The organism is Streptosporangium sp. NPDC000239 (assembly GCF_040300765.1).
Lineage (GTDB): Bacteria > Actinomycetota > Actinomycetes > Streptosporangiales > Streptosporangiaceae > Streptosporangium.
Window position 1 is genome coordinate 114427 of record NZ_JBEPEI010000013.1, and the last position, 54835, is coordinate 169261.

At 70.5% G+C, this 54835-nt stretch carries 56 protein-coding genes (1 of these 56 cut by a window edge); 25 read left to right on the plus strand and 31 right to left on the minus strand.

The window, feature by feature from the left end; all coding sequences use genetic code 11:
- Together ABT340_RS28070 and ABT340_RS28075 are read right to left on the minus strand one after the other, a co-directional pair.
- On the minus strand, window positions 1–48 hold the beginning of the coding sequence (locus tag ABT340_RS28070) for a transglycosylase domain-containing protein (RefSeq protein WP_352013833.1). It extends 2184 nt beyond the left edge of the window; the window shows 48 of its 2232 coding nt (coding positions 1–48); the start codon lies at window positions 46–48; the stop codon falls past the left edge of the window.
- A gap of 102 nt (window positions 49–150) precedes the next feature.
- On the minus strand, window positions 151–630 hold the full coding sequence (locus ABT340_RS28075; RefSeq protein WP_352013834.1) for an Lrp/AsnC family transcriptional regulator: 480 nt from the start codon (window positions 628–630) through the stop codon (window positions 151–153).
- A gap of 102 nt (window positions 631–732) precedes the next feature.
- Here ABT340_RS28075 and hppD point away from each other — a divergent pair, with 102 nt between their 5' ends.
- The 3 genes from hppD to ABT340_RS28090 all read left to right on the plus strand — a co-directional run bounded on the left by hppD (window position 733) and on the right by ABT340_RS28090 (window position 4095).
- Entirely contained in the window at window positions 733–1842 is a 1110-nt protein-coding gene (gene hppD / locus ABT340_RS28080; protein WP_352013835.1) for a 4-hydroxyphenylpyruvate dioxygenase, read from the plus strand.
- A 143-nt stretch (window positions 1843–1985) separates the two neighbouring features.
- Entirely contained in the window at window positions 1986–2555 is a 570-nt protein-coding gene (locus ABT340_RS28085; protein ID WP_352013836.1) for an RDD family protein, read from the plus strand.
- 82 nt (window positions 2556–2637) lie between these two features.
- On the plus strand, window positions 2638–4095 hold the full coding sequence (locus ABT340_RS28090; RefSeq protein ID WP_352013937.1) for a M1 family metallopeptidase: 1458 nt from the start codon (window positions 2638–2640) through the stop codon (window positions 4093–4095).
- 11 nt (window positions 4096–4106) lie between these two features.
- Here the strand turns inward: ABT340_RS28090 and ilvA are convergent, their stop codons facing one another.
- The gene (gene ilvA, locus ABT340_RS28095) at window positions 4107–5315 is read right to left on the minus strand and encodes a threonine ammonia-lyase (RefSeq protein ID WP_352013837.1); all 1209 of its coding nucleotides are present in this window, start codon (window positions 5313–5315) and stop codon (window positions 4107–4109) included.
- A 250-nt stretch (window positions 5316–5565) separates the two neighbouring features.
- Here ilvA and ABT340_RS28100 point away from each other — a divergent pair, with 250 nt between their 5' ends.
- The 10 genes from ABT340_RS28100 (at window position 5566) to ABT340_RS28145 (ending at window position 13454) form a co-directional block, all read left to right on the plus strand.
- Window positions 5566–6012, plus strand: a complete 447-nt coding sequence (locus tag ABT340_RS28100) for a MarR family winged helix-turn-helix transcriptional regulator (protein ID WP_352013838.1) — start codon at window positions 5566–5568, stop codon at window positions 6010–6012.
- A gap of 47 nt (window positions 6013–6059) precedes the next feature.
- Window positions 6060–6239, plus strand: a complete 180-nt coding sequence (locus tag ABT340_RS28105) for a PadR family transcriptional regulator (RefSeq protein ID WP_352013839.1) — start codon at window positions 6060–6062, stop codon at window positions 6237–6239.
- A gap of 154 nt (window positions 6240–6393) precedes the next feature.
- A complete protein-coding gene (locus ABT340_RS28110; protein ID WP_352013840.1) occupies window positions 6394–6876 on the plus strand; it encodes a hypothetical protein in 483 nt (160 codons plus the stop codon).
- 14 nt (window positions 6877–6890) lie between these two features.
- Window positions 6891–7511, plus strand: a complete 621-nt coding sequence (locus tag ABT340_RS28115; protein WP_352013841.1) for a hypothetical protein — start codon at window positions 6891–6893, stop codon at window positions 7509–7511.
- A 154-nt stretch (window positions 7512–7665) separates the two neighbouring features.
- Entirely contained in the window at window positions 7666–8121 is a 456-nt protein-coding gene (locus tag ABT340_RS28120; protein WP_352013842.1) for a GNAT family N-acetyltransferase, read from the plus strand.
- Window positions 8122–8866: 745 nt separating this feature from the next.
- Window positions 8867–9694, plus strand: a complete 828-nt coding sequence (locus ABT340_RS28125) for a helix-turn-helix domain-containing protein (RefSeq protein ID WP_352013843.1) — start codon at window positions 8867–8869, stop codon at window positions 9692–9694.
- Window positions 9685–9888 carry a DUF397 domain-containing protein gene (locus ABT340_RS28130; protein ID WP_352013845.1) on the plus strand — a complete coding sequence of 68 codons (204 nt, stop codon included), beginning with the start codon at window positions 9685–9687 and terminating at the stop codon, window positions 9886–9888. Before ABT340_RS28125 ends, ABT340_RS28130 begins: the two co-directional genes overlap by 10 nt.
- 187 nt (window positions 9889–10075) lie before the next feature.
- The gene (locus ABT340_RS28135) at window positions 10076–10681 is read left to right on the plus strand and encodes a hypothetical protein (protein WP_352013846.1); all 606 of its coding nucleotides are present in this window, start codon (window positions 10076–10078) and stop codon (window positions 10679–10681) included.
- A gap of 902 nt (window positions 10682–11583) precedes the next feature.
- The gene (locus ABT340_RS28140; protein WP_352013847.1) at window positions 11584–12780 is read left to right on the plus strand and encodes a cytochrome P450; all 1197 of its coding nucleotides are present in this window, start codon (window positions 11584–11586) and stop codon (window positions 12778–12780) included.
- A gap of 32 nt (window positions 12781–12812) precedes the next feature.
- Window positions 12813–13454, plus strand: a complete 642-nt coding sequence (locus tag ABT340_RS28145) for a TetR/AcrR family transcriptional regulator (protein ID WP_352013848.1) — start codon at window positions 12813–12815, stop codon at window positions 13452–13454.
- Here ABT340_RS28145 and ABT340_RS28150 read toward each other — a convergent pair.
- The gene (locus ABT340_RS28150; protein WP_352013849.1) at window positions 13399–13818 is read right to left on the minus strand and encodes a DUF7144 family membrane protein; all 420 of its coding nucleotides are present in this window, start codon (window positions 13816–13818) and stop codon (window positions 13399–13401) included. The genes ABT340_RS28145 and ABT340_RS28150 overlap by 56 nt on opposite strands.
- Before the next feature lie 266 nt (window positions 13819–14084).
- On the opposite strand from ABT340_RS28150, the gene ABT340_RS28155 reads away from it, so the two are divergent.
- Together ABT340_RS28155 and ABT340_RS28160 are read left to right on the plus strand one after the other, a co-directional pair.
- Window positions 14085–14705 (plus strand): TetR/AcrR family transcriptional regulator, encoded by a 621-nt coding sequence (locus ABT340_RS28155; protein ID WP_352013850.1) that lies wholly within the window; start codon window positions 14085–14087, stop codon window positions 14703–14705.
- Window positions 14705–15019 (plus strand): DUF6204 family protein, encoded by a 315-nt coding sequence (locus tag ABT340_RS28160; protein ID WP_352013851.1) that lies wholly within the window; start codon window positions 14705–14707, stop codon window positions 15017–15019. Before ABT340_RS28155 ends, ABT340_RS28160 begins: the two co-directional genes overlap by 1 nt.
- 93 nt (window positions 15020–15112) lie before the next feature.
- Here ABT340_RS28160 and ABT340_RS28165 read toward each other — a convergent pair whose 3' ends face one another.
- From ABT340_RS28165 to ABT340_RS28190, 6 genes are all read right to left on the minus strand, one after another.
- Complete coding sequence (locus ABT340_RS28165; protein ID WP_352013852.1) at window positions 15113–15949, minus strand: hypothetical protein; 837 nt, start codon at window positions 15947–15949, stop codon at window positions 15113–15115.
- A gap of 115 nt (window positions 15950–16064) precedes the next feature.
- Window positions 16065–17120 carry a hypothetical protein gene (locus ABT340_RS28170; protein WP_352013853.1) on the minus strand — a complete coding sequence of 352 codons (1056 nt, stop codon included), beginning with the start codon at window positions 17118–17120 and terminating at the stop codon, window positions 16065–16067.
- Window positions 17121–17206: 86 nt separating this feature from the next.
- A complete protein-coding gene (locus ABT340_RS28175; RefSeq protein ID WP_352013854.1) occupies window positions 17207–17743 on the minus strand; it encodes a hypothetical protein in 537 nt (178 codons plus the stop codon).
- A gap of 14 nt (window positions 17744–17757) precedes the next feature.
- Window positions 17758–17997 carry a helix-turn-helix transcriptional regulator gene (locus ABT340_RS28180; protein WP_352013855.1) on the minus strand — a complete coding sequence of 80 codons (240 nt, stop codon included), beginning with the start codon at window positions 17995–17997 and terminating at the stop codon, window positions 17758–17760.
- Window positions 17998–18006: 9 nt separating this feature from the next.
- Entirely contained in the window at window positions 18007–18831 is an 825-nt protein-coding gene (locus tag ABT340_RS28185) for an ABC transporter permease (RefSeq protein WP_352013856.1), read from the minus strand.
- Complete coding sequence (locus tag ABT340_RS28190) at window positions 18828–19652, minus strand: ABC transporter ATP-binding protein (protein ID WP_352013857.1); 825 nt, start codon at window positions 19650–19652, stop codon at window positions 18828–18830. Before ABT340_RS28190 ends, ABT340_RS28185 begins: the two co-directional genes overlap by 4 nt.
- 76 nt (window positions 19653–19728) lie before the next feature.
- On the opposite strand from ABT340_RS28190, the gene ABT340_RS28195 reads away from it, so the two are divergent.
- Complete coding sequence (locus ABT340_RS28195; protein WP_352013858.1) at window positions 19729–20262, plus strand: GNAT family N-acetyltransferase; 534 nt, start codon at window positions 19729–19731, stop codon at window positions 20260–20262.
- A gap of 18 nt (window positions 20263–20280) precedes the next feature.
- Here ABT340_RS28195 and menC read toward each other — a convergent pair whose 3' ends face one another.
- The 9 genes from menC to ABT340_RS28240 all read right to left on the minus strand — a co-directional run bounded on the left by menC (window position 20281) and on the right by ABT340_RS28240 (window position 32677).
- Entirely contained in the window at window positions 20281–21387 is a 1107-nt protein-coding gene (gene menC / locus ABT340_RS28200; RefSeq protein WP_352013859.1) for an o-succinylbenzoate synthase, read from the minus strand.
- On the minus strand, window positions 21384–22184 hold the full coding sequence (locus tag ABT340_RS28205) for a GNAT family N-acetyltransferase (RefSeq protein ID WP_352013860.1): 801 nt from the start codon (window positions 22182–22184) through the stop codon (window positions 21384–21386). The genes menC and ABT340_RS28205 overlap by 4 nt, the downstream gene beginning before the upstream one ends.
- A 180-nt stretch (window positions 22185–22364) precedes the next feature.
- Window positions 22365–23936: a PucR family transcriptional regulator gene (locus tag ABT340_RS28210; protein WP_352013861.1), complete on the minus strand. Its 1572-nt coding sequence runs from the start codon at window positions 23934–23936 to the stop codon at window positions 22365–22367.
- On the minus strand, window positions 23933–25477 hold the full coding sequence (locus ABT340_RS28215; RefSeq protein ID WP_352013862.1) for an N-acyl-D-amino-acid deacylase family protein: 1545 nt from the start codon (window positions 25475–25477) through the stop codon (window positions 23933–23935). The genes ABT340_RS28210 and ABT340_RS28215 overlap by 4 nt, the downstream gene beginning before the upstream one ends.
- 373 nt (window positions 25478–25850) lie before the next feature.
- Window positions 25851–27599 carry a dipeptide ABC transporter ATP-binding protein gene (locus ABT340_RS28220; protein WP_352013863.1) on the minus strand — a complete coding sequence of 583 codons (1749 nt, stop codon included), beginning with the start codon at window positions 27597–27599 and terminating at the stop codon, window positions 25851–25853.
- Window positions 27596–28390 (minus strand): ABC transporter permease, encoded by a 795-nt coding sequence (locus ABT340_RS28225; protein ID WP_352013864.1) that lies wholly within the window; start codon window positions 28388–28390, stop codon window positions 27596–27598. Before ABT340_RS28225 ends, ABT340_RS28220 begins: the two co-directional genes overlap by 4 nt.
- Window positions 28387–29343: an ABC transporter permease gene (locus ABT340_RS28230; protein ID WP_352013865.1), complete on the minus strand. Its 957-nt coding sequence runs from the start codon at window positions 29341–29343 to the stop codon at window positions 28387–28389. The genes ABT340_RS28225 and ABT340_RS28230 overlap by 4 nt, the downstream gene beginning before the upstream one ends.
- 1 nt (window position 29344) lies before the next feature.
- Window positions 29345–30910: an ABC transporter substrate-binding protein gene (locus ABT340_RS28235; protein WP_352013866.1), complete on the minus strand. Its 1566-nt coding sequence runs from the start codon at window positions 30908–30910 to the stop codon at window positions 29345–29347.
- A gap of 234 nt (window positions 30911–31144) precedes the next feature.
- Window positions 31145–32677: a serine hydrolase domain-containing protein gene (locus ABT340_RS28240; RefSeq protein ID WP_352013867.1), complete on the minus strand. Its 1533-nt coding sequence runs from the start codon at window positions 32675–32677 to the stop codon at window positions 31145–31147.
- Window positions 32678–32827: 150 nt separating this feature from the next.
- Here ABT340_RS28240 and ABT340_RS28245 point away from each other — a divergent pair, with 150 nt between their 5' ends.
- Window positions 32828–33991, plus strand: a complete 1164-nt coding sequence (locus tag ABT340_RS28245) for an alpha/beta hydrolase family protein (RefSeq protein WP_352013868.1) — start codon at window positions 32828–32830, stop codon at window positions 33989–33991.
- Window positions 33992–34085: 94 nt separating this feature from the next.
- Here the strand turns inward: ABT340_RS28245 and ABT340_RS28250 are convergent, their stop codons facing one another.
- Complete coding sequence (locus ABT340_RS28250; protein ID WP_352013869.1) at window positions 34086–35081, minus strand: ROK family protein; 996 nt, start codon at window positions 35079–35081, stop codon at window positions 34086–34088.
- The gene (locus ABT340_RS28255; RefSeq protein WP_352013938.1) at window positions 35082–36224 is read right to left on the minus strand and encodes an FIST signal transduction protein; all 1143 of its coding nucleotides are present in this window, start codon (window positions 36222–36224) and stop codon (window positions 35082–35084) included. It lies immediately after the preceding gene.
- Between the two features lie 210 nt (window positions 36225–36434).
- On the opposite strand from ABT340_RS28255, the gene ABT340_RS28260 reads away from it, so the two are divergent.
- Window positions 36435–37832: a sigma 54-interacting transcriptional regulator gene (locus tag ABT340_RS28260; RefSeq protein WP_352013870.1), complete on the plus strand. Its 1398-nt coding sequence runs from the start codon at window positions 36435–36437 to the stop codon at window positions 37830–37832.
- A 30-nt stretch (window positions 37833–37862) separates the two neighbouring features.
- Entirely contained in the window at window positions 37863–39809 is a 1947-nt protein-coding gene (locus tag ABT340_RS28265; RefSeq protein WP_352013871.1) for a vWA domain-containing protein, read from the plus strand.
- Window positions 39810–39829: 20 nt separating this feature from the next.
- Here the strand turns inward: ABT340_RS28265 and ABT340_RS28270 are convergent, their stop codons facing one another.
- The gene (locus ABT340_RS28270; RefSeq protein ID WP_352013872.1) at window positions 39830–40252 is read right to left on the minus strand and encodes a DUF6292 family protein; all 423 of its coding nucleotides are present in this window, start codon (window positions 40250–40252) and stop codon (window positions 39830–39832) included.
- A gap of 365 nt (window positions 40253–40617) precedes the next feature.
- Here ABT340_RS28270 and ABT340_RS28275 point away from each other — a divergent pair, with 365 nt between their 5' ends.
- Complete coding sequence (locus ABT340_RS28275) at window positions 40618–41043, plus strand: hypothetical protein (RefSeq protein ID WP_352013873.1); 426 nt, start codon at window positions 40618–40620, stop codon at window positions 41041–41043.
- A gap of 288 nt (window positions 41044–41331) precedes the next feature.
- Here the strand turns inward: ABT340_RS28275 and ABT340_RS28280 are convergent, their stop codons facing one another.
- Both ABT340_RS28280 and ABT340_RS28285 read right to left on the minus strand, forming a co-directional pair.
- Window positions 41332–42471, minus strand: a complete 1140-nt coding sequence (locus tag ABT340_RS28280) for a cystathionine gamma-synthase (protein ID WP_352013874.1) — start codon at window positions 42469–42471, stop codon at window positions 41332–41334.
- A gap of 150 nt (window positions 42472–42621) precedes the next feature.
- Entirely contained in the window at window positions 42622–42834 is a 213-nt protein-coding gene (locus tag ABT340_RS28285) for a hypothetical protein (protein ID WP_352013875.1), read from the minus strand.
- A 137-nt stretch (window positions 42835–42971) separates the two neighbouring features.
- On the opposite strand from ABT340_RS28285, the gene ABT340_RS28290 reads away from it, so the two are divergent.
- A complete protein-coding gene (locus ABT340_RS28290) occupies window positions 42972–44198 on the plus strand; it encodes a sensor histidine kinase (RefSeq protein WP_352013876.1) in 1227 nt (408 codons plus the stop codon).
- 144 nt (window positions 44199–44342) lie between these two features.
- On the opposite strand, the gene ABT340_RS28295 is transcribed toward ABT340_RS28290, so the two are convergent.
- On the minus strand, window positions 44343–44822 hold the full coding sequence (locus tag ABT340_RS28295; protein WP_352013877.1) for a hypothetical protein: 480 nt from the start codon (window positions 44820–44822) through the stop codon (window positions 44343–44345).
- A gap of 89 nt (window positions 44823–44911) precedes the next feature.
- Here ABT340_RS28295 and ABT340_RS28300 point away from each other — a divergent pair, with 89 nt between their 5' ends.
- Window positions 44912–45277, plus strand: a complete 366-nt coding sequence (locus tag ABT340_RS28300) for a winged helix-turn-helix transcriptional regulator (protein ID WP_352013878.1) — start codon at window positions 44912–44914, stop codon at window positions 45275–45277.
- A 144-nt stretch (window positions 45278–45421) separates the two neighbouring features.
- Here the strand turns inward: ABT340_RS28300 and ABT340_RS28305 are convergent, their stop codons facing one another.
- Entirely contained in the window at window positions 45422–46792 is a 1371-nt protein-coding gene (locus tag ABT340_RS28305; RefSeq protein WP_352013879.1) for a cystathionine beta-synthase, read from the minus strand.
- 136 nt (window positions 46793–46928) lie between these two features.
- Between ABT340_RS28305 and ABT340_RS28310 the strand changes: the two genes are divergently transcribed.
- From ABT340_RS28310 to ABT340_RS28320, 3 genes are all read left to right on the plus strand, one after another.
- Window positions 46929–47903, plus strand: coding sequence for an SGNH/GDSL hydrolase family protein (locus ABT340_RS28310; protein ID WP_352013880.1), 975 nt, complete (start codon window positions 46929–46931; stop codon window positions 47901–47903).
- Between the two features lie 52 nt (window positions 47904–47955).
- The gene (locus ABT340_RS28315) at window positions 47956–49305 is read left to right on the plus strand and encodes an outer membrane protein assembly factor BamB family protein (protein WP_352013881.1); all 1350 of its coding nucleotides are present in this window, start codon (window positions 47956–47958) and stop codon (window positions 49303–49305) included.
- 102 nt (window positions 49306–49407) lie between these two features.
- Window positions 49408–50628: an acetyl-CoA C-acetyltransferase gene (locus ABT340_RS28320; protein WP_352013882.1), complete on the plus strand. Its 1221-nt coding sequence runs from the start codon at window positions 49408–49410 to the stop codon at window positions 50626–50628.
- A 57-nt stretch (window positions 50629–50685) separates the two neighbouring features.
- On the opposite strand, the gene ABT340_RS28325 is transcribed toward ABT340_RS28320, so the two are convergent.
- From ABT340_RS28325 to ABT340_RS28345, 5 genes are all read right to left on the minus strand, one after another.
- The gene (locus ABT340_RS28325; protein ID WP_352013883.1) at window positions 50686–51096 is read right to left on the minus strand and encodes a PPOX class F420-dependent oxidoreductase; all 411 of its coding nucleotides are present in this window, start codon (window positions 51094–51096) and stop codon (window positions 50686–50688) included.
- 76 nt (window positions 51097–51172) lie between these two features.
- Window positions 51173–51412: a DUF4287 domain-containing protein gene (locus ABT340_RS28330; protein WP_390038493.1), complete on the minus strand. Its 240-nt coding sequence runs from the start codon at window positions 51410–51412 to the stop codon at window positions 51173–51175.
- Between the two features lie 470 nt (window positions 51413–51882).
- A complete protein-coding gene (locus ABT340_RS28335; protein WP_352013884.1) occupies window positions 51883–52662 on the minus strand; it encodes a Bax inhibitor-1/YccA family protein in 780 nt (259 codons plus the stop codon).
- 411 nt (window positions 52663–53073) lie between these two features.
- Window positions 53074–54030: a hypothetical protein gene (locus ABT340_RS28340; protein ID WP_352013885.1), complete on the minus strand. Its 957-nt coding sequence runs from the start codon at window positions 54028–54030 to the stop codon at window positions 53074–53076.
- The gene (locus ABT340_RS28345) at window positions 54027–54614 is read right to left on the minus strand and encodes a PadR family transcriptional regulator (protein ID WP_352013886.1); all 588 of its coding nucleotides are present in this window, start codon (window positions 54612–54614) and stop codon (window positions 54027–54029) included. Before ABT340_RS28345 ends, ABT340_RS28340 begins: the two co-directional genes overlap by 4 nt.
- Window positions 54615–54835: the final 221 nt, after the last annotated feature.

The following is a 54835-nucleotide window of genomic DNA, read 5'->3' on the forward strand; positions in this document are numbered from 1 at the left end:
CCTTCTCCTGGGTCCGGCCTTGCCCGCCCTCTTCCGGTACTTGAGCACTCGTCCCCCTGTTCCGTCCGCGGCCGACCCCCCGCCGGCCGCACGGAACCGTAAGGGTAAACGATGCATAACGGTGTCTGAGCCTTGCTTGGGATAGTACGGCTAGGTCCTCCCCTGACGCGGCGCGTCGGCCACCAAGGGAAGGACCCGGTATGGCACGGGTGTGTCCAAGGCGATGACCGAGGAGGTCCTGACCACCCCGTGGACCTCCACGATCAGGTCGATCACCCGTTGCAGGTCGGCGTTGCTGCGCGCCACGACCCGGCAGTGCATGTCGTCACCGCCGGTGATCGTGTGGACCTCCAGCACCTCGGGGATGGCGGCGAGCTGGTCGGCGACGGGGACGTGGCCGCTGATCTGCCGGATCTGCAGGGTGACGAACGCCGTCACCACGTAGCCGAGGGCGGCCGGGGCGACGTCGGGGCCGTATCCGGTGATCACGCCCCTGGCGGCCATCCGGTCGAGGCGGGCCTGGACCGTCCCCCTGGCCACCCCGAGCCGCCGGGAGCACTCCAGCACGCCCAGCCGCGGTTCCGCGGCGAGCAGCGCGATGAGCCGCGCGTCAAGGTGATCAATCGTCATTGTGTACAGGTACTCCGGTGGGAGTGGCAGTCGATTGCACACATTGTCCACTAAATAAGCTAACTCTTGCACAACCAGCTCATCGAAACGGACAGTATTCGTATGAGCGACATCTTTCCCGTGAACGGCATGGACGCCGTGGTCTTCGCCGTCGGCAACGCCAAGCAGGCCGCCCACTACTACTCAAGCGCCTTCGGCATGCGGCTGGTGGCCTATCGCGGGCCGGAGAACGGCAGCCGTGAAGAGGTGGCCTACGTCCTCACCTCAGGAAGCGCCCGCTTCGAGTTCCGCGGCGCCGTACGGCCGGGCACCGGGGTCTCCCGGCACGTCGCCGAGCACGGGGACGGCGTGATCGACCTGGCCATCGAGGTCCCGGACGTCGAGGCGGCCTACCGCGGCGCGGTCGCCAGGGGCGCCACGGGCCTCGTCGAGCCGTACACGGTCGAGGACGACCACGGCAAGGTCGTGCTCGCGGCGATCGCCACCTACGGCGAGACCCGGCACACCCTGGTCGACCGCTCCAACTACAGCGGCCCCTACCTTCCCGGGTACGTCGCCGCCCAGCCGATCGTCCCGGGTCCCGACGTGAAGAACGGCCGGGTGTTCCAGGCCGTCGACCACTGCGTGGGCAACGTCGAACTCGGCAAGATGGACGAGTGGGTCGACTTCTACGGCCGGATCATGGGCTTCACCAACATGGCGGAGTTCATCGGTGACGACATCGCGACCGAGTACTCCGCGCTGATGTCGAAGGTGGTCGCCGACGGCAGCCGCAAGGTGAAGTTCCCGCTCAACGAGCCCGCGATCTCCAAGAAGAAGTCGCAGATCGACGAGTACCTGGAGTTCTACGGCGGCCCCGGTGTGCAGCACATCGCGCTGGCCACCAACGACATCCTGACGGCCGTCGACCACATGCGCGCGGCCGGGGTGCAGTTCCTCGACACTCCCGACTCCTACTACGACGACCCCGAGCTGCGGGCCCGCATCGGCCAGGTCAGGGCGCCGATCGAGGAGCTGAAGCAGCGCAAGATCCTCGTGGACCGCGACGAGGACGGCTACCTCCTGCAGATCTTCACCAAGCCGGTGCAGGACCGCCCGACGGTGTTCTTCGAGCTGATCGAGCGGCACGGGTCGCTCGGCTTCGGCAAGGGCAACTTCAAGGCGCTGTTCGAGGCGATCGAGCGCGAGCAGGACCTTCGCGGCAACCTGTAGTCCCTCTCCGGGCGCCCGCGTGTCCCGCGGGCGCCCGGTTTCCCTGTCAACGCCTGTGCGCCTGTGTGGTCTCGCGGGGCGTGAGGGACAACTTGTAACTCCCCTTGGCTTTGGAATAGCCGTTATGCGGTGATTCACGACTTATGGGATCACCGCCATCGGACAGTTCAGGACCTTCCTCCTGGTCCGACCAGCCGCCGGGCCCCGGGCGCCCCGCCGGGCCGTACGGTCCCCGGCACGGCGCGGGACCGCCGGGGCCGGAGTATCCCGGGTACGGCGCCGGGCCGCCCAGGCTCGGCGGACGCTGGCGCCGGCTGTTCGCCGGAATCCTGGACATCATCATCGTCGGGATCATCTCCTCGCCCTTCACCTACGAGTCGTTCAACACCGTGTGGGACACGAAGAAGGGCGTCTTCGTCCAGATCCCCGTGCAGCACACGCTGCTGGCGAGCGTGGTCGGCTTCCTCTACTACTGGCTGCTGACCGCCTTCTGGGACGGCAGGACCGTGGGCAAGAAGCTGTTCGGGCTGCGCGTGACCGACATCAGCGGGCGCAGGGTCGGCGTCGGACAGGCCGCGCTCCGCGAACTGGTCGCGTGGGTGCTGTACGCCACCTGCTGCCTGGGATGGATCAACCTCGCCTTCATCCTCTTCACCAGCCGCAAACAGGCCATCCACGACATGGCGGCCAAGACCGTGGTCGTTGATTCCTGATCATCTGAGCTCCCCCGTCTCGCTCGCGTAGTGTGCGACAGGACGCCCGGCACGACCGGGCGCGGGAGGGGGATCTGTGATCATGGCGTCCGGCAGGCTCGCAGTCGTGGCGACAGCGGTGCTCATCGGGACAATCGGCGCCTGCGGGTCGGCGTCGCAGGGGGAAAGCGGCTCCACCACGGTCGTCGCCGACGGCTCCATGCCCGATGAGGAGGTGGCGGCCCGGCACGCGGGCAGGGCGGGAGCGGCCGGCATCGGCGATCCCGACTTCCCCAACGACGGCAACGGCGGCTACGACGTCGGCCACTACCGACTCAAGATCGACTACGACCCGGAGCGGAAGTACCTCTCCGGTGTCGCGGGCATCCAGGCCAAGGCGACCCAGAACCTGTCCAGGTTCGACCTCGACCTGTCCGGCTTCACGGTCGGCAAGGTCACCGTGAACGGCGCCCCCGCGCGTTTCTCCCGTTCCGGGGACGAACTCGTCGTGACCCCGCCCAGGATGATTCCCGACAGGTCGGCCTTCACCGTCGAGGTCACCTACGCCGGGGAGCCGAAGCCGGTGCGCAACTCCCCCAACCTCGGGACGTACGGGTTCATCCCCACCTCGGACGGCGCGTTCGTCGCCTGCGAGCCCAACGGCGCGCGGACCTGGTTCCCCGGCAACGACCACCCCGCCGACAAGGCGCGCTACGACTTCGAGATCACCGTCCCCGAGGGCGTGACCGCGCTGGCCAACGGCGAACAGGTCGGCAGCCCGGTCACCTCGGACGGGAAGACGACCTACAACTGGCGGGAGAGCCACCCGATGGCGAGCTACCTCGCCACCGTGACGATGGGCAGGTTCGAGCTGCGCGAGGGCAGGACGGCTCTGGGCACCAAGAACGTGGCGGCCGTCGATCCGCGCTACAGCGGCTCGCTCAACCGGCTCTACAACCAGTCGGCCAAGATCACCGACTACTGGAGCAAGGTGTTCGGCCCCTATCCGTTCTCCTCGACCGGCGGTGTGATCGACGACTTCCCCGCGGGTTACGCCCTGGAGAACCAGACGAAGCCGATGTACGGCGGTTTCAACCCCGGTGACGACGTCATCGCCCACGAGCTGGCCCACCAGTGGTTCGGCGACAGCATGAGCATCAGGCGCTGGCGGGACCTGTGGCTCAACGAGGGCTTCGCCACCTACGCCGAGTGGCTCTGGTCCGAGCACAAGGGCAACGCCAGCGCCGAGCGGATCTTCCGCAACCGCTACGCGGTCGACTCCGGTGCCGCCATCTGGAAGTACGCCCCGGGCCGCGCCAAGCCGGACGACCTGTTCAACGACTCGGTCTACACCCGGGGTGCCATGACGCTGCACGCCCTCAGGCAGCGGATCGGCGACCCGGCGTTCTTCCGGGTGCTGAAGACCTGGAACGCCGAGCACAAGTACGGCTACGTCACGACCCCGGAGTTCGTCGCGCTGTCCGAACGGATCTCCGGAAAGCAGCTCGACGACCTCTTCGACGCGTGGCTGTTCACTCCGAGGAAGCCGACCACCTGGTAGGCGGGCCGGGGTCAGTCGCAGATGACCCGGTAGCCGTCCTGGCGCAGGGACCCGAGCACCTCGTCCGAGTGGGCGGGGCCCTTGGTCTCCAGCTGTAGCTGGACCTCGGCCTCGCCCAGGTGCACGCCGATCCGTTCGTGCGCGATGTCGAGCACGTTGGCGCCCAGGCCGGCCAGTTCGGCCAGCAGGCCGGCCAACTCCCCCGGGCGGTCGGACAGCGGGACGCGCAGGGTCAGATAGCGCCCGGCCGCCGCCAGCCCCCGCCTGAGGATCTTCGACAGCAGCAGCGGGTCGATGTTGCCCCCGGACAGCACCGCGACCACGGGCGGTTCGAACACGTGCGGATGGGCCAGGATCGCGGCCACCCCCGCCACGCCCGCGGGCTCGACGACCTGCTTGGCGCGTTCGAGGCACAGCAGCAGCGCCTGGGATATCTCGCTCTCCGAGACCGTGAGGACGCTGTCCACCAGATAGTGGATCAGCTCGAAGGGCAGCTCTCCCGGGCGGCCGACCGCGATGCCGTCCGCCATGGTCGTGGCGGGCGGGACCGTGACCGGCTCGCCCCTGGCCAGCGAGGCCGGGTAGGCGGCGGCCCGCTCCGCCTGGACCGCGATGATCCGCACGCCGGGCCGCAGCGACTTGACGGCCAGCGCCACCCCGGCGGCCAGCCCACCACCACCCAGGGAGACCACGATCGTGCCCGTCTCGGGAAGCTGTTCCAGGATCTCAAGCCCGATGGTGCCCTGCCCGGCGATGACGTCCGGGTGGTCGAAGGGGTGGATGAACACCGCCCCGGTCCGTTCGGCGTGCTCGACGGCGCTGGCCAGGGCGGTGTCCACGGTGTCACCCGAGAAGACCACCCGCGCGCCGTAGGAGTTGGTCGCGGCGACCTTGGGCAGGGGCGCGCCGTGCGGCATGTAGACCGTGGAGGAGGTGCCGACCAGACCGGAGCCGAGCGCGACGCCCTGGGCGTGGTTGCCCGCGCTGGCCGCGACCACGCCCCGGGCCCGCTCCTCCTCGGTCAGGCCCGCGATCCTGACGTAGGCCCCGCGCACCTTGAACGATCCGGAACGCTGGAGGTTCTCGCACTTGAGGTGGACGGGGCCGCCGATGGCCGCCGAGAGGACGTGCGAGTGCACCAGAGGGGTTCGCAGGGCCACATCGGCCAGTAGTTCGCGGGCGGCGACCACGTCGTCGTAGGTCACCTGACGGTCTGACATGCGGGACATCCTGCCACCACCCGGTGGCTTTCCCCCGCGCTTCGCCGGTCATACCCGGGTGTCGACGGTGCTGATCTCGGGGTTTTCCCCGTGTCACACCGGCCGGACCGGTTTCATGGACGGGCGCCGGACAGGCCTGTCCGTGCCGTGTGCGTGCCGTACACGGAAAATCTTGGATAAGTCAAAATAACCGAGCTATCAAATATTTTGATCGCTTAAATACCTGTCGCCGCCTCAGTATGCTCAGCACATGGCAGACGACAGTGACAAGACCACCGTCGCCGAGCAGGTGTGGCGCAGCATGTTCGGATTCATCATGCACACTCGGCCCCGCAGGGACGCCGTGCTCACCGGACTCGGACTGACCCCCACCGAGGCCAAGGCGCTGGACTCCCTCGACGGGGAGACCGGCCGCACCATGAAGGAACTGGCAGCCGAGTGGGGCTGCGACGCCTCGACCGCGACCTGGACCGTGGACCGGCTCGAACGCCTCCACATGGCCGAACGGCGTCCGCGCCCCGGTGACCGGCGCGTCAGACTCGTGGTCCTGACCCCGCTGGGCGTGACGACGAAGGAGGAGATGACCAGGGGGATGCACATGACACCCCCAGAGCTGCTCGACCTCGGCGAGGAGGAGCTGCGCGCCCTGCGCGCCCTGCTCACCAAACTCCCCGGGGGCACCCGGTCTCCCGCCTGACCGGCCGGGCCTGACCATACTTCGCCGGGCGAAGCATGGTCTCTCTCATGGTCAAAGGATCACCGGTGGTCAGCGAGCCGACCTACTCCATCCTCGCCTGCCTGCTCGACGGACCGCCGCACGGACACGGGGTCATCAAGCAGACCTTTGAACTGTCGGAGAACCGGGTGAGGCCGCCGGTCGGCACGCTGTACGGCGCGCTGGACCGGCTCACGGCGAACGGCTGATCGCCGTGGACCGCGAGGAGATCGTCAACGGCAGGCCGCGGAGACACTTCCGGCTCACCGACGAGGGAAAGTCCCTGGTGACGGCGGAGGCTCCGCGCATGCGGAGGACGGCTCAGATCGTGACCGGGCGAACCATGCCCGGACCGGCGTTCTCATGACCGCCGCCATGGGTCCCCACGCTCCGACGGGGGTGGGCGTGGGGCTCCTGGAACGACGCTACCGGCGGCTGCTGCTGGGTTGTCCCCGTTCGTACAGGGATGCCCACAGGGACGAACCGGTCGCGACCCTGCTGGAGACCGCGGAGCCGGGACGCGTCCCTGGTCGTCGGCGGGCCGCGGACCAGGGCAGCCCACGTCGAGTCTGGTCGAGCGCGACGGCTGGAAGCGCTTCCAGGCCCGAACTCCAGAAGCTTCCCGAGGCGGCCACGCCGCACCTGGACAGGGAGATCAGGGCGTCCCTTGAGGACCCGGAGTGCGGCAGGGGCTTCTCCACCGCCTTCCCGCCCAGGCGCAGGCAGATCATGGAGAGGACCCTTCAGGAGTCCGGCTGGAAGGACGGGCTGCTGCGGTGGGAACCCCTCCGGGGAACGGCCGGTGAACGGCCCGCTCCCGGCCTATGGACGCTGGGTGGCGGATAGGCAATCATCTACCGATGAAATCGCTCCCCCTCACGTCGGGCATCATCGGCGGCGTGCTCGTAGTCGGTGTCGCAGGCTGGATGATCTGGCAGTTACAGGAGCCGGACTCGACGGGCCTCGCGCGTGAGCCGGTCGTCGTCGTCGGCGACAAGACGCGCGCCTCCCTGATGGAGGCCATCGACCGGTACCTGGAGACGGCCGATCCCAAGCGGGAGAAGCCCCAGGTGCTGGCCGCGTTGAAGCCGGAACTCAAGCCCAGGATGTTCTGTCACGAGAACCTCGTCGAGGTTCGGAAGAAGAGCGAGAGCCAGCAGCTCGTCGGCATCGCCGCCTCGTGCGAGGAGTACGCCCGGGTCGGGCAGAAGCTCCTGGCCAGCAGCCAGTACAAGAACCTGTCACTGCTGACCGTCGAACCGAACGGCGAGACCTACCGCGTCATCGACATCCAGGAGGCCCTTGAGGGGGACCTGGTGCGCTCCTCGGTGCGGGAGATGTTCTCCGCCGAAGGGGCGCCCCGGGCCCTGGAGATCAGCGACTCCGACTTCTCCGCGCTGAGCGAGGAGAACCGGGTCGAGGGCCGCAAGGTGTTCGGCCTGCCGCCGAACGCCGAGATCCAGCTCTACCAGCCTTCGTAGGGGTTCCCCCTCATTCGAGGCTCTTCGGCGTCGGACTCCCCTCGCCGACGTGTGACCCGCCGCTCGCCGGGGCTCCGGACAACCCCCACATGTCCCGAACCCGGCGCGCCGCGGCTGTTTTTTCAGCCCCCGGTACGGTGCCAGAATCACGTCCATGATCACCGTCCGCCCCTACCTCCCCGAAGACCGTGCCGCCGTGCTCGCGCTGGCCCCCCGCCTGGCCGAGGGAGTCGCGACCTGGCGGGACCCCGGCGCCGTGGGCACCGCCGTACTCGGCTGGGTGACCGGGTCCCTGGAACGGACGGGCAACGACGACCATGGAACGTTCGTGGCGGTTCACGACGGCCATGTCGCGGGGTTCGTCACGGTCACCGTCCGCACGCACTTCACCGGCGCACGGGACGCCTACGTCGGCGAACTCGTCGTCTCCCCCGAGGCCGAACGCACGGGTGTGGGAAGCGCCCTGATGTCCGCGGCCGAGTCATGGGCACGCGCGCACGGCCTGCACCGCGTGACCCTGGAGACCGGCGCCGCCAACCTCCCCGCCCGCGCCTTCTACCGCTCCCTGAGCTTCACCGAAGAAGACGTACGGCTGAGCAAACCGATCTGACCCGATTCGATCTGTACCTTCCCACCACCGCGAACCGGAGGCCCGAGCTTTCCCCGCGCCGCGCACGAAGAGTTCAACAGACTTTTCCGGCACCACACGCGAGGGTTCTCCGGACCTTACCGGCACCATGCGTGAAGGTTCGGCCCACTTTTTCCGAGCACCGTCCGTGAGGACTTTGTCTTCGCCCTTCCCGATACCGCGCGGAGAGGTTCGCCCCGCGCTTCCCGACGCCAAGGACCTGCGCCTTCCCCATGCCAAGCCCAGGGGTTCGACCTGCGCTTTCCGGTGTCGTGCGTGAAGGGTTTGCTTGTGCCTTACCGGCCCCAAGCGTGAGGGGTGTCCGGCTTGGGCGCGTCGGTGCTTGGACTGAGGAACGCAGGAGCGAAGCGACGAAGAGACGAGGGAAAGCACCGACTCAGGGCGCCCGAGCCCGCGACGCCGCAGGCGGCGCAAAGGAACACAGTATGGCTTGAATGAGCACACCCAAGAAGTGAAAAATTGCCGTACCGGTCTGTTCCATCCGACGGTGTCCCGGCACGAAAACGCCTGGTACCGTCCCCCTCACCATGAGTTATGGATTATTTGTCGGACTGCTTTCGAGGTCAGAGTTCCCGTGAAAAGGATTCCCAGGTCAGAGTGGGCAGGACAATGACAGTTGATTGGTTTTCCCGGTCTGGTTTCCGTTCCCCTCCCGATGCCGGGACGACACCGGGAACCGGGTCACCGGCGTCCCTGAGGGGTCACGATGGGTGACGTCCCCTCCCTCGACCCCGGTTCTCCTCGTGTGCGGTTCGGCGTGGAGATGCGGCGCCTGCGCGAGGCGGCGCACCTGTCCCAGTCCGCCGTCGCCGCCCGTCTCGGATGCACGCAGACCCAGATCAGCAGGCTGGAGATGGCCACCCGTACCCCGTCGAGGGCGGACGCGGAGAAGCTGGACCAGATTTTCAACCTGGCCGAAAGACAGCATTTCGTCGGTCTGCACCGGCGCATCGTGGCCAGACCGGGCGGCCCGAAGTGGTTCATGGGCTGGGTTGAGGAGATCGAACCCAATGCGCTGGCCCTGCACTCCTGGGACCCCCTGCTGGTTCCCGGGCTGTTGCAGACCGAGGCCTACGCGCGGCGGATCTTCAGCCTGGAGCCGAGGATCACCGCCACCGAGGTGGACGAACGCGTCCAGGCCCGCATGCGCAGGCGGCAGATCCTCGACCAGCGGAACCCTCCCTCCCTGCTGGTCCTCATGGACACGGGTGTGCTGCGGCGCCCGGTCGGCGGCCCCGAGGTGATGCGGGAGCAGCTCGACCATCTGCTCGACGCGGTGAGACACCCCTCTGTCTCCCTTCAGCTCGTCGCCCCGGAATGCCTGCCGGGAATGCTCGGCGCTTTCATGATCGCAAAACTTCCGAACGGCGATCCCGACATCGTCCATGTGGATTCTTCGGCAGATGGACGGGTTTCCTCCGAGCGCGAGACCGTCGCCTCCGTCTGGAAACGCTATGAAGCCATACGACTGTGGGCCTATCCTGAGCACGCATCCCTCCGCATGATCGAGGAAGTGAAAAAGGAATGGACCTGAGCACCACTGTGTGGCGAAAGTCCTCACTCTCCGGCGGAAACGGTGGGCAGTGTGTCGAGGTCGCCGGTCTGACAGGCGGCACGGCGGTGCGTGACAGCAAGAACCCCGACGGGCCCAGCCTTCTCTTCACCGCCGCCGAATGGCGGACGTTCGTCGAAGGCGTCAAAACCGGTGAGTTCGACAGGTTGGTCTAGGGTTTTTTCCTGATCGGTCACAGGACGACGCGTCGGATGACACCGGCCCGCCCCTCACGGTGCGGGGACCGGTGTCATCTCATGCCAGAGGAAGGTAAACAGGAATGGACCTGAGCACCACCGCATGGCGAAAGTCCTCATTCTCCGGAGGAAGCGCCGGGGCCCCCGAGCTCGCCCGGCTCACTTGATGCGCGGGAGCCGGGTCGCCGGCGTCCTCGTGCTGCTGGCGACGGTCTCCGCCTGTGGCCAGAGCGCCGTGAGCGCCCGGATCCCCGCTCCGGCGCCGTCGTCCTCGCCGCCTTCGTCCCTGGCCGCGTCGGTCTCGGCGCCGTCGTCGCCCGTTCCCCGGCCCGCCGTGACGGTCGGTCCCGGGGTGCCCGGCAAGAAGACCAAGGGGTGCCCGGTGACCAAGCTGCGCAGCCGGGGTGACATGCCGCAGGACGTGGGCGAACAGTTCCGGCAGGAGCAGCTGACCCCCGGCGACTGGTACGGCGTGGGCGGCCTGTGGACGTTGCTGGACACGACCGACGTCGCCTACAAGCGTTCCGGCGAGACGGTGGCCGTCAAGACGGTGTGGTGGCGGGATCGTGACGAGGCGTTGACGGTCGAGGCCGTCTCGGTCAAGACGGGTGAGACCGTGCGGGGGGAGAGCCCCGGCCCCTACCCGGTGCCCGGTGTGCAGCCCATCTCACTGCCGCTTCCCCATCTTGGCTGCTGGCATGTGTCCGCCTCTCTCGGCGGAACAAAGGTCAGTTTCATCACCGACGTGGCCCGCATCGGGGTTCTTGACTGACCAAAACATCCGAATAAATCCCCGAAACTCCCCAAGGGGGATCATAAACGGAAATATAACCCTCCGTTATGATAAAAAGCTATATAAGCGGAGGGGAGTCGCGTGTTGACGATGTGTTCTCGTCGTGGACACGCCGAAGCGGGGTTCGGTCCGGCATCACGGGACGCCGGACCGGAGCCTTTTTCGCGGATTCCCCTGAAGCGGGAAACGGCTGGGAGCACGGCACCGAAGGCGGCAACGCCGCGAATCCTCACCGACTCGGCCCCCGAGGAACCCCGTGCCGACGACTGAATCTCGGCCCCGGCGGTCGCCACAGGGCCGGTTCTCACGTCGCCGACGCTCCGCCGGACAACACGAACGCATCAGGTTCCCCAATCGCCCCGGCGAGGACGATCCATGGCCCCTGCAGGCCCGTTTCACGATCCGATCACTCGCGACAAGGAACAGCGCGCCGCCGTACACCGCCCATCATCCGCTTGTCCGATAAACGGAAGCGGGGAGGGAGGGGTGCCCGCGCTCGTCGCCCGCGTGCCGGGCCGGACGGCACGCGGGCGGACGCCCCGAAGGGCCACGGTGACGCAGCGGGTTCGCGACAAACCCCGCGCGGGGTGATCGGCGCGTTCCGGTTCGGCACTTCGCAGGTGGAGAGCGAAACGGGCATGACAATTTTGCCTCCAGCGAGCATCCGAAACGCCACCAAACCACCATCTTTCCTGCTCAAGCGGGCATATGTGGAAGGAAGCACTGGTATCCGAAATCCCTGCACCTTCGCAGGGAAGAGCAAGACAAATCCCAATTTGGACTGACAACCAGTGAGTAATTCTTTGCCACTAATCGATAGGTTGCTATCGTTTTTTGGGAAGGAACAGAACGGCCGGAAGGTAAGTCAACCGGGGGGTCGCATGACCGAGTCCATTGCGCTGCCGCTGCACATGTGGCGGGCGGGGTTCGACCCCGCTCCCGAGCTGGAGGCACTTCGGGACGAGGAGGGCATAAGGCGGATCACGACGACGCTGGGCTTCGACGCCTGGCTGGTCACCCGCCACGACGACGTACGGGCGGTGCTCGGTGACGCCGAGCGCTTCAGCAACGACTGGCAGAGCCACTACCCCGTGCCCGGTGATCCGTACCGGACCGAGGAGGAGAAGGCCAGGTTGCGCGCGGGCAACCTGCTCTCCTTCGACCCTCCTGAGCACACCCGGATACGCCGGATCCTGACGCCGGAGTTCACGCTGCGCCGGATGCGCAGGCTCGAACCCCGGATCACGCGCATCGTCGAGGACCACCTGGACGCGATGGAGAAGGCCGGATCCCCCGCCGACCTGGTCTCCTCCTTCGCGCTGCCGATCCCCTCGCTGGTGATCTGCGAGCTGCTCGGCGTGCCGTACGCCGATCGGGAGGACTTCCAGCGCAGGACCGGCAGGTTGCTTGACCTGTCCCTCGCGCCGGAGGAGCGGATCGCGGCCCAGCGTGAGTCGCGGCAGTACATGGCCGAGCTGGTCGCCCACGTCAAGTCGGACCCGGGCGAGGAACTGCTCGGCATGCTGGTGCGCGAGCACGGCGACGAGCTGAGCGACGACGAACTCGCCGGCATCGGCAGCCTGCTGCTGGTGGCCGGGCACGAGACCACCGCCAACATGCTGGGCATCGGCACGCTGGCCCTGCTGCGCCACCCCGACCAGCTCGACCTGCTCAGGAAGGAGCCCGAGCGTGTCGAGGCGGCGATCGAGGAGCTGATGCGCTGGCTCAGCATCGTCCACTCCGGGGGCTTCAGGATGGCGACGACGAAGGTCGAGGTCGCGGGGCAGGTCATCGAACCGGGCGAGCTGGTGCTGTGCTCCCTGCCCGCGGCCAACCGCGACGCCGCGTTCGTGCCCGATCCCGGGCAGCTGGACATCACCAGGGGCGCCTACGGCCACATGGCCTTCGGACACGGAGTGCACCACTGTCTGGGGGCCCCGCTGGCGCGGATGGAGATGCGGGTCGCCTTCCCCGCGCTGCTTCGGCGCTTCCCCGGGCTGCGCGTCGTCGATCCCGAGGCGCACTTCCGCACCTTCCACGTGGTGTACGGCCTGACCTCCCTGCAGGTCGCCTGGTAACCGTCCGCATCCGGACTGCTAGCGTTCGGTGTGTGCCAGAGCAACGACACAGAGCCGATGCCCTGCGCAACTCCGACAGGATCGTCAGGGCTGCGATCACGGCCTTGCGAGAGGGGGGCACCGCCGTACCCCTCGATGAGATCGCCCGCAGGGCCGGGGTCGGGATCGCCACCGTCTACCGGCGGTTCGGCGACCGTGACGGCGTGATCAGGGCCTGCTTCGAGACGTACTTCACCGAGGAGGTCGAGCCGCACGCGCTGGCGGCCCGCCGGGCGGCTGACCCTCGGCAGGGGCTCGCCGAGGCGCTGGGCGCCATCGTGGACACGTTGGCCTCGCACCGCGCCCTGCTCACCGCGGCACGGGAGGCGGGCGCGTTCACCGAGTCCCTGTTCGAGCGGTTCGGCGCGCCGCTGGGCGACGTGCTCGCCGACGCCCAGCGGCGCGGACTGGTCCGCGCCGACCTGCTGGTCCGCGACCTGGCGGCGATGGTGGTGATGACCCTGGCCACGATCGGCCCGACGGGTCTCGACGGCCACCGGAGATACCTGGCGCTCCTGTTCGACGGGACCCGTCCTTCAGAGGCGCCGCTGCCTCCGCCGTCCGAGCCGGGCGAGAGGATCAGTCCCGCAGGGCAGCGGCCTCACGCCCGTGCACGATCAGCGCGTACAGGATGACGACGTCGACCGCGATGACGACGATGGACCACCACGGATTGGCCGCGAGCCAGGCCATCTGGGTGATGGCGTTGACCGCCACGAGGACGACGGCCGCCATCCGCGCCCACTCCTGACCCATCAGCAGGGTGATGCCGACGGCCACGAGCAGGATGCCGAGTATGAGGTGGACCCAGCCCCATCCGGTGAGGTTGAGCACCAGCAGCTTGTCGCGGATCTGCACGTAGAGATCGTTGTTGAAGATCGCGTACAGACCGGAGATGGCGTTGAAGAAGCCGTCCACGATCATGACCACGCCCGCGAACCAGATCCAGCCGATCCAGCCCGTCATCCGCGTGTTGTGTGCCATATGGTGCTGTGCCATATGAATCTGCTGCCCCTTGACCGGTGAGCCGTCACCGACGCCGGGGAAACCTCGCCCGTCCCGGTGCCGTCCCGTGGACGGGTCTTTGCCCTCCACTCCTCCACGGGCGAAACCACGGGCGAAACCGCCGCCGACCGTACCGTCCCGGCTGTGCGGATTGAGTGATCCGACCCCGGGTACATCGCACGTTCCGTCCGGGTCCGCGGCACGCGTCCGCACTGATCACTTTCAGATACACTTCTGTATCTGAGCGCGGAGGTATGTGGATGCGGTTGTCAAGGGAGCAGAGCCGTGAGGAGACCAGGCGCAAGTTACTGGCCTCGGCCTCGGAGCTGTTCGCGGAACGCGGGGTCAACGGCACCTCCATCGAACAGATCGCCGAGCGGGCCGGCTACACCCGAGGGGCTTTCTACGGCAACTTCGACGGCAAGCACGAGCTGGTCGTCGCACTGCTCACCAGGCGCACCGAACGGGCACGGGAGGAGTTGGCCGAGATATGCGGCCGGGCCACCTCGTCCGAGCATCTGACGAGCCTGCTGCACGCCTGGCACCGCGACCACGCCGAGCACCAGGAGAGCTGGCTGGCGCTACGCCTTGAGCTCCTCCTCTACGCCCTGCGCAACCCGGAGATCCGCCCGTTGCTCGCCCAGCGGGAGCTGTTCGCCAGAGACGCGATCACCGAGGGGGTACGGCGGGAGCTCGTCCGCCGGGACGCGGGCCCGCCCGCGGACCCGAAACTGCTCTCCATGATCGTCCACGCCCTGGAGGACGGCCTGCTCGTCCAGAGGCTGCTCACCCCCGACGACGTCGACGACCGCACGGCGACCGACGCCGTCACCCTCCTCCTCGACTCCTGGGCGGCACTCGACACGCGAAAGAAGGACTGATGCACGACTACCGGGTGACCATCAGAGGCAGGTTCATCGGTCTCACCGACGACCAGCGGGCCGAACTGACCGCGCGACTGGCCGACCGCGACATGCTGCTCAACGGCTTCACCAGGGAGGGCGGCTTCGCCTACGACGCCGCCATCGGGCCGTTCAGCTTCCGCTACGTCATCGCGGTCGACGACGAGGAGGGCGAGGCCGAGGCCGTCGAACTGGCCCTGGCCGCCGTCAAGGCCAGACTCGGCGAGTACGGCCACGGCGACCTGTCGGTCTCGGCCGTCGACATGCGCGAGGTGAAGATCCGCCGCCGCTGACCGCCTTCCCCAGGCCGTCCTCCGGGGTCGTCCTCCCCAGACCGTCCTCCCCGGTGGCCGTCTTTCGGCGGCCGTCCTCCCCGGTGGGCCGGGTCAGCCTCCGGGCGTGGAGGGCGGCTCGGCGACGGTGGTGTGAAGCGCGAGGCCGCCGCCGTCCAGGGGCCGGAACCCCAGTTCGTGGAGTTCGGGAACGTCGAGCGCGGTGACCACCCGTAGGGCACCCACCTCGGCCGCCTCGTGGATCACGACGCGCACCAGCGCGGCACGCACCTGCGGGGGGACGCCGGGCTGGACGTGCGCCAGTTCCAGGCGGGCGGTGGTGCGCGGCGCGTCCTCCCAGGAGGCCACCGCCTGACCGACGAAAGGCTCTCCCCGCTCGTTGTCGGCGTAGGCCTGCAACCAGCAGACGAGCCTGTTCTCGGCGACCAGCCTCCGGGGAACGGTCACGTCCATCCCCGCCTCGGCCAGCCAGGAACCGGCCTCGGACGCGGCCACGGGAACCACCATCCGCCTCCGCGCGAGACGGAACCCCCTTCGCAGGGATATGAGCGGAACATCACTGACATAGAACCCCGCAGGCCAGGGGTCCGGGGCGTCGCGAACGCCCAGCACCACATAACCGTCCCTGACCGTCCTGCGCCCCCGGCGGACCAGCCCGGTCGCGAGTTCCTCCGCGAGGCGGTAACCGACGTCCGCCGCCCATTCGTCCGGCGAGGTCATCGGTTCGCCGATCACGGAGTTCCTCGGCTCCGTGGGAAACGCGACCTCGACGGCGTAGGTGTTCGGGTCCTTCCTCCAGCGGAAGACCACCAGCATGCCGTACGGCTCCGCGACGACATCGACGACGAAGGCCCCCTCCGTCAAGACCCTCACCCGCAGCAGACACCCCCTGAGCGCCGCGAAGACCTCCTCCCGAGACCACCCGGTCATCATTTCCCCACCTTCCCGTTGTCGTGTCGCCCGGCGCGGGGCGTATTTCGACCACCGTGGGCCGAGCGCGAAAGCCTCACATGAGAGCCCTTTTCCGGAGCCTCGGTCCCGGCGGTCAGCCCACGCAGGTCGGCCGGGTGCGGCGCCAGTAGGACCAGGCGGCCAGGGCCAGGGCCAGGCCGTACGCGGCGAAGGCGCCCAGGCCGAACCAGGTCACCAGGAGGGCGTCGCCCACGGTGGAGAAGTCTCCCCTGGAGACGGTGATCACGCCTGCCGTGCCGAGGGTGGCGTAGACGACTCCGGCCACCCCGTAGGGCGCGAGCGTGGCGGCGCCGATCAGTGCCGGGGTGAGCGGCAGCCAGCGGGGCACCCGCCTCCCCCGCAGGACGAGCGTCCAGCGGGGGAACACCTGGCCCCAGGGCCGCACCAGACCGAGGAGGAGGAACACTCCGAGCACCGCCAGCAGCGCTGTGGGGTCGATGCCCCAGCGGTCCAGGGTGAGCCACAGCTCCGAGGCGCCGTTGCGCTCGTGCGTCGCCACCATCTCCTCGCCGGTGATCCCCGCGAAGGTCCCGCCGAGCGCCCATGTCGTCTTCATGACCGCGTAGGGCAGGAACGCCGCGGCGCCCACGTAGGCCGACGCCCGGACGCGCCGCGGAGCGGGTGTGGGTTCCGGCCTGTTCCACACGGTCGAGGAGGTGTGTACGGCACCGCACCGCGGGCAGACGCCGGAGGTCGAGGAGCGGTAGGAGAGGGCCGTGGCGGCGAGCAGCACCACACCGAGCCCGGCGAGCGCCCGGTTGGCGGCCCCCGTCCAGCTGTCGACGGTCTGGCCGAAGACGAAGGTGATCGCGTCCATCAGCAGGCCGAACGCGGCCACGCCGACCAGCGCGCACAGCCCGATCAGGGCGGCGAGAACGACCCGCCGGGGAAGCCGCGGGCCCCGGGGCCGCGCCACGGCCAGCGTCGTCACCGCCACGAGGGCGGCGGCGGTCACGGCGGCCCAGTTCAGGCCGACCGGCAGCGGATGCGCGGCACGGTAGAAGATCGCGGTTCCGGTCAGCGCCGTGACCAGGCCGAACCCCCCGTAGGCCACCGCCCAGCCGAAGGCCGCGTACCCGGTCCACGCCAACCGCCGATCGGGTGACGATGGATGTGCGATGTCAGTCATGAGCCGACCCCCGTTCGGCTCCGGAACCTACACAGGTGGTCCTGTGGCGAAGCTGAGCCGGGCTGAGAGGGCTCACAGCCGATCGGTCAGTCGTCCTCGTCGGGGGGCGGGTCGGGCAGCCGCCAGCCCTCCAGGAGGAGGGGCAGGGTGTAGTGGGTGGCGAGCAGGGTCAGGGCCAGGGGCAGCAGCAGGGCGGTCGGCACGTCCAGGGTCAGCCGGCCTCCCGTGCTCCACAGGCCGGCCAGGACCACCAGTACGGCCAGCACGACCGTGGTGAGGGTGTGCGCGCCCGTGTAGGCCCGCTGCTGTTCGCCACGCTGCCGTTCGTCGAGATACTCGGCGGGGATGGTGGTGACGCCCTTGGTGGCGAGGGTGAGCCAGCCGTACACCGGGACCAGGACGGCCACGGCGAGCGCGAACATGGACAGGTAGACGTTGCGGGCCAGGTCGCTCGGCGCGAGCCTGACGATGACCACCAGGCCCGCCCAGAGCACCAGCAGGGCCGCGCCCCCGGCGATCACGAGCCGCCTGCGGTTGCGCCTGCCCGTCCAGACACGACGGGCCGGGCTGTTCTCGATGAGGGCCACACGTTCGCGGACGCGACGGTCGATCCAGCGACGCATCGGTCTCTCCTTCCTCATGTCCCGCCCCCGCTGCCCAGCCGGGCGAAGGGGGTCAGTGAGAACACGACCTCCACCGGCACCTCGAAGTACTCGGCGATCCGCAGCGCGAGGAACAGGCTGGGGCTGTACTCGCCGCGTTCCAGGTAGCCGACCGTCTGGTAGTGCACACCCAGGGCCGTCGCCAGGTCCTTGCGGGAGATCCCGCGTTCGGCGCGCAGCATCGAGATGCGGTTGTAGACGATCTCGCTGGACATTCGGGAGCCTCATATCCGCCGCTCGGCCTGCCGGGTCCCGGACGCCCCGCGGGTGACCTTGCGCAGCAGCCAGGGTGCCAGAACCATACCGGCGATCGCCCAGAGTCCCATCACCGTCGCGGCGGTCCCGAGCTGCCAGGCGCCGCCGAGTTCGGCCGCCGCGGCACCCGGCGGCAGGAACGCGGCCCGCAGGGCGTGTCCCTGCCAGTAGAGCGGGAAGGCCTGGGCGACCCGGCCGACCACCTCGGGCAGCATCCGCAGCGGGAGCATCACCCCGGAGATCAGCATCAGCAGCATGGACGGCAGCCCGAGCACCAGCGCCGCGCTCTTGGGGTTGGACAGCATCGCGCCGAGCGCGGCCCCGACGGGCACCACGGAGAGCGCCCCGAGCACGAGCGCCCAGCCGAAGGTCAGCCACGCCTGCGGGGTCGCGGGGGGCCGGACGCCCGCGACGAGCACGCCCGCCAGCAGCATCAGCGTCGCCTGCGTCAGGATCTGGCACAGCACCGAGACGGCGCGTCCCGTCACGTAGACCGGGATGCCGCGCGGCAGCGCCCGCAGCCGGAGCAGCGCGCCCTCCTCCCGGTCGGCCGCGATCAGCATCGGCAGCGTCGTCACCCCGGTGGAGAACACCATGAACGCCGTGAACCCGACCGCCATGAACGTGGCCATGTCGACTCCGCCACCGGCCGGGTTGCCGCCTATCCACAGCGTGAGCAGCAGGAAGACGCCGACCCCGCCGGCGAGCTGGCCGGTCACCTCCTTCCTGTCCCGCAGGAGGGTGCCCTGCTCGATCAGTCCTCGGCGGATCCCGAGGCCCAGTGTGCCGTTCATGCCGCGCTCCGATCGATCAGGCTCAGGTAGCTCTCCTCCAGCGTCGGCCGCCGGATCTCCAGGTCGGGGACGGGCCCGCCGTACCTCTGGTGGAGTTCCCAGGCCAGCCGTGACGGGTCGTCGGTCAGCTCGCACCCGTCCTGCCAGCGCACCCGTGACGGCGCCCGTACGGCGGCGGCCAGCTCGGCGGGGGTGCCGGAGACGGCGACGCGTCCCTCGACCAGCACCGCGATGCGGTCCGCGAGCCGTTCGGCCTCGGCCAGGTCGTGGGTGGTCAGCAGGATGGTCGTGTCGAGCCCGCGGACCAGGTCGTGGAACTCGCGCCGCGCCTCGGGGTCGAAGCCGGTCGTCGGCTCGTCGAGGAAGAGCAGGTCGGGCCTGCCGACGACGCCGAGCGCCACGTCGAGCCTGCGGCGCTGGCCGCCGGAGAGCTGGCCGACCTTCGCGGTGGCCTTCCCGGACAGGCCGAGGGCGTCGAGCAGCTCCCCGGTGTTCCACGGCGCCGGGTAGTGCGCGGCGACGTGGCCGAGCAGTTCGCCCACCCGCCAGCGCGGGTGGTCCCGCCAGTTCTGCAGGACGACGCCGAGCCTGGCCCGCCAGGCGTCGTCGCCCCGCGCGGGATCGACGCCCAGGACCTCGACCTCGCCCGCCGACGGGAGGCGGAAGCCTTCGAGGATCTCGACGGTGGTCGTCTTCCCCGCGCCGTTCGGCCCGAGCAGTGCGACGGTCTCCCCGCGTCGCACCTCAAGGTCGACCCCGCGCAGCACCTCGTTCCGGCCGTACGACATTCGCAGCCCGCGAACGCTAATCACAGCATCCATGCTTTCGAATGTAGTACACCTACTACATCCCAAACAACCACTACTACGAACGGATCTCGGCTGCCAGGATGGAGAGATGATCGACGTTCGTACGGCCCACACCTCGGAACTGGACACCGCCACCCTCGAAACCGCCAGGAGACTGCTCGTCGAGGTCTTCGACGGAGACCTGAGCGACGACGACTGGGAGCACGCCCTGGGCGGGGTGCACGCCCTGGCCTGGCGGGGAGCCGAGCTGGTCGGGCACGCCTCGGTGGTCCAGCGGCGGATGCTGCACGGCGGCAGGGCGCTGCGCGCGGGCTACGTCGAGGCCGTCGGGGTCCGCGCGGACCTACGGCGCGGAGGGTACGGCACCGCCCTGATGGACGCGCTGGAACGGGTCGTCCACGGCGCCTACGACCTCGGCGCGCTCAGCGCGTCCGACGAGGCCGTGCCCTTCTACCGGGGACGCGGCTGGCGGCAGTGGCGGGGCGAGACGTTCGTGCTCACCCCGGACGGCCTCGAACGCACCGAGGAGGAGGACGAGGGGGTCCACGTCCTCCCCGTGACGGTTCCGCTCACCCTGTCGGGCACGCTGACCTGCGACTGGCGCGACGGTGACGTCTGGTAGGCGCCGGTCACCGCGAAGTCAGGGGGCGGCGATCCACTCGGTCTCGGTGGTCAGCGCGTCCAGGTCCTCCTGGACGGGGGTGATGCCGATCCCCGGCCCCGAGGGCACGGTCATCTCTCCCCCGGTCAGCACGAACGGCGCCGTGACGTCCCGCCCGTAGTAGCGCGCGGTCGCCGAGATGTCGCCGGGCAGCGTGAAACCGGGCAGCGCGGCGAGTGCCAGGTTGGCGGCCCTGCCGAGACCGGTCTCCAGCATGCCGCCGCACCACACGGGCAGCCCGTTGGCGCGGGCCACGTCGTGGATGCGCCGCGCCTCCAGGTAGCCGCCCACCCGGCCCGGCTTGATGTTGATGATCGAGCAGGCGTCCATCCTGATCGCCGCCGCCGCGTCACGCGCCGAGGTGATGCTCTCGTCCAGGCAGACCGGGGTGTTCGACCTGGCCGCGAACCGGGCGTGGGTGTGCAGGTCGCCGGGGGCGAAGGGCTGCTCGATCATCGCCAGGCCGTAGGCGTCGAGCCTGGTCAGATGGGGGATGTCGGCGGCCTCGTAGGCGGTGTTCGCGTCCACGGTGAGCATCACGCCGGAGCCGAAGGTCTCCCTGACCCGCCTGACGGGTTCGAGGTCCCAGCCGGGTTCGATCTTCAGCTTCACCCTGGCGTATCCGGCGGCCAGGTGCCGGTCCACGGTGTCGAGCAGCGCGTCGATGCTCTCGGCGATGCCGACCGAGACGCCGACGGGCAGGCTGTGCCGTACCGCGCCCAGGTAGGAGGCCAGGGAGACGCCCCGGGAGCGCAGCCAGGCGTCGAGCACGGCCGTCTCGACGGCGGACTTGGCCATCTGGTGGGCGCGCACGTGGCCGAACGCGGGGGCGACGGCCGCCGGGTCCAGGTCGAGGGGGAAGAGCACCGGCAGCAGGAACCGGCGGATCACGTCCGCGGCGCCCTCAAGGTACTCGGGGCAGTAGCTCGGCTCGTCCTCGGCCACGCACTCCGCCCAGCCCTCGCCCTCGTCGGTCACCACCCGCACGAGCAGCGCCTCCCGCACCGTCTGGGTGCCCAGGGACGTCCTGAACGGGGTCACCAGCGGCAGCGCGACCTTACGCAGCTCCACACCTGTCAGTTTCACGCCGTGCCTCCTCTGGCCAGCAGATACCACCCGGATCGGGTGAAGCCGGTGATCCGGTAACCGTCGGCGAACGCCGCGCCGAGCACCCCGCCCAGCGCGGCCCGCCAGTGTCTGGCCTCGCCGGGCTCGTCCACGCGCAACCGCTCGATGTCCGGCGGAGTCGCGCAGCGTAGCAGAGGCGCCCCGCCGCCGGGCCGTACGGTCCCCGCCTCGTCGAGGACGGTCACGGCGGCGGTCTCGGACGGCCCTGCCGCCCGTTCGGTGGCCGGGGCGGGGTCCGGGGTGACGGGCCAGGTGACGAACAGCCGGTCGGAGACGTCCCCGTCGTTGATGCCGTCACTCATCGGGCCGTAGAAGTCAGGGAGGTACTCGGCGACCTTCGCGCCGAGTTTGACCAGGTTGAAGTAGGCGTTGCGCCGTACGAGCGGGTCGAAGGTCCAGGAGACGGCGACGAGGCCGCGCTCGGCCGCCCAGGCTCGCTGGTGTTCCTTGAGCGCCAGGCCGACGCCGAGTCCCCGCGCCCGGGAGGCGACCCCGGCGACGTGGGAGTGCAGGCTCCTGTCCGCGGCGAGGAACCCCACGGCGGCGCCGACCAGTTCCTCGTCGAGGAAGGCGCCGCCGATGTAGCCGCCGACGTGCGCCAGCGCGCACATCACGTCCAGGGAGATGGGCGGATCGTCACCCGGCCTGGTCCCCCAGACCTGACGGAGCAGCCGGTCGGCGCGCTGCAGGTCGGCGGTGCCGTGCAGAGAGAGGAGACGTACCCCGGCCCGAGCCGAGGCGAGGAGTTCGACCATGGCAGACAGCATCCTGCCGGAAGGCCTCCGGAGCGTTGGCGCACACGCCGAACTTCACCCGCCCGGATTTGTGGTCCCGCTCAGCGCCACCCGTCCGGCGCTCGCACGACCTCGCGGCGTCGCCCGAACCCGTACGGCCCGGCGGCGCCGCTCGAAGCCCGCCCGGCCCGATGACGCCGCTCACGAGCCGTCCGGTCCCGCGGCGCCGCTCAGCCGGAGCTGGAGCGCCAGGACCAGGCGGGTGTCCGGGTCGTCCAGGTCGATCAGCTCGCCGATCCTGCGCAGCCGGTAGCGCAGGGTGTTGGGGTGCAGGGACAGCGTGTCGGCCGCCCTGGGCACGTCGTAGTGCGCGGTCACCCACACCCGCAGGCTGCGCACGTAGTGGGTGCCGTGCCTGGCGTCGTGCGCGGCGACCACCCCGAGCGGCTCGCCGTGCAGGGAGGGCTTGGCCCGGACGGAGGCGTCCATGTCCATCAGGAACAGCGCCGCCGACAACTCCTCGTGGTGCCCGACCTCGGCCCTCGCGTACGGCCCGCACACCGCCCGCAACGCCTCCTCCGCCTGACGGGCGCTGGTCGGCGCCAGCGCGGCCGCCGGGACCACCCTGCCGATCCCCGCCCGCCACTGCCCGCCGAGCCGGTCGCGCATCCTGGCCAGGACGTCGGCGGTGATCCTGCGCAGCAGCGGCGTCACCGAGTCCGTGGCGACGATCGCGTGGGCGCGCCCGTCGACCGCCCCCGTCGCCGCGCGCATCCGGTAGGCCGCGTAGGCGGTGCGCAGCAGGTCGCCGGTGTGGGTGGCCGCGAAGGCGTCGGCCGTACGGCCGTGCGGCCCGATGGTGACCACGGTGACCGGCTCGTCGGGCAGCAGGCCGAAGGAGGTGGCCAGCTCCCTGACCGGCCCGATGCCGCGCAGCAGGTTGCCCAGGCACTCGTCACGGCGCCTGCGGGCCTCGTCCGCGGCCAGGGTGATCCTGGCCAGGTGGGGGGCGGCGGCGCGGGCCGCCTCCGCGAGCACCTGCGCGGCGTCGGCCGCCAGCGGCTCCTCCGCCCTGAGCGCCCAGATCGTGCCGAGCGCCTCACCGTGCGCGCGGATGGCGATGGCCAGCCGGGGGTAGTACTCGCGCGGTTCGTAGCTCCACACCGCGTCCTCGGCGCGCAGCACCGCGGCGTACTCCTCGGTGTTGGTCGGGTGCTCGGGCACCCTGCGGCCCAGGATGCCCTCCCTGCGCAGGTCGTCGATCTGCTGCCCCTCGACCGTCGAGTAGGCCAGCACCCGCATCGCCAGGTCCTCGATGGCCACGGCCCCGCCGACCCGTACCGCCACCTGGTTGGCCAGCGCGAACAGGTCGGCCGCCCTGGCGTCGCCCAGCGACTCGACGGGCGCGACCACCGCGAGCAGGGCGTCGATCAGCGTGTAGAGCTGCCCCCAGGACAGGTCGGGAGCGGCGGCGAGCAACGCCGTACCGGCCGCCTCTGCCACCTCGGCCAGCGACTCCGGGTCGCTCGTGCCCGGTTTGACCACCACGACCGCGACGCCCGCCTCACCCGCGCGGGTCAGCATCTCGGCGGACGGGCGCCCGGTGACCAGCAGCACGGCGCCGTCGAGACCGGTCATGGCCTCCTCGGGGTCGTAGATGACCGGTGTGCCGATCAGCGGCTCCCTGCCGCCGGGCAGGGCGAGCGGACGCACCATCTCGGGACCGAGACTGTCCAGCAGCACACCGAGCGTGACCCGGCCGCGCGCCGTCATGACATCCCCCGGCGCAGGACCGTTCCATGCCTGCCCCCGGTGAACTCGCCGTCGGCGACCACCTCCCGCCCGGCGAGGAACACGTGCCGCACCCCGTGGGGACGCACGTCGGGGACCTCGTAGGTGCCGTCGTGGCCGACGGTCGCGGGGTCGAAGACGCAGACGTCGGCGACCGCGCCGGGACCGAGCCAGCCCCGGTCGGTCAGCCCGAACTGGGCGGCGACGGCCGAGCTGACCTTGCGGATCGCCTCGGGCATCGGGACGACCTTCCGCTCCCTGACGTAGGTCCCCAGGAAGGTGGGGAAGGTGCCGAACGTACGCGGGTGGTTGGGGCCGACCGGGGGCCCGCCGTCCGAACCGATGGAGACCAGCGGATCCGCCATGATCGCGGTCACGTCGTCGTCGTGCATGGTGTGGAAGACCCCGGAGGCGTGCGGATCCCGCCGAAGCAGGTCGCACAGGGCCTCCCACGGGTCCCCGGGCAGGTCGGCAAGGCGCCTGCCCTCGACGGCGGGGTCGGAGTGGGTCAGGATCTGCACGTCGGCCGGGTGCAGCTCACGCCACAGGCCGACCCCGGTGCCGGTCGCCGGGTCCTCGGCCATCGCGCGGAGCGCGGCCCTGGTCAGGGGGTCGGCGAGCCTGGCCAGCAGTGCCTCCTGGCCGCCCTCGCAGGCGACCGGCGGCAGCACGGCGACCAGACCGGTGCAGAAGGCCAGGTACGGATACACGTCCGCGCGCACGTCCAGGCCCGACCTGCGCGCCTCGGCGAGCTTGGCCAGCAGCATGGCCGAAGACCCGTGTACGGCCCGGCCCGACGCCTTGCAGTGCGAGACCTGCAGCCGCACCCCGGCCCGGGTTGCGACGGTGATCGCCTCGTCGAGCGCGTCGGCCAGGCCCTCGCTCTCGCTGCGCATGTGCGTGGCGTAGGGCAGGTTCCACCGCCGGGCGACCAGCGCGAGCGCGACCAGTTCGTCGGTGCCGGCGTAGGCGCCGGGGACGTACTCAAGGCCGCTGGACAGCCCGACGGCGCCCGCCTCGAACGCCTCGGCCGCCAGGACGCGCATCCGGTCGAGCGCCTCACCCGTCGGCTTCGCCTCCATCCCGCTCGCCGCCAGCCGCAGCGTGTTGTGCCCCACCATGACGGCCAGGTTGTTGCTCGGCCCCGCCGCCCGCGCCGCGTCGAGGTACTCGCCGAACGTGGTGAACGCCTGCTCGGCCAGTACGGCGGGCATGAACCCGGCCGTCTCCGGGTTCGCCGGCCCGCAGGAGAAGCCGCAGTTGCCGACGATCTCGGTGGTGACGCCCTGGTGGAGCTTGAAGGGCTGGGGTTCGGCGAGGAAGGGCACGGTGTCGGAGTGGCTGTGCGGATCGACGAAACCGGGGGCGACGACCATCCCCGCGACGTCGATCACCCGCCTGGCGGGCCCGAGGTCACGGCCGACGGCGACGATCCGGCCCTGGGAGATCGCGACGTCGGCGTCCTTCGCGGGGCTGCCGAACCCGTCGTGAACGCTTCCATGGCTGAGCAGCAGGTCGTGCATGATGCAAGGTTTCCTTTCTCGCTACTCCGGCCACAAGCGACCAAAGTATGCAGTGTCTCTTTGCTCCGCCTTCGGCGTCGCGGGTTCGGGCGCCTTGAGCCAACGCTTTCCCTCGTCGCTCATCCGCTTCGCTCCTTCGCTCCTCAGTCCAAGCGTCGGCGCGCCCGAACCGTGTCTCTTTGCGCCCTGCCTTTTTGCGACGCCTTCGGCGTCGCGGGCTTGGGCGCCCCGAGTCGGCGTCTTCCCTCGTCGCTCGTCCGCTGCGCTCCCTCACTCCTCAGTCCAGACACCGACGCGCCCAAGCCGACACTCCTCACGCACGGCGCCGGTAAGGCGAAGATCAAACTCCTCACGCGCGGGGCTGGAACGGGGCCTAGGGGGTTGGGGGGACCGAGGCCAGGAGTTTCTGGGTGTAGGGGTGGGTGGGGGCGTCCAGGATCTGGGGGGTTCGGCCCTCCTCGACCACCTCTCCCTTGAACAGGACCACGGTCCTGTCGGTGATCTGTCTGACCACGGCCAGGTCGTGGGTGATGAACAGCAGGCTGGTGCCCAGGTCGCGGCCCACCGTGCGCAGCAGTTCCAGCACGTGGGCCTGGACCGAGACGTCCAGTGAGGCGACCGGCTCGTCGCAGATCAGCAGGGCGGGCCGTACGGCCAGGGCCCTGGCGATGGCCACGCGCTGCCGTTCGCCGCCGGACAGCGCCCTGGGGCGGCGCTCGGCGTAGGAGGCGGGCAGGCCGACCAGGTCGAGCAGTTCGGGGACGGAGAGCCGTCCCTCACGTGATCCCTGGGCGGCGGCCTCGGTGAGCGTCGAGCCCACGGTCAGGGAGGGGTTGAGCGAGGTCGAGGGGTCCTGGAAGACGCACTGCACCAGCCGGTGCGCCCGGTCTCCCCGCCGCCCGCGCCGGGTCAGGTCGAGCCCGGCCAGCTCCACCCGGCCTCCGTCGGGGGTGGCCAGGCCCAGGACGCACCGGGCCAGGGTGGTCTTGCCCGAACCCGACTCGCCGACGACGCCGACGCTCTCGCCCTCCATGACGGTCAGCGAGACGCCGCCGAGGGCGGTGTGCCCGCCGTACTGTTTGCGCAGGCCGTCGATGGTGAGCAGCGGGCCGCCCGCCGGGGCCTCGCGGAGCGTGGCGGGCTGTGACCCGGCACGGGACCCGGCGTGGGGGCGGGGGCGCACCTCGTACAGGCAGGCGGTGTGCCTGCCCGGGGTGATCTCGCGCAGCGGCGGACGGGCGTGCCCGCACCCGGGTTCGGCCTGGGAGCAGCGGTCGGCGAAGGCGCACGTCCCGGTGACGTCCCCCGCGGACGGCACGGCGCCCGGGATGCCCTCAAGCCTGGGCAGCGTCACGCTCACCGAGGGCAGCGCCGCCAGCAGCCCGGACGTGTAGGGGTGGGCGGGCACCTTGGCCACGTCGAAGCCCGGCCCGCTCTCGACGATCCGGCCCGCGTACATGACCGCGACCCGGTCGCACATCTCGAAGGCCACCCGCAGGTCGTGGGTGATCAGCAGCACCCCCATCCCGCGCGTCCGCTGGACCTCGCGCAGCAGCATGAGGATCTCGTGCTGGGTGGTCGCGTCGAGCGCGGTCGTGGGCTCGTCGGCGATGAGCAGCTCGGGGTCACCGGCCAGGGCCGCGGCGAGGGCGATCCGCTGCCGCATCCCCCCGGAGAGCTGGAAGGGGTAGCGTCCCGCGACCGAGGGGTCGTCGATGCCCACCTCGGCCAGCCGCCGCGTCACCTCCTCCCCGCGCTGGGCGCGGTTCCGGCGCGCCGCCCTGGTCCTGGGCAGTGACTCGGCGATGTGGGCGCCGGCTGTGATCAGCGGGTTGAGCATGGCGAAGGGGTCCTGCATGAGCAGCGCGACCCGGCTGCCGCGCACCGACCGCAGCACGCGCTCGCGGGCGCCGAGCAGTTGCAGGCCGGACAGGGTGACCGAGCCGGACGCGGTCATGCCCTTGGGCAGCAGCCCCGCCACGGCCCTGGCGGTCAGCGACTTGCCGCTGCCCGACTCGCCGACCAGCCCGACGGTCTCCCCCGCGGAGACGGTCAGGTCGACGCCGTCCACGACCAGGTGACGGCCGGTGACGGTCAGGCCGGTGACGTCGAGGAGGGTCATCGGGCGCCTCCCTTGGAGAGGGTGTCGAACAGCCGGTCGCCCAGCAGGGTGGCCGAGGTGGCGATCAGGGTGATCAGGACGACCGGGGCGACGGAGGCCCAGGGGTTGAGGTCGAGCAGATCCCGGTTCTCCTCGACCATCAGCCCCCAGTCGGGGGTGCCCGCGGGCAGGCCGATGCCCAGGAAGGAGAGCCCGGCCAGCGAGACCAGGGCGGCCACGAAGCTCAGCAGGGCGTTGGAGACGACCGTGGGGGCGAGGTTGGGCAACAGGTGGCGGAACATGACGCGCCGGGGCGGCAGCCCCAGGGTCCTGGCCGCCTCGGCGTAGGCCAGGTCGCGCTGGGCGAGCGTCAGGCTGCGGATCACCCGGATGTCGCCCGGTGTGAACAGTACGGCCATGGCCAGCACGGACCAGCCGTACCCGCCGCCGAGCACGCCGACCAGCACGATCAGCACCAGCATTCCGGGCATCGCGATGGCCAGGTCCACGGTCCGCATCATCAGCGCGTCGATCCAGCCGAGCCGGTACCCGGCGAACAGGCCGAGCGAGGTGCTCAGCGTGGTCGTGCCGAGCGCGACGAGGACGGGCCACAGCAGCGCGGACCCGGCCCCGGTCAGGAGGCGGGACAGCACGTCCCTGCCCAGGTCGTCGGTGCCGAGCCAGTGGGCCGCGTCCGGACCGGCCGCGCCGAGCGCCAGGTCCTGCGTCGCCGGGTCGTAGGGGGCCAGGTGGGAGCCGAACAGCCCGACGAGGATCGCCAGGCCGAGCACCCCGGCCAGCACGCCCCTCACAGCGCCACCGCGCCGTGCCGTACCCGGGGGTCGACCACGAGGTAGGCCAGGTCGATCAGCAGGTTGACCACGACCACGATCGCACCGCTGAACAGGACGAGCGCCTGCACCACGGGGATGTCCTTCTGGCTGACGGCGGCGATGAGCAGGGCGCCGAGCCCGTGCAGGCCGAAGGCCTGTTCGACGAAGAGGGCGCCGGTCAGGTTCGCCGCCAGCAGCAGGCCGCCGACGGTCAGCACGGGCAGGGCCGCGTTGCGCAGCGCGTAACCGATCCAGACACGCGCGCGCGGCAGCCCCCGCGCTCTGGCGAAGGTCAGGAAGTCCTGCCCGGCCAGGTCGAGCGCCGCCGCCCGCATCTGCCGTACCACCATGGCTCCCTGCGCCGCGGCCAGGGCGAGCGCGGGCAGCGTCAGGTGGGTGACGCGTTCGGCGAACGTCTCGCCCGCGCCGAAGACGGGGAACCAGCCGAGGGTGACCGCGAAGCCGTACAGCAGCAGGATGCTCATCGCGAACGGCGGTACGGCCAGCAGGACCAGGGAGCCGAGGGTGATGCCCTGGTCGAGGAGGCCGCCCCGGCCCATCGCGGCCACCAGCCCGACCGGGACGCCGACGGCGAAGGTGATCAGCAGGGCGTAGCCCGCCAGGCCCGCGGTGACCGGCAGCCGGTCGGCGATGACGTCGGCGACCGGCTCCCTGGAGTAGATGGAGACGCCGAAGTCACCCTGTACGGCGTCGCCGAGCCAGCGGGCGTAGCGCAGCGGGAACGGGTCGTCGAGGTGGTACTCGGCCCTGATCGCGGCCCTGGTCTCCGGCGTCGAGGGGCGGGTGCCCAGCAGCACCTGCTCGGGACCGCCGGGTGAGGCGACGAGCAGCCCGTAGGTGATCACCGAGAGCGCGCCGAGCAGGACCAGCGCGGCGGCCAGGCGGCGGGCGACGAGAGTGAGGACGGCCATGTCACTTGCCCGCCGGGCGGATGACGACGAAGAAGTTGGGGTTCCAGACACTCAGTCCCGGCGCGGTGAACCCGTCGCGCAGCGCGATGCCGTTGTCCATGTGGAACAGCGGAACGTACGGCACCTGCTCCCCGATCTCGGTGAGCAGGGCGGTCACCTGGTCCTGACGCTCCTGAGCGGTGGCCTCGCTCAGGGCGTCGAGCCGGGCGTCCAGTTCGGCGGAGCCGTACCCGGAGAAGTTGAAGCCCTGCGGTTTCGCCGCGGCGCGGCCGATCATGTCGGGCAGGACCTCGATCGGCTCCGGGGTGCCGTAGGAGAGGTTGACGTACTGCACACCGAGCCCCTTGTGGTCCATCAGCATGGCGATGTACCTGTCGCCGGGGCTCGGCTCCATGGTCAGCTTGATGCCGATCTTCGCGAGGTCGGCGGCGACGGCCTGCATGACGGTCGCGCCGTCCGACCCCGAGGAGTACGGCACCGCCATCGTGAACCCGTCCGGGTAGGCCGACTTGGCCAGTTCGGCCTTGGCGGCGGCCAGGTCGAACGGGTGGTCGGGGAACTTCGGCGTGTCGTCGCCGTAGAGGGCGGTCATCTGCGGCATCGGCAGCATCGCCCTCGCCGTGGTGCCGTGCCCCCCGGTCATCAGGGTGGTCAGGGCCTGGCGGTCCACGGCGTGCGCGATGGCCCGCCGTACGTGGACGTCCTTGAGCGGGCCGTTGCCGACGGCCAGCGACAGGTAGGCGATGTTGTTGCCGGGGTAGAAGCTCGTGGTGACGCCGGGGAGGTTCGTCCACTTGCGGGCGTCCCGGGCGTTGAGACCGTCGGTGGCGTCGATCTCCCCCGACCTGACGGCCATCCTGAGCGTCTCGGCGTCGGAGATGGATTTGATCTCGACCCGGCGCAGCGCGGGCTTCGGCCCCCAGTAGGACTCGTTGCGCTCCAGCACGGTGCCCGAGGTGAGGGAGAACTTCACGACCTTGAAGGGGCCGGTGCCGATCGTGCCGACCTCGGGACTGCCCAGGTCCCTGGGGTGCGCCTCGGCCAGCTTGCGCGGCACGACCTGCCAGGCGATGGCCGCCACCGACAGGAAGGCCGGGTTGGGGCGGGTCAGGGTGACCCTGACCTTGTCGGTTCCGACGGCCTCGGCCTTCTTGACGGTGGTGAAGTAGCTGGCCGCCTGGGAGGCGACGGCCGGGTCCAGGTGACGGCTCAGGGAGTAGGCGGCGTCGTCGGCCGTCAGCGGGGAGCCGTCGGTGAAGGTCACGGCCTTGCGCAGAGTGAACTCGTAGCTGTCCGGCGTCGGCTGGGTCCACGACGTGGCCAGGCCCGGGGCGGGCGCCCCCTTGGCGTCGAGGGTGACCATGGTGTCCAGCACCGCGAGCTGGATGGTGGTCGAGGCGTTGTTGAAGCCGTGCGCGATGTCCAGGCTGTTCGGCGCCGCGGAGGACGCCCAGACCAGGGTGTCGCGGTCGGCGCCGGTCGCGCCCTTCTGCGGGGAGCCCGCGCAGGCCGCGACGGGAAGGAGGAGCAGGGCGACCACGGCGGCCCTGATGGTCGGCGTTTTCATGGTGACCACCTCGGGAGGGGAGCGGGATAGTGGGACGCTAGAAGCCGTCCGGCCCGCGTTCACTGACCCCGCAGCCAAAACCCTCGGTCCCGCCCTCGTGCTGCAGGCCAACATGGGCTCCCGCTCCCCGCCTCGGCCCGCCCTCCGGCGCTCCCGGGCCGCCCCGGAAAAGCCCTCTCCGGGCTCATCCGGGAAGGCCGTCTCCGGGCTCATCCGGGAAGGCCGTCTCCGGGCTCATCCACGGAGGTCGCCGCCGGGCTCGCCCGTGAAGCGCATCCGGCGCAGGCCGCCCCCGCTGATCAGCAGGTCGTCGCCGTCGGGCCGCAACGTGAACGGCCCCGCCTGCCACACCCCCGCCGGGGCTGGTTCGACGGGAAGCCGCAGCTCACGCCCGGCGCGCAGCACGCCGTCCCTGACCGTGACGCGGACGTCCAGTTCCTCGCTGTGGTAGGCCCCGCCGGGCATGGGCTCGGTGCCCGGCGCCTGACAAGGCCGGTAGACGATCGGGCGCCGGGCCCCCAGGCCGCTGTCCAGCGCCAGCTCGCCGTCCCGGCGCTCAAGCCAGAGCCCGTCCGCGTCGCCGAGGCCGTACCAGCGGCCGTCCTTGGCGAGGGCGAACTCGGTGACGTCACCGCTCCTGTCGAGCCTGACCCGGCCGTTCTCCGCGGCTTCGAGCGTGAGGAAGGCGTCTCCCACCGGGTCGTGCCAGTGCCCGGCCGGCACCTCGACCGCCGGGTCCACCGTCTCGGCCGGTTCGAAGAGTGCCCCGGGCACCTCGCCCAGCAGCGCCCTGGCCAGGCGTTCGCTCAGCCTGACCGGGTCGACCGCCGTCTGGTTGGACAGTACGGCGACGCCGAAGCCGGCCTCGGGCAGGTACAGCAGGTTCGACAGGTAGCCGGGGACGCCTCCCGCGTGCCCGTAGCCCGCGCTGCCCGCCATCGGCGTGTGGTAGATGCCGCTGGCGTAGCGCAGGGCGGTGCCGTCGGCCAGCACGGTCGGTTCGAGCAGCTGCCGCCGCAGGTCGTCGCCCAGGACCCGCCCGTCGGCCAGGAAGCCGAACCAGGGGGCCAGGTCGGCCACGCTGGTCACCACGCCGCCGTCACCGACCGCGCTCTCCAGGGTGTCGGCCCGCTTCGGCTCGCCGTCCGCGTTGCCGTAGCCGTACGCCAGCCTGGGCAGCGGCAGTGTGGTGTCGTCCCTGAACAGGGTGTCGTCCATGCCGAGCGGACCGAAGATCCGCTCGCGGGCGAACTCGGCGAGCGAGCTCCCGCTCACCGTGCGGACCACCACGGCGGCCAGGACGTAGCCGGTGTTGGAGTAGCTGAAGTCGGTCCCGGGCGGGAAGGCCGTGTGCCGGATCCCCCGGACCTCGTCGAGCAGCCGTTCCTCGGTCAGCGCGGTGAACGGCGTCCCGGTGAACGCCTGCAGCGTGTACCACTCGGGCAGCCCGCCGGTGTGCTGCAGGCACTGCCGCAGCGTGACGGGTACGGTCAGCGCCAGGTCCGGGATGTGCTTCCTGATGTCGTCGTCGAGGCTGAGCCTGCCGTCCCTGGCCAGCAGCATGACGCACGCGGCGGTGAACTGCTTGCTGACCGAGGCGATGTCGAAGCGGGTGTGGGCGTCGACCGGGACGCCGAACTCGACGCAGGCCATCCCCTGGGCCGTGGTGAGCAGAGTCTTTCCGTCGGCGTAGACGCCGACCGCGAGCCCCGGGGCGTCGGGCCCGACCAGGGCCGCGACCTCGCGTTTTACCAGTTCAAGATCCATGGCTTCACTATGCACGACACGGTGCCGCGAACCTTTTGGCCGTGGACGCAAAGTTGACGACACCGCTTTGGCGCCGGGGACGACGCGGGACCGGCAACCTTTGTCGCGCGGCCCCACGCCCGCGGGAAAAGCCGGAATTAGGTTCGTCGAATGATCAAAGTTCTCGTGAGAGGGCTGGCGGCCTGCGTCACCGTGGCCGTGGTCGCCGCCCCTGCCCATGCCGCTCCCTCCTCCGCTCCCGTGTCGGTGTCCGCGTCGGTGAACGCCGCCCGGTTCACGGTCCCCGTCCTGCCGAAGCCGACGGGCCCCCACCCGGTCGGCGCCGTCGACCTGCACCTGGTCGACTCCTCCCGCGCCGACCCGTGGGAGCCGGGGCGGCGGCGCGAGCTGATGGTCACGCTCCGCTACCCGGCCCGCGCCAAGACCGGCGTCAGGACGCGGTACGTGACCCCCGCCGAGTCGGCGCTGCTGCTGGCCGGGCTGGGCGTCGAGGGCCCCCCGCCGGACCTGCTGAACAGGATCAGGACGAACGCCAGGACCGGGGCGCGGCCCTTGCGTTCGGGGCTGCCCCTGGTGGTCCTCTCACCGGGGTTCGGCCTGCCGCGCTCCTCGCTCACCACGCTCAGTGAGGAGCTGGCCAGCCGGGGCTACGCGGTCGCCACGGTCGGGCACCCGTACGAGGCGATGGCGACCACCCTGCCCGACGGCACCACCGTCACCTGCGCGGCCTGCGAGATCGAGGACTCCCCCGGCCTCGTCCCGGCGATCCGCTCGGCCGACGTGTCCTTCCTCATCGGCAGGCTGACCGGCGCCCGTCCCGCGTGGGGGCCGCCCGGCCTGATCGACGCGTCGAGGATCGGCATGGCGGGCCACTCCATCGGCGGCAACAGCGCGGCCCAGGCCATGGTCGACGACCCCAGGATCGACGCGGGCCTCGTCATGGACGGCTCGTTCATCGTCCCGATCCCGGAGAGCGGCCTGGCCAGGCCGTTCATGTTGTTCGGCACCGAGGGGTCGTTCCTTCCCGGCGGTCCCGACGAGGAGACGTCCTGGCGGGACAACTGGCCCCGGCTGACCGGCTGGAAGCGCTGGGCGACGGTCACCGGCGCCGAGCACGAGTCGTTCACCGACTACCCGGTGCTGATCGAGCAGTTCGGCACGCCTCCGGGCGCGCTCCCCGCCGCCAGGGCGGTGCCGATCACCCGTTCCTACGTGCGGGCCTTCTTCGACCTGCACCTGCGTGGGGTCCCCTCCCCCCTGCTCAACCGCCCCTCCCCCAGGAACCCCGAGGTCAGGCTCTGGAAGACCCCCTGACCCCCTCCCCGGTACGGCCCCGCCGTACCGGGGACACAACCGTCGCAACCGTCCGGTTGATCGCCGACTTCGGAGACGAGCAGCTCAAGGTCGGTTAGCGGGGCCAGTAGTGGGAGGCGGCGAGGATGAGGGCGGCGGCGCCCACCAGGCCCGCGTCCTGGCCGAGGGCGGCGGGCACCACCCTGGCGCGGCGGGCGAAGCCCATCCGGGTGTGCTCGCCGAGCGCGGCCTCAAGCGGGTCGAACAGCAGGCGTCCGGCCTGGGAGAGGCCGCCGCCGACGGTGACGAGGTCGAGGTCGCAGAGGTTGACGGCGGCGGCGACGGCCAGGCCGAGGGCCCGTCCCGCCCGTTCCATCGCGGCCAGCGCCAGCCGGTCGCCCGCCGCGGCGTCCAGGGCGAGCTGCCGCCCGCTCGCCGTCGCCGCCTCCACGTACGGCACGGCCTCCCCCTGACCGGGCGCCTCCCGTACGGCGGCGCCCGGCTGCCAGCCGCGTCCCAGCGCCCAGGCGGCCAGGGCCGGGCCCCGCGCGACGGCCTCAAGGCAGCCCCTGGCCCCGCACCCGCAGACCGGCCCGCCGGGTTCGACCACGACGTGCCCGACGTGCCCGGCGTTGCCGCTGCCGCCGTTGACCAACCGGCCGTCCAGGACGAGCCCGCCGCCCACTCCCGTCGAGACGACCATGCCGAGCATGTTGGCGCTGCCCCGGCCCGCACCCCGCCAGTGTTCCGCGACGGCCAGGCAGACGGCGTCGTTGTGCACGCGCACCGGCACGCCGGGGAAGCGCTCCGCCAGCCGCGCCCTGAGCGGGAAGTCACGCCAGCCGGGCATGTTGATCGGCGAGACCTCGCCCTCCGGCCAGTTCATCGGGCCACCGCAGCCGACCCCGACACCCACGACCTCGGCCGGTTCCGTGAGCAGCGCGTCGATCAGGGAGTCGAGCGTCCTCCACAGCGTCTGGGCGTCGCCACCCGGGGGTGTCGCCGTCCTGCGGGCCCTGAGGACCTCGCCCTCGCCGCCGGCCTCACTGCCGACCAGGGCGACGGCGAACTTCGTCCCGCCGATGTCGACGGCGAGCACCGATCCGGACATCTAGCGATCATACGGTCTGTCGCCGCCGGGGCGTGAGGAGAAGACCAGGACGGAGGCGGTGAAACCGTGCACGTGGTTGTGGCCCCCGACGGGGCCGACCTCGCCCGCGGCGAAGAACCCGGCGACGCCGATCGGGCCGAGGGTCTCCCTGACCGCGACGGCGTCGTGGTCGGCGCTGCCGAACATGGCCGACCCCCTGCCGTTGCAGGAGAACAGCAGCGCGCCGTCCACTCCGCCGAACTCCTCGCGGTGGGCGTCGAGCAGCTCGTAGAGGTCCTCGTCGGCGGTCGCGGCGTCACGCACCTGGAAGCGCACCGTACGGCCGATCTCGACGACGTCCCCGATGGCGACGGCCTCCCGTTCCGGGTCGATGCCGAGCACCCCCCGGATGAGGAAGTCGCCGTGCTCGTGCCGTTCTGCGTACTCGTCCATGGCGACGCCGATCTGCAGTCCTGAGGCGACCAGCTCCCGTTCGTCCTCGTCAAGCGCGCTGACCACCTCCTCAAGCCTGGCCAGGGCGGGCTGGCCCGCGAGTTCGAGCAGGAGGTTGTCCTCGACCCCGGTGACGGCCATCGTCGGGCCGATCGGACGGCAGCCCTGGCTGACCACGGTCCTGACATCGACGGCTCCGCCGAGCAGGACGCCGACCGCTCCCTCGGTGTAGACCTCGCCGTCGGCGAACAGCCGTACGGCTCCCCTGCCCCTGAGCGCGTTGGCCAGGCCGCCGATCAGCGGCAGGTCACCGAGGACCTCGTCGGAACGTTCGACGAAGCCGTCGGTCGGAAAGCTGTAGGGGTCGGCGAAAAGGATGGCCGCGTGGTCGTCGGCCTGGGGTTCCGGCAGGCCGACGACCACGAAACGGTCATCGGCCCTGAGGGTGTCCAGGGCGAAGGTCGTCAGCCGGGCTCCGTCGAGGGTCGCGGCCCAGGCGCTCACCGCGGGGGTGACCTCCACACCCCGGCCGTCGCCGATCACGCCCGTCGCGCTGCAGCCGATCACCGCCGCCTCCGGTGTCATCCGCATGACGCGCAGCCCCGCCTGGGCGACCTCGTCGGGGTCGTCGCCGCAGATGAAGAAACAGACCAGGTGAGGCGGCCCGGTCAGGCCGGAGATGGCCTGGCGCACGGCGGTCTCCGCCGCCATGACCAGGTCGGAGCCCACGGCGAGACCGTCGGAGAAGCAGCTCGTCAACAGCGCCACTCGTCTCACCTCCCCTTCTTGTCCGAAGCCTTGCCTTGCAGCGATTCTCCCCACTGTGAGGACATGCACGCGCGCCGGACGGCACACGATGTCCAAGATCCGAAAGCGGGATAACAGTCCCGGTTTCGGCTTCGGGGACGTAGGCTCAATCTCGTGCCTCAAATCCCAGAGCCACGTACTCTGCGCGATCTTCGCGCGAGCGGCCATGTCCACCGCACGGTAAAGGCCGAGATCCGCGAGAACCTGCTGGCCCGGCTACGGGCCGGGCAGCCGAGGTTCCCCGGCATCGTGGGTTTCGACGAGACCGTCCTGCCACACCTGGAGACAGCCCTGCTGGCCGGGCACGACCTGGTCCTGCTCGGCGAGCGGGGGCAGGGCAAGACCCGGCTCATCCGCACGGTGACCGGTCTCCTCGACGAGTGGACGCCGGTCGTCGACGGCTGTGAGATCAACGACCACCCCTACGCCCCCTCCTGCGCCCGCTGCCGCAGGCTCGCCGACGAGGCGGGCGAGGAGCTTCCGGTCGCCTGGCGGCACAGGGACGAGCGTTACGGCGAGAAGCTCGCCACCCCGGACACCTCCGTCGGCGACCTGATCGGTGACATCGACCCCATCAAGATCGCCGAGGGGCGCACGCTCGGCGATCCGGAGACCGTCCACTACGGCCTGGTCCCCCGCAGCAACCGGGGTGTCTTCTCGGTCAACGAGCTGCCCGACCTGGCCGAGCGGATCCAGGTCTCGCTGCTCAACGTGCTTGAGGAGCGCGACATCCAGGTCAGGGGATACAACCTGCGCCTGCCGCTGGACATCCTGCTGATCGCCAGCGCCAACCCGGAGGACTACACCAACCGGGGCCGGATCATCACCCCGCTGAAGGACCGCTTCGGCGCCGAGATCCGCACCCACTACCCCCTGTCCGTCGAGACCGAGCTCCGGCTCATCCGCCAGGAGGCCGCGCTCGACCAGGTGGGAGCCGACCTGCCCGACCACCTGGTCGAGGTGATCGCCCGCTTCACCCGCCTGGTCCGTGAGTCGACCGCGGTCGACGCGCGCTCCGGGGTCTCGGCCCGTTTCTCCATCGCCGCCGCCGAGACCGCCGCCGCCTCAGCCGTACGGCGGGCGGCGCTGACCGGCGAGGAGCGCGCGGTGACCCGGGTCGCCGACCTGCCGGGCATCGTGCACACCCTGCGGGGCAAGGTGGAGTTCGAGGTCAGCGAGGAGGGCCGGGAGACCGAGGTCCTGTCCCACCTGCTGCGCAGGGCCGTCGCGGAGACCTTCCGCGGCACCATCGGCGGCCTCGACCTGGCCCCGCTGCTCGAACGGTTCTCCGAGGGCACCCAGGTGGAGTCGGGGGCCATGGTCCCCGCCGCGGACCTGCTGCGCGGGATCGGCCCCGTGCCGGGGCTCGCCAAGATCATGTCGGGGCTCGGCATCGGCGACGAGTCCCCCGGGCACGCCGCGGCGGCCCTTGAGTTCGCCCTTGAGGGCCTGTATCTCCTGCGGCGTCTGTCCAAGGACGAGGTTGACGGCACGACGGTCTACCGCACCTGAGGCCCGGCGGCGCGTGTTGGAGGGCGTTCGATGAGCTATCGCTATGGCGAGTACCGGGAAGGGCCCGACCCGCTCGCGCCGCCGTACGACGTGCGTTCGGCGCTCGACCAGATGGGCGACTCCGTGCTGGCCGGGGCCAACCCGTCCCACGCCCTGCGTGACCTGCTCAAGCAGGGCCTGCCGGGGGCGGACGACCGCCGCGGCCTGGACGACCTGCTCCGCGAGGTACGGCGGCGCAGGCGTGAGCTGCGCGAGCGCGGTCGTCTCGACGGGACGCTCGAACAGGCCAGGGCGCTGCTGGACAAGGCGATCGGCCAGGAGCGCGCGGAGCTGTTCCCCGACCCGTCCGACGACGCCAGACTGCGTGAGGCGGAGCTGGACGGCCTGCCCTCCGACGCGGCCGGCGCGATCCAGGAGCTGAGCGGCTACCAGTGGCGTTCGGCCGCCGCGCGTCAGACCTTCGAGGAACTGCGCGACCTGCTGCGCAGGGAGGTGCTCGACACCCAGTTCCGCGGGATGCGCGAGGCGCTGGCCAACCCCGATCCGGCCGCGATGGAGCGGGTCGGGCAGATGATGTCGGCGCTGAACGACATGCTGGACCGGGACGCGCGGGGCGAACACACCCCGGAAGACTTCGACGCCTTCATGTCGAAATATGGGGACATGTTTCCGGAGGCGCCGCGGAACCTGGAGGAGCTGGTCGACCTCCTCGCCCGCAGGGCCGCCGCCACCCAGCGTCTGATGGCCTCGCTCACCCCCCGCCAGCGCGAGGAGCTCAGCCGCCTGATCGACCAGACGCTCGACCAGGCCGGGCTCGGCGAGCAGATGCGCCGCCTCGGCGACTCCCTCTACGCCCGCCGGCCCGACCTGGCCTGGAACACCCCCGAACGACTCTCCGGCGAGGACCCCCTGGGGATGGGCGACGCGGTCAACGCCCTTGAGGAGCTGGCCGACCTCACCCAGCTTGAGGCCGCGCTGCGCCAGGACTACCCGGGCGCCCGCCTCGACGACATCGACGAGGCGGCCGTCCGCCGCGCCCTCGGCCGTTCCGCCGTCGACGACCTGGACGCGCTCAAGCGGATCGAACGAGAGCTCGAACGGCAGGGATACCTGCGCCGCCAGCGCGGCAAGCTCGAACTCACCCCCAAGGCGGTGCGCCGCCTCGGGGAGACCGCCCTACGCCGCGTCTTCGCCTCCCTCGACTCCGGTCGCAGGGGCGACCACGACCAGGTGGACGCGGGCTCCGCCGGGGAGCTGACCGGCTCGACCCGGCCGTGGCGCTTCGGCGACGAGCAGCCCATCGACGTGGTCCGCACGGTCGTCAACGGCGTACGGCGCGGCGGAGCGGCGGGGACGGTGACCCTCTCGGTCGACGACTTCGAGGTGGCCGAGACCGAGCGGCGCACCGCGGCCGCGGTGTGCCTGCTGGTCGACCTGTCCTACTCGATGGCGCTGCGCGGCACCTGGGCGGCGGCCAAGCAGACCGCGATGGCCCTGCAGGCGCTGGTCGCCTCGAAGTTCCCCCAGGACTCGGTGCAGATCATCGGCTTCTCCAACTACGCCCGGGTCCTGCAGCCCGACGAGCTGGCCGGGCTCGAATGGGACATGGTCCAGGGCACCAACCTGCACCACGCGCTGCTGATCGCGGGCCGCCACCTGGACCGCCATCCGGACTTCGAGCCGGTCGTGCTCGTGGTCACCGACGGTGAGCCGACCGCCCACCTGCGGCGCAACGGCTCGGCCGCCTTCGAGTGGCCGCCGACACGCGAGACGCTCGACCTGACGCTGGCCGAGGTGGACAAGATGACCCGGCGCAGGGCGACGCTCAACGTCTTCATGCTCGCCGACGATGAGCGGCTGAGGGACTTCGTGAACGAGGTGGCCAGGCGCAACGGCGGCCGGGTCTTCTCCTCCAACGCCGACCGGCTCGGCGAGTACGTCGTCAGCGACTTCCTGCGGGTCCGCAGGAAGCGCTGAACCCTTCCTCGAAGGGCCTGTCAGGCGTCGGCGTAGGCGAGGTAGTGGTTGAGCGCGAGGTCGAAGCCGTCGTGGTAGTGGCGGTACGACCGGTAGCAGGGCCGCCAGGCCGTACTGTTGCCGACTCCGGCGCGGGCGTCCTCGACCGCGGCGGGAACCCGTTCGGGGCTGGGCAGCAGGCCTCCGCCGAGATAGCGGGGGTCGGCCAGGACGGTGCAGCGCTCACGGTCGCCGGACACGTAGCGGCCCCGGCACCAGCCGCTCTCCTCGTCCCACACCAGGGCGTCGCCGCCGGTCAGCAGGATCGTGGCGGCCCTCGGGTCGCAGGGCCCCGCCCACCAGCCGGTGGCCTGGACGCCCAGCGCCTCGACGACGCGGCTCACGTAGGAGGACGGCTGGCTGCGCCACTCCTCGGTGTACGGCTCCACATGTCTCACACCCACAGGGGGCACTCCCTTGTGCCGTCGTGCATGATCTGGTTGACTGCTCGCCCGGCACGGCCGTGATCTCGTTGCCGACGGCCTCGGCGCCCAAGAGCGAACCCATCGGTGATCCTACTCACTTCAATGGGATGCTTAGCGCATTAATAAGAAGATCTACCATCGCACATCACCATAAATGCGGATTATCCAAATTGTGATGTTCTGTCCGCAAACTTGGGGCGCCGGTTCCGGCGGAGCCCCCGCTTCCGACCTGAGCCCCTCCCTGAAGCCCCGCCCTCTGACCATGTGTGATCCAGGACCGCGGCCGCCGGCTTCCCAGGGCGTGCCTTCCCTGACCGAGATCACCGAGGGCTAATGTCTGGTTCATGACCCAACTGCTGCTCTGGCTGCACATCGGCTTCGCGATCTTCACGCTCGGACCGCTCACCGCGGTGACGATGTCCACGCCGAAGTTCATCCGCTCCAGGGACCTCAGCGTCCTGCGCTACCTGCACAGGACCACCCGGATCTACGCCATCGGCGCGATCGGCGTCTTCGTCGCCGGCCTGCTGCTCGGCCGCGAGTATCTCGGCAGGCCCTACCTGTCGGTCTCCATGACGCTGTTCATCGTCGCCGCGGCCCTCCTGGTCATCGTGGACCGCGACCAGGCCTCCGCCATCAAACTGCTCAGCGCCGAGCCCTCGACCGACGACGCGAAGGCCCAGCGCGGGCGGATCGCCGCCTTCTCCGGGGTGATCGCCCTGATCTGGCTGGTCATCCTGGTGCTGATGGTCTGGGGCAGCCCCGCCTGAGGACGGACCGGAGACCTCTGACGGCGGCGGAGACGGCCGACCCGGAGGACGGCGGGCACGAGATCATCTCCGCCCGGCCGTCAGCCAGGAAAGGATCTTTTCCGGAACACCATGAAAAGCGCCTTTTCCGGCAGGGAGTTTCCGATTCACTGCCATTCCCCTTTTCCCGTGCCGGGGCGGTTCACCGGAACGCACGGGAACAGGCGGCAGAGCACACGAAGCCGGGCGGAAGGGGCACGCCCGGCCCGGCCTCGACCCAGCCGTTCAGCCTCAGCCCAGCGCCCGGCCTCAGCCCAGCGCCCGGCTGAGATCGGCGAGCAGGTCGTCGACCGACTCGATGCCGACGGACAGGCGGACCAGGTCCGCGGGCACCTCAAGCGGCGACCCGGCCGCCGAGGCGTGTGTCATCCGCCCCGGGTGCTCGATCAGCGACTCGACACCGCCCAGGGACTCACCGAGCGTGAAGAGCTTGGTCCGGTTGCAGATCTCGACCGCCTCCGCCTCGCCCCCCGCGACCCGGAACGAGACCATGCCCCCGAAGCGCCGCATCTGCTTGGCCGCGGTCTCGTGCCCCGGGTGGTCCGGCAGACCGGGATAGAGCACCGAGGAGACCCTCGGGTGGGCGAGCAGCAGGTCGGCGACCCGCTCGGCGTTGTCGCAGTGTCGTTCCATCCGCACCGCGAGCGTCTTGAGCCCGCGCAGCGTCAGCCACGCGTCGAACGGCCCGGCGACCGCGCCCATGGCGTTCTGGTGGAAGGCGAGCCTTTCGCCCAGTTCGGCGTCGGCCGTGACGAGCGCGCCACCGACCACGTCGGAGTGCCCGCCGACATACTTCGTGGTCGAGTGGACGACGACGTCCGCGCCGAGCGCCAGCGGCTGCTGCAGGTACGGCGAGGCGAAGGTGTTGTCCACCACGAGCAGCGCGCCGTTGTCGTGCGCCAGTTCGGCCAGCGCCGCGATGTCGGCGATGCCGAGCAGCGGGTTCGTCGGCGTCTCGACCCAGACGATCCTGGTCTTCGGCGTCATGGCGGCGGCGACCGCGTCGAGGTCGCCCAGGGCCACCGGGTCGTAGTGCAGGTCCCACGGCCGGTTCACCTTGGAGAACAGCCGGTAGGTGCCGCCGTAGGCGTCGTTCGGGATGAGAACGTGGTCACTCGGCCTGCACACCGTGCGCAGCAGCGTGTCCTCGGCCGCCAGACCGGAGGCGAAGGCAAGACCTCGCGCGCCGCCCTCGACCGCGGCGACGGCCTCCTCAAGGGCGGTCCTGGTCGGGTTGGCCGAACGGCTGTACTCGTATCCGGCGCGCAGACCGCCGACACCGTCCTGCTTGTACGTGGACACCGCGTAGATCGGCGGAACGACGGCCCCCGTATACGGGTCCGGCTCCTGACCTGCGTGGATGGCCAGAGTTTCGAATCCTTCAGTCATAGGGCAACGCTACTCGCACCCGGGCGGGCACATGTCGCGTCCACCCGGCCAGGCGTGCCGGACCGTCCCCCGACGACCCGGTCCGCCTGGCCGTACCCCCAGGTGGAGCCGCCACGGGCACACCGCGAAGCCCCTTCGGCGGATTCGCCGTCAGGCGGCCCGGTGCCCGCTGCCGGCCGTGTGACGCCCCGGCAGCCACACGACCTCACCCCCCGCCTCGACCGGCGGCACCTTGATGTGACGGCCGCTGGCGCCCTCGCCGCCCTGGCCGTTGATGCGCGAGAGAACCACCGGGTCCGCCAGCGCCAGAGCCAGCGCGACCACGAACCCAACGATCAGTACCAGGACTCCGATGACGGTCATCTCCGTCCCCCCTTCGACTCCTCAAGCATCGGCCGCCGACCCCGGCGGGCGCCTCCGCTGAAGGACCGGTTCCCCATGAGGCCGCTCCACCGAATGGCTGATGTCCGATTTGGCCAAGAGTCTTAGGCTCAGTGGCCGTGGGGGAGACACATCGCATCGTCTACTGGATCCAACGGCTCAGCGAGATCGCTCTGATCGGCTGGCTCACCCTGCTGTTGCTGCTCGACGTGATGGTCGTGCTCACCCGCCCCGACAACCCCGTGGTCTGGCTCGGCCCGGTCTGCGGCGCCATCGGCGTCCTGGCGGTGCTGCTGCGCCGTACCCACAGGATCAGCGGATACGCCACCCTGCTCGTCGCGTCGTTCGTCACCACCCTGATCATCGGCTCCAGCCACGTCAGCGGGCTGCCCTCCTTCGCCGAGACCGGGTCACTGCTGATCCTCACCATCGCGGGACTGCGCTGGATCGAACCCATCAGCAGGGCCGCGATGTTCTCCATCGCGTCCGTCGTCGTGCTGGAGAGCGCCGCCGGACGGCTGCGCGAGGACACCCCGTCCCTGGCCGTCGGCTTCCTCGTCTTCGTCGGCTGGTCGATCGCCGCCGGGGTGGGCGCCTACCTGCGCTTCCAGCTCGAACGCCGCAAGGAGGCCGTCAACTCGGTACGGCGCGCCGAACGCCTCGAACTCGCCAGGGAACTGCACGACCTGGTCGCCCACCACATCACCGGAATCGTCGTCCAGGCCCAGGCCGCCAAGATCGTGGCCGAGCACAAGCCCGAGGCCGTCGTCCCCGCGCTCGACGCGATAGCCGGGGCGGGCGCCGACGCGCTGACCTCCATGCGCCGCCTGGTCAGCGTGCTGCGCGCCCAGGACGGGGCCGCCCGCTCCCCCGGCAGCACGCTCATGGACATGCGCACCCTGGTCGAACGGTTCTCCGCGGGCGGCCCCCAGGTCGCCTTCGACATCGGCCAGGGCATCAACGACGAGACCATGGCCCCCGAGGTGCTGACCACCCTCCACCGGGTCCTGCAGGAAGCCCTCACCAACGTGCGCAGGCACGCCCCGGGCACCGGCTGGGTCGAGGCCGACCTACGGCTCGGCGGCCCCCCAAACGGGCCCTCCGCCGGGCCTCCCCCCGGCCCTCCCAGGAGGGAGCAGCACCAGGGAACACACTGGGTGTGGCTGCGCGTACGCAACTACGGCTCGGCGACCGACGCCAAGATCTCCCGCCTCGGCGGCGGATTCGGTCTGGTCGGCATGTCCGAACGTGTGGAGGCCCTGGGCGGCCGCCTGACCGCGGGCCACACCTACACGGGGGCCTGGGAAGTGGTGGCGGGCTTTCCCGTGTCCCTTGGCGGCGCCTAGCGGGGCTCCGAAGGCCGCGCCCCTTCGCGCCGCCTTCGGCTGACCTCGATCACCTGTGACGGCGAGGGAGCGTCCAGGGCTTCGCCCCACGGCGCCGACAGCGGGCTGGGCGTCCCTCCGCCTCGGCCCGCGACGTCACGCCGCTCAGTTGAAACAGTCCTGCTTGTTGAGCGCGATGCCGTACTCGGTGACCTTGCCGCGCGTGACGCCGAAGGTGTAGTAGGCCTTCTTGTTTCCGGGAACCGTGATCACATAAAAGTCGTGGACGTCTTTCCTGATGTGCGGATAGGCGGTCTTCATCTGCTTGGCGGTGGAGCCGATCCCGACGCCTTCCGGAGTCCTCATGCCCTTCGCGGCGAAGATGGCGGCCAGTCCCACCTTCGGCGAGATGAAGACGCCGACCGAGTCCTTGGGAGTGGGGAAGTCCTTCAGGTCCCAGCCGGAGCAGCCGCCGTCGCCGGACAGCTTCTTGACGACGCCCCCTGTCTTCTTGGCCTGCGTGACGGTCATACCGAGCTTGACGGCACCGTAACCGTAGGGGCCCAGTGTGGGCCTCGTCTGGGCGTCGGCCACGGTGGTGCCGACGACCAGCAGTGAACCGGCGAGGAGCGATGCCCCGATCATCGTCTTCATCATGCTCTGTTCGACTACGAAACGGTGGCGAAGGTTCTCAACGGAGCCGTTTTCCTCCGACGACCCCGACCCGGGTCCTCGTGCTGGACGGGCCCTGTCGGACGTTCGTCTCCGACTGCCGGGTGCGCGCAGCGGCCGAACCGGTCGGCCACGTGTGGGACCCCGTCGTGATCTCGGCCCTGCGCATGGGACCGACACGGCGCAGGGAACTGCTCACGAGGATCGCGGGAGCCGGCGACAAGGTCCTGACCCGGACGCCGCGCCGTCTGCGAGCGCGCGGGCTCGTCGTGAGGGACGGCGGCGCCAACCAGGCGTCAGCGCCCGCAGGCGCGGTCTACCGGCTCTCCGCACTGGGCGAATCGTTCGCGAACGGCCCTCTGGCGCACCTCGCGCAGTGGGCCGCCGACAACCAGGACCGCCTCACCGGCGAGCCCACCACATCGTGACGGGCTGCGGGTCCGTCGCGGAAGCCGGTCCGGCCTGCGACGACGGCTCGATGATCACCCACAGCCCGGACCGAGGGAGGCATGGACCCGCGGCGCCCAGGCCCTCGCGGCGTCGAAGGCGCCGCGAGGGAAAGGGGAGCACGACTAGTTGTTGACCAGGAACGCCAGCAGGTCCTGGCGGGTCACCAGGCCAACGGGCTTGCCGTCGTCCAGGACCACGGCGGCGTCGGCCTTCTCCAGGGCCTCTATCGCGATGGAGACCGGCTCTCCCGCGCCGATCATGGGCAGGGGCTGGGACATGTGCTCGGCCAGTGGGTCGGTCGGCCGTACGCGGCCCCGGTAGAGGGCTTCGAGCAGGTCGCGTTCCACGATCGAGCCCACGACCTCGGCGGCCATGACCGGCGGCTCCTCCTTCATCACCGGCAGCTGCGAGACGCCGTACTCCCGCATGATCGCGATGGCCGTGTCGACCGACTCGTGTGGGTGGGTGTGCACGAACTCGGGCATGCCCGCGCCCTTGCGGACCAGCACGTCCCTGACCAGGCCCTCCTCCGAGGAGGTGGTCAGGAAGCCGTAGTCGGCCATCCACTCGTCGTTGAAGATCTTCGACAGGTAGCCCCGGCCGCCGTCGGGCAGCAGCACGACGACCACGTCCTCGGGGCCGGCCTGCCTGGCGACCCGCAGCGCCGCGACCGTCGCCATCCCGCAGGAGCCGCCGACCAGGAGCGCCTCCTCACGGGCCAGACGGCGCGTCATGCCGAAGGAGTCCTTGTCGGAGACCGCGATGACCTCGTCGCAGATCGTGGTGTCGTAGGTGGAGGGCCAGATGTCCTCTCCGACGCCCTCAACGAGGTACGGCCTGCCGGTGCCGCCCGAGTAGACGGACCCCTCGGGGTCGGCTCCGATGATCTTGACCCGGCCGCCGGAGACCTCCTTGAGGTAGCGTCCGGTGCCGCTGATCGTGCCGCCGGTACCGATGCCCGCGACGAAGTGGGTGATCCGCCCCTCCGTCTGCTCCCAGATCTCCGGCCCGGTCGAGTGGTAGTGGCTCTCGGGGTTGCCGGGGTTGGAGTACTGGTCGGGCTTCCAGGCGTTCGGCGTCTCCCTGGCCAGCCGGTCGGAGACCGAGTAGTAGGAGTCCGGGTGGTCCGGGGAGACCGCCGTCGGGCAGACCACGACCTCGGCCCCGTAGGCGCGCAGTACCGCGATCTTGTCCTGGGCGACCTTGTCCGGCACGACGAACAGGCAGCGGTAGCCGCGCTGCTGCGCCACCATGGCCAGGCCGATGCCGGTGTTGCCGGAGGTGGGTTCGACGATCGTGCCGCCGGGCACCAGCGCGCCCGACCGCTCCGCCGCGTCGATCATGCGCACCGCGATCCGGTCCTTCACCGAGCCGCCGGGATTGAAGTACTCCACCTTGGCGAGCACCTGGGCGGACACCCCGGCGGTCACCTTCCGCAGCCGGACAAGCGGCGTGTTTCCCATCAGTTCCACAAGCGAGTCATACACACGCATCGCGACGATCACCTCGAAATACAGAGCCAGGTCGGCTTGTTGTGCTGAACGCCGTGCCCCCAAGGGGGTTGGTGGGACTCTCGGCTAGGTTCAAGGCAACGCTACCCGTCGTGGGGTACCGAAGGGGCAACGCCAGGTGATCTGGACACCGGGGGCGGCTCGGGCCGCCCGTCGTATCGCCGCCGCCGCGGCCGTCGGCGGAGGAGGGCTCACCGCGCTCGGCGCGGTCACGTACGGCCTGCTGATGGGCGAGGCCCTGCTGGCCCGGCGCATCGTCGGCCGCCCGCACGGCATGGAGGGGCCGCCCTCCGACGGGGTTTACGGTGACTTCGCCGGTGAGCCGGTCCGGATGGTCATGCTGGGTGATTCGACCTCGGTCGGTCTAGGCACCTCCGAGGCGGCGCAGACCCCGGGCGTGTTGATCGCCACGGGGCTGGCCGCGGTGGCCGAGCGTCCGGTACGGCTGACCGTGGTCGGCAGGTCCGGCGCGGTCTCGGCGGATCTGGACGACCAGACCGACCTGGCGCTCGAAGCCTCCCCCGAGATCGCGGTGATCTTCGTCGGCGCGAACGACGTCACCACCCAGACCAAGCCCACCCACGCCGTGCGGCACCTGCAGAAGGCGGTGCGGCGGCTGCGTGAGGCGGGGGCGGAGGTCGTCGTCGGCACCTGCCCCGACCTGGGGACGGTCAGGCCGATCGCGCAGCCGCTGCGCTGGGTGACCCGGCGCTGGAGCCGTCAGCTCGCCGCGGCGCAGACCGTGGCCGTGGTCGAGGCGGGTGCCCGTACGGTCGCCTTCGCCGACCTGCTTGGCGGTGAATTCTCCGCAAACCCGGACGAGATGTTCGGACCCGATCGTTTCCACCCATCTGTTCAAGGTTATCTACAGGTTGCTTACGCGGTGCTACCGTCTGTGTGCACCGCGCTTGGACTGTGGCCGGAGCCGCGCTCCGAACGCGGTGGGTCGATCTACCTCGTGGCGGCCAAGGCCGCGGAGGAACCCGGCGCCGAAGTCTCCGCGACTCGCGTCGCCGGCCGAGCAACCGGACCCCACGGACGGTGGGCGACACTGCTCCGCCGGAGGCACGGGGTGCTGCCCAACGACGCCTGACCACGGTCACTCTCCGCGGTGAGGCCGTTACGTCTCGCCTTTTTGGAGTGCAATGCCCGTGATCCGGCCCCACGTGAAGAAGGCTGCGGTCCTCGCCGGAGTGCTCGCCCTGACCGGCTGTTCCGGCAGCGAGGCGGCCGTTCCCGCCCATCCGACCTGGCACAACGGCGAAGTGAACGCGGTGAGCCGTACCACCTCAGCCGCAGGTGTCGCCATGACGACCTCCATGAGGGCGGACGGCACGCTGGAGACGGTCGCCCTCGATCTGGCCACGGGCAGAAAGCTGTGGGCGCACCCTGCGACCATGGCCGGTCGGCTGCCGGGCATGGGCGTCCCCGCCCCGGCGATCGTCCAGTCCTCCGGCGGACGGCTCGTCGCGGTCACGGTCGACCCTGTCCGCCAGGGTCGTTGGAACGCCGCCCTTGTCGGCCGTGACGCGCGCACCGGCAACCGGCTGTGGACACGCCCGCTGCACTCGACCTTCGGGCCGCAGCGCTGCGGGGCGTTCGTGTGCGTCTCAGAGGACACCGCCCTGTCCAAGGCCCGGATGTCCGTGCTGGCCCCGGAGACCGGCAAGCCGATGTGGCAGTTGCCCGGCATCGCCGAGGTCGAGTGGTCCGGCGCCTCCCACGCCGTGCTCCTGCGCATGGCCCGTCACCCCGTCCTTGAGGCCTACGACCTGGCCTCGGGCAGGCGTCCGTGGCGGCTGCCCGTCGAGGAGGCGCTCGGCCCCGGGGTCGACCTGTCCGGCGGGTGGGCCTTCGGCTCGACGGCCGACGACCTCGTCGGCTACGTCGCCCCCTACACCGGTCCCTCGAAGAAACGGGTCTCCGCCTTCGGCCTGTTCTCCGTCAAGCTCACCGACGGCACGGTCAACTGGCTGCGTCCCTCCGTGGTGCGGGTCTACCCCAGCGGCAGCCCCGGCCTGGCCCCCGTCGTGCGCCCCGTCGACCCACGGGGCCAGTACGGCGGGTTCGCCAGGCTCGACGCGAGCAACGGGCGGGTCCTGGGTCAGATCTCCGCGGCCCAGATCCCCGGTTCCGGCTGGTGGCTGGCCTTCCCCGACCGGATGGACACCCTCGGCTTCCTCAAGCACGGCCGGCAGGGCAGCGCCTTCGACCTGGCCACGGGCCGCGGCACCGAGATCAGGGACCAACGCGGCTGGTCCTTCTGCGTCACCGACCCCAGGCCGCTCCCCCTGAAGCACCAGGCGGCGGGTTTCTACCCGGTGGCCTCCCTGTGCGAGTTCGACCTGGCCAGCGGCAAGAGGACGAACGGCTCCGAGGCTCCGCCCGCGTGGTTCACCGGCAGCCAGGGGGGCTGGCGGATATGGCGCGACGAGCTGGGCGGGCTGCACGGCGTCAAGGACGGCACCCCGACCGCCCCCGGCATGTACGGCTGACGCCCCCGTACAAAGTTCTGTTCCGGGCCGACCCCCTCGCGACCTTCGCCCTACCGGGGAGTAGCCTCCGCTCAGGAGTGCCCGACAACCCAGGAGAGCCCCATGCCCGAGGCAGTCATCGTCGCGACCGCGCGCTCGCCCATCGGACGCGCCTTCAAGGGATCGCTCAAGGACATCCGCCCTGACGACCTGACCGTCCAGATCGTCAGGGCCGCCCTGGCCAAGGTGCCCCAGCTCGACCCCACGACCATCGACGACCTGATGCTGGGCTGCGGCCTGCCCGGCGGCGAGCAGGGGTTCAACATGGGCCGGGTGGTCGCCACCCTGCTCGGACTCGACGGCGTGCCCGGCACGACCGTCACCCGCTACTGCTCGTCGTCCCTGCAGACCACGAGGATGGCCCTGCACGCGATCAGGGCGGGCGAGGGCGACGTCTTCGTCTCGGCGGGCGTCGAGTGCGTCTCCCGGTTCGTCAAGGGCAGCTCCGACTCGCTGCCCGAGACCGAGAACGCACTGTTCGCCGAGGCGCGCAGCCGTACGGCGCGGGCCGCCGAAGGCGGTGGCGAGGTCTGGCACGACCCCCGTGAGGACGGCGAGCTGCCCGACGCCTACATCGCCATGGGCCAGACCGCGGAGAACGTCGCCGCGCTCAGGGGCGTCTCACGCCGGGAACAGGACGAGTTCGGTGTCCGGTCGCAGAACCTCGCCGAGGAGGCCATCGCCAACGGCTTCTGGGAGAGCGACATCACCCCGGTGACCCTGCCGGACGGCACCGTGGTGACCAGGGACGACGGCCCCCGCCAGGGGACGACCTACGAGGCCGTCTCCCAGCTCAAGCCGGTCTTCCGGCCCGACGGGACCGTCACGGCGGGAAACTGCTGCCCGCTGAACGACGGCGCGGCCGCGGTGATCGTGATGAGCGACGTCAGGGCCGCGGAACTGGGCATCACTCCGCTGGCCAGGATCGTCTCGACCGGTGTGACCGGCCTGTCCCCCGAGATCATGGGGATCGGGCCGGTCGAGGCCTCCCGGCAGGCACTGTCCAGGGCGGGCATGGCCATCGGCGACGTGGACCTCGTCGAGATCAACGAGGCCTTCGCGGCCCAGGTCATCCCGTCCTACCGCGACCTCGGCGTCGACCTCGACCGGCTCAACGTCAACGGCGGCGCCATCGCGGTCGGACACCCCTTCGGCATGACCGGAGCCCGCATCACCTCGACCCTGGTCAACAGCCTGCGCTTCCACGACAGGACGATCGGCCTGGAGACCATGTGCGTCGGCGGTGGCCAGGGCATGGCCATGATCCTGGAACGCCTCAGCTGAGCCGGGAAACGCCGCGCCGTACCCCTGCGACACGGGTGGGTACGACGCGGCGGCGTCTCAGCCGTGGATGTCGGGGCCCGCGCGGGTGATGGTGACGCGCAGCAGGACCCGCCGGTCCCGCTCCATGGCGGCCCGGTAGTCGTCCCAGTCGGGGTGCTCGCCGGAGATGTCCCGGTAGTAGCCGACCAGCGGTTCCATCGCCTCAGGCAGCGAGAGGACCTCCGTCTCCCCTTCGATCTGGATCCAGTCACCGTAGAAGGAGTCGTTCATCACGCAGAGCGTGGCCCGCGGGTCCCTGCGAAGGTTGCGAACCTTGGCGGCGGTCTCCCTGCTACTGACGATCGCGCGCCCCTCGGCGTCCAGCCCGACCGTCACCGGGGAGAGCTGCGGACGTCCGTCGGCGTGCTTGGTCAGCAGAACCGCACGGTGGTTGGCGCGGATGAAGTCACGTGCCTTGTCGAGATCCATGATCCCCATCATGGACCGGGCGCACAGAAGCCCGCACCCCCCGATGGGAGGCGCGGGCTCGCGGAAGACGGATAACTTACATACGACGGCTGTGGCGGCGACGTTCGTGCTCACGCACGATGGCAGCGGCGTAGCCGTGGGACAGCCCGTGCTCCTGGGCGAGCCAGTTGGCCCGCTCCTCGCAGCGCAGGAAGGACGGGCCGTTGTCGATGGCTTGGAACCACTCTGGGAGTGCGCGGCCGGTGATATCCGTGACTCTAGCGATCAGCTTGCTCTGCGTCTCCAGTGAGTGGCTCAACGACATGGGCACCTCCACGGATAGGCTCCTTTGCTTGACAGTGCCTCACGTGTCCCCAGATAGCAAGCCCTGCGGACCTGCCCATCCATCATTCTTCGTCGCCTTGTCGTCTCTTTGCGTCACCTTCGGTGTCGCGGACAGCGCCTCTTTGCGCCGCCTTCGGCGTCGCGGGCTGTGTCTCCTTGCTCCGCCTGGCGGCGTCGCGGGCTTGGGCGCCTCCGAGTCGGCGCTTTCCCTCGTCACTCCGTCGCTTCGCTCCTGCGTTCCTCAGTCCAAGCACCGACGGCGCACAAGCCGAAACTCCTCACGCACGGCGCCGGTAAGGCACAGGCAAAGCCCTCACGCTTGGCACCGGTAAGGGCACGAGCGAACCCTTCACGCTTGGCGTCGGTGAAGTTCTCACGCACGGCGTCGGGGGTGAGTGGGGGTGGAAAGCGAACACCCCGCGTCACCGGGGGTGGCGCGGGGTGTTCGGGGTGGTCGGGCAGCTAGTCATTACTGGTGAAGTAGCTGACGAAGCGGAGGATCTCCAGGTAGATCCAGACCAGGGTGACCGTCAGGCCGAAGGCCATCAGCCAGGAGTACTTCGCCGGGGCTCCGGCGCGGATGCCCTGCTCGACCGAGTCGAAGTCGAGGAGCAGGAAGAAGCAGCCGACCAGGATCGCCGCGATGCTGAAGACGTAGGACAGCGGGCCGCCGGAGCGGATGCCGATGCCGTCCTCGATGAAGAAGGTCGCCAGCCAGTTGACGAGCATGAGACCCATGAGGCTGATCAAGGCCGCCACGACGAACTTGGTGAACTTCGGCGTCACCCGGACGATGCGCAGCGTGTAGACCGCCAGCATGGCGCCGAAGGCCAGTGCCGTACCGACGACCGCCTGGAAGACGACACCGTTGTACAGGTCGTTGTAGGCGTGGCTGATCACACCGATGGCGACGCCGTAGGAGACCGCGTAGCCGAGGATCAGCACCGGGTTGGTGCTCTGCCTGAACGAGACGATCAACGCGAGCACCAGGCCGGCGAGCACGCCGATGATCAGTGCGGGTCTTCCGAGGTTGAGCGCCCAGGCGAGCGCGGCGGAGACGACCAGCGTGCCCAAGGTGATGAAACCGCGCACGACCACGTCGTCGATGGTCATCCTCCGTTGCGCGGGCGGCGCGTAGGAGGGCGCGTCATACATTCCCCTGAGCTGCTCGGGGGTCGGGGTGCCCCAGGCCTGCTGGCTCCCGGGCGCCTGCCTGCTGAACACAGGATTCTTGCTTTCCATCGCTAGCCTCCACGCTGCGACCTACGCGATCGGCGTATAGATCGGTTGTCACACGGCCGTATCGTGTTGTTGTCCGTTTTAGGGTCAAGTGACCGTACGGCTACCGCCGAGGATTCCAACGAACGGCCGCAGCGCCGGGTTCCCGGCCCTACGGAGGCATCATGGCCCGCCCGCCGGGTCCACGCCAGGCCCCCTCCCCCGCCGGGAGGCCCGGGAAGGGGCCGGTGGGTCAATGGAAACGACCGGAGCGGGGGGCGGGAAACGCTTCCCGGAATCGGCCGGTCGCTTCCGGAAACCGGCCGTCCGTGGATTTGTCGCGTTGTTTTCCCCACCCGGTGTCTCCGGTAAGGAAAACGACACGGTCACAGCGGGGAAAACAACCGTGCACCGTCGAAAGCGTGTTCCGCTCCATCAACCGAAGCGCTCGACGAGTCGCCGATAAGTGTCGAACGCGGGTTTAGGCCGGTAGTCGTCACCGAGAAGGCCGAACCGGTGGAACAGACCGGGTTTCGCACTGTCGGCATCCCGCAGGGCGAAATGGGTGTAGCCGCCGATGTTGAGCCGAGTGCGGTGGTCCGCGATCGCCGTGACGATCGTCTCCAGGACCTCGGCCTGTCGCTGTGGACTCCGGTCAGGACCGGTCGGCCAGCCGTTCTCGGTGATCCACAGGGGGACCGACTCGTCGATGCCCGCCGGGGTGAGGCACCGGTCGCGGTGGTGGCCGAGCAGTCCCGCGACGGCCTCCGCCAGGCCGTCCGCCGGGGCGGGCTGGAAGACGTCGGGGAAGAAGTCGAGGCCGACGTAGTCGACGGCCTCGACGAAGCGCCGTCCGCCGTCGGCGGTGAGCGCGGCGACGAAGCCCTCGGCGGGGCCGAAAAGGGGCGTGGTGTTGAACCCGACCCTGAGGTGGTCCAGGCCCAGCAGGCGCGCCTCCTCCTTGGCCGCGACGACGCCCTCGACGAGGGCTTCGAGCACCCGGGGGTGGCCTCCGTCGTACAGCGGCAGGTTCGGCTCCTCCGTCACCTGGAGGGTCGCGACACGCGTCCCGTGACGGCGGACGAGGTCACGGACGAAGGCGACGTAGCCCGCGACGTCGCCGCTGTGCGAGCGGTACTGCGCGACCAGGTCGAGTGCGCGCCCGCCGGTGGCGTACCGTTCGACGCGCTCGGGGGCCTGCGGGTAGACATCTCCGGGATCGGCGAAGCTGACGTAGCCGCGGACCAGGAAGGGCCCGCCGTCAGGGCGCAGGTGGGTGAGCGCCTCGGTGATCCGTCTCGGGTCGTCCGGAGGCCCCTGGAGCACGCCGCCGTTCTCGTCGCCGGCCGCTCCGCCGGGGTAGATCCCGAAGAGAAGGCCGTCCGATGTCATGTGAGGTCCTTTCGGTCGTCGGGCCAGGTCAGGCTTCCTGTGCGGATCTCCTCCGCGGCGCCGGTGACCCAGTCGAGTTCGCCACGGGTCATGTGCAGGGCGTATTCGGCCTCGATGACGAACAGGCGGGGCACCTGTCCCGAGGCCAGCGCGTCGTCGAGGGCCCGCCGGTCCTCGGCCATGGCGGCGCGCAGCCGTTCGGCCCGCTCCAGCAGCGCCGCCCGCGCGCGCTCGGGGCCGAGGGCGCCGAGGTAGGCGACGGCGGTGAGGAAGAGGGGATATTCGCGCCGGGGAACGCGGATCTGCTCGTCGAGCCGACGTACGAAGGCGTCCCGGCCCGCCTCGGTGATCGCGTAGACCGTGCGAGCCGGTCTGTTGCCCTCCTGGACCCTGGCCTTCTCGATGATCCACCCCTCCCCCTCAAGGGCCGTGACCACGTCGTAGAGCGAGCCCCGGTTGATCCGGACGCTGGCGTCCTTGCCGCGTTCCCTCAGCACGACGGCCATCTCGTAGGGGTGCATGGGCCTTTCGAGCAGCAGCCCCAGCACTCCCAGGGCCAGAGGGTTGTCCACACTTCGAGCCATAGTCGCCTCCTGATATCAGGAACCGACTATAGGAGGCGCCGTACGGCACCGCAACGGCGCCCGAAAACGCCCTGAACAGATCACGACATCCGGCCGATCTGGAAGACCGGGATTTCCGCGCCATAATTTGGCCGACAGGACCACATACGATCGGCGCGCAAACGACGGGACAACACGAAACGCCCCGACCCGGGGTTTTCCCACACAACAGAGCGGCCCGT

Bases quoted from the DNA above. Each gene is read 5' to 3' on its own strand.
- ABT340_RS28205 (WP_352013860.1), bottom strand. From the start codon at position 22,184: ATGGTCGAACTCCTCGCCTCGGCTCGGGCCGGGGTACGTCTCCTCTCT.
- ABT340_RS28150 (WP_352013849.1), bottom strand. From the start codon at position 13,818: ATGGCACAGCACCATATGGCACACAACACGCGGATGACGGGCTGGATC.
- hppD (WP_352013835.1), top strand. From the start codon at position 733: ATGAGCGACATCTTTCCCGTGAACGGCATGGACGCCGTGGTCTTCGCC.
- ABT340_RS28085 (WP_352013836.1), top strand. From the start codon at position 1,986: ATGGGATCACCGCCATCGGACAGTTCAGGACCTTCCTCCTGGTCCGAC.
- ABT340_RS28175 (WP_352013854.1), bottom strand. From the start codon at position 17,743: ATGCGTCGCTGGATCGACCGTCGCGTCCGCGAACGTGTGGCCCTCATC.
- ABT340_RS28250 (WP_352013869.1), bottom strand. From the start codon at position 35,081: ATGTCCGGATCGGTGCTCGCCGTCGACATCGGCGGGACGAAGTTCGCC.
- ABT340_RS28140 (WP_352013847.1), top strand. From the start codon at position 11,584: ATGACCGAGTCCATTGCGCTGCCGCTGCACATGTGGCGGGCGGGGTTC.
- ABT340_RS28210 (WP_352013861.1), bottom strand. From the start codon at position 23,936: ATGACGGCGCGCGGCCGGGTCACGCTCGGTGTGCTGCTGGACAGTCTC.
- ABT340_RS28285 (WP_352013875.1), bottom strand. From the start codon at position 42,834: ATGACCGTCATCGGAGTCCTGGTACTGATCGTTGGGTTCGTGGTCGCG.
- ABT340_RS28110 (WP_352013840.1), top strand. From the start codon at position 6,394: ATGACCGCCGCCATGGGTCCCCACGCTCCGACGGGGGTGGGCGTGGGG.
- ABT340_RS28105 (WP_352013839.1), top strand. From the start codon at position 6,060: ATGGTCAAAGGATCACCGGTGGTCAGCGAGCCGACCTACTCCATCCTC.
- ABT340_RS28240 (WP_352013867.1), bottom strand. From the start codon at position 32,677: ATGGATCTTGAACTGGTAAAACGCGAGGTCGCGGCCCTGGTCGGGCCC.
- ABT340_RS28090 (WP_352013937.1), top strand. From the start codon at position 2,638: ATGGCGTCCGGCAGGCTCGCAGTCGTGGCGACAGCGGTGCTCATCGGG.
- ABT340_RS28320 (WP_352013882.1), top strand. From the start codon at position 49,408: ATGCCCGAGGCAGTCATCGTCGCGACCGCGCGCTCGCCCATCGGACGC.
- ABT340_RS28130 (WP_352013845.1), top strand. From the start codon at position 9,685: ATGGACCTGAGCACCACTGTGTGGCGAAAGTCCTCACTCTCCGGCGGA.
- ABT340_RS28255 (WP_352013938.1), bottom strand. From the start codon at position 36,224: ATGGCGGCGGAGACCGCCGTGCGCCAGGCCATCTCCGGCCTGACCGGG.
- ABT340_RS28280 (WP_352013874.1), bottom strand. From the start codon at position 42,471: ATGACTGAAGGATTCGAAACTCTGGCCATCCACGCAGGTCAGGAGCCG.
- ABT340_RS28340 (WP_352013885.1), bottom strand. From the start codon at position 54,030: ATGACATCGGACGGCCTTCTCTTCGGGATCTACCCCGGCGGAGCGGCC.
- ABT340_RS28160 (WP_352013851.1), top strand. From the start codon at position 14,705: ATGCACGACTACCGGGTGACCATCAGAGGCAGGTTCATCGGTCTCACC.
- ABT340_RS28235 (WP_352013866.1), bottom strand. From the start codon at position 30,910: ATGAAAACGCCGACCATCAGGGCCGCCGTGGTCGCCCTGCTCCTCCTT.
- ABT340_RS28135 (WP_352013846.1), top strand. From the start codon at position 10,076: ATGCGCGGGAGCCGGGTCGCCGGCGTCCTCGTGCTGCTGGCGACGGTC.
- ABT340_RS28185 (WP_352013856.1), bottom strand. From the start codon at position 18,831: ATGAACGGCACACTGGGCCTCGGGATCCGCCGAGGACTGATCGAGCAG.
- ABT340_RS28335 (WP_352013884.1), bottom strand. From the start codon at position 52,662: ATGGAAAGCAAGAATCCTGTGTTCAGCAGGCAGGCGCCCGGGAGCCAG.
- ABT340_RS28170 (WP_352013853.1), bottom strand. From the start codon at position 17,120: ATGACTGACATCGCACATCCATCGTCACCCGATCGGCGGTTGGCGTGG.
- ABT340_RS28155 (WP_352013850.1), top strand. From the start codon at position 14,085: ATGCGGTTGTCAAGGGAGCAGAGCCGTGAGGAGACCAGGCGCAAGTTA.
- ABT340_RS28195 (WP_352013858.1), top strand. From the start codon at position 19,729: ATGATCGACGTTCGTACGGCCCACACCTCGGAACTGGACACCGCCACC.
- ABT340_RS28100 (WP_352013838.1), top strand. From the start codon at position 5,566: ATGGCAGACGACAGTGACAAGACCACCGTCGCCGAGCAGGTGTGGCGC.
- ilvA (WP_352013837.1), bottom strand. From the start codon at position 5,315: ATGTCAGACCGTCAGGTGACCTACGACGACGTGGTCGCCGCCCGCGAA.
- ABT340_RS28230 (WP_352013865.1), bottom strand. From the start codon at position 29,343: ATGGCCGTCCTCACTCTCGTCGCCCGCCGCCTGGCCGCCGCGCTGGTC.
- ABT340_RS28220 (WP_352013863.1), bottom strand. From the start codon at position 27,599: ATGACCCTCCTCGACGTCACCGGCCTGACCGTCACCGGCCGTCACCTG.
- ABT340_RS28115 (WP_352013841.1), top strand. From the start codon at position 6,891: ATGAAATCGCTCCCCCTCACGTCGGGCATCATCGGCGGCGTGCTCGTA.
- ABT340_RS28125 (WP_352013843.1), top strand. From the start codon at position 8,867: ATGGGTGACGTCCCCTCCCTCGACCCCGGTTCTCCTCGTGTGCGGTTC.
- ABT340_RS28265 (WP_352013871.1), top strand. From the start codon at position 37,863: ATGAGCTATCGCTATGGCGAGTACCGGGAAGGGCCCGACCCGCTCGCG.
- ABT340_RS28165 (WP_352013852.1), bottom strand. From the start codon at position 15,949: ATGACCGGGTGGTCTCGGGAGGAGGTCTTCGCGGCGCTCAGGGGGTGT.
- ABT340_RS28245 (WP_352013868.1), top strand. From the start codon at position 32,828: ATGATCAAAGTTCTCGTGAGAGGGCTGGCGGCCTGCGTCACCGTGGCC.
- ABT340_RS28075 (WP_352013834.1), bottom strand. From the start codon at position 630: ATGACGATTGATCACCTTGACGCGCGGCTCATCGCGCTGCTCGCCGCG.
- ABT340_RS28275 (WP_352013873.1), top strand. From the start codon at position 40,618: ATGACCCAACTGCTGCTCTGGCTGCACATCGGCTTCGCGATCTTCACG.
- ABT340_RS28345 (WP_352013886.1), bottom strand. From the start codon at position 54,614: ATGGCTCGAAGTGTGGACAACCCTCTGGCCCTGGGAGTGCTGGGGCTG.
- ABT340_RS28215 (WP_352013862.1), bottom strand. From the start codon at position 25,477: ATGCACGACCTGCTGCTCAGCCATGGAAGCGTTCACGACGGGTTCGGC.
- ABT340_RS28120 (WP_352013842.1), top strand. From the start codon at position 7,666: ATGATCACCGTCCGCCCCTACCTCCCCGAAGACCGTGCCGCCGTGCTC.
- ABT340_RS28190 (WP_352013857.1), bottom strand. From the start codon at position 19,652: ATGGATGCTGTGATTAGCGTTCGCGGGCTGCGAATGTCGTACGGCCGG.
- ABT340_RS28315 (WP_352013881.1), top strand. From the start codon at position 47,956: ATGCCCGTGATCCGGCCCCACGTGAAGAAGGCTGCGGTCCTCGCCGGA.
- ABT340_RS28325 (WP_352013883.1), bottom strand. From the start codon at position 51,096: ATGGATCTCGACAAGGCACGTGACTTCATCCGCGCCAACCACCGTGCG.
- ABT340_RS28305 (WP_352013879.1), bottom strand. From the start codon at position 46,792: ATGCGTGTGTATGACTCGCTTGTGGAACTGATGGGAAACACGCCGCTT.
- ABT340_RS28295 (WP_352013877.1), bottom strand. From the start codon at position 44,822: ATGATCGGGGCATCGCTCCTCGCCGGTTCACTGCTGGTCGTCGGCACC.
- ABT340_RS28180 (WP_352013855.1), bottom strand. From the start codon at position 17,997: ATGTCCAGCGAGATCGTCTACAACCGCATCTCGATGCTGCGCGCCGAA.